Here is a 57671-nt window from a genome sequence, read left to right as displayed (position 1 = left end):
ACTACAATATTTTATCTGATGTATCAGTTCTCATTTTTATTGATGCATTTCGTCGTCCATGATAACCGGCATCACGAGCGATAACGGAGGAACAACGATGACGGAGAAGAAAGACCGGGTGGAAATCAATGAAGTGGTCCTGCGCGACGGCTTCCAGAACGAGCCGGATTTCGTTCCCACCGAAGACAAGATCCGCCTTGCGGACGGCCTGTCGCGCACGGGTATCCGGCGCCTCGAGGTGTCATCCTTCGTCTCGCCGAAAGCGATCCCGAACCTGCGCGACGCGGCCGATGTTTTGCGGGGCATCGAGCGCGTGCCGGGCGTGCGCTACACCGCGCTCGTGCCGAATGTACGCGGCGCCGAGCGCGCCCTGGAAAGCGTCTTGGACGAGGTGAACCTCGTCATGTCCATTGGAGAAAAACACAATCTCGCGAATATGCGCATGACCTGCGACCAGTCGCTGGCCCAGTTCCGGGAGATCATGACCGTGATCGCGGGGAGCGGCATCTTCGTGAACGGCACTATCGCCACGACATTCGGCTGCCCATTCGAGGGTCGCCAGCCGGTGGAACGGGTGCTGTGGGCAATCGATACCTATCGCGAAATGGGCATCGAGGGCATCACCATCGCCGATACGATCGGCGTCGCCAATCCCCGTCAGGTCGGCGAACTCACGGCGACGATCTTCCGGCATCACCCCGACCTGCCGTTGACGCTGCACCTGCACAACACGAGGGACCTGGGGCTCGCCAACGCACTTGCCGCCTATGATGCCGGCATCCGAAGCTTCGATTCTGCACTTGGCGGCATCGGCGGCTGCCCCTATGCTCCCGGCGCGACGGGCAATGTCTGCACAGAGGATCTTGTGCACATGTTCCACAATTGCGGCATAGACACCGGCGTCAATCTTTCAGCGCTGATCGGGCTTTCAGGAGAGCTTCCCGCGCTTCTGGGTCACGGCACGCCCGGCTATGTCGTGAAGGCCGGCACCAGCGATCGCGTCTACGCCTAGGCGCTGGCGGCTCTCGCCGCGCCAATCAGCCCGGATAGTGCAGCACCGTCAGTCCGCCATCCGCGGTGAGGCAGGTGGCGTTGATTGCCGGCGATCAACCGCTACAAGATCATGATGAATGCCGCCGACCTGATCGACAAGCGACTGGACACCATCGCCCGCGTCCTGACCATGGAGAACGGCAAGCCGCTCGACGAGGCGAAGGGCGAGGTCCCCTTCTCGGCGGAGACGGCGCGCTGGTACGCCGAGGAAGGCAAGCGCGCCTATGGACGCATCGTGCCCGGCCGCGTACCGGGGCAACGCCAGATGGTCTACAAGGAACCGGTGGGCGTGGTCGTCGCCTTCGCCGCCGGCATGGCCGCCAAGGCCGCCGCGCTGAAGCTGGGTAACGGGCTCGATGCCGACACGCAGATGGGACCGATGATTGCGCCGCGACCCTGCGACGCCAGCCAGTCGCTGGTGGACGACGCCGTCGCCAAGGGCGCCAAGCTGCTCGCCGGCGGCCATCGCATCAACCGGGCGGGCAACTTCTACGCCCCGACGGGTCTCGCTGACGTCCCGGAAGATGCCCGAACCATGTCGGAGAAGCCCTTCGACTCCGTCGCCTCCATCGTGTCGTTCTCGACTTTCGAAGAGGTTATCGCCCGGGCGAACGCCCTGCCCTACGGCATTGCCTCCCTCGTCTTCACCGAGGTCGGCGCAACAGCGCGTGAGGCGGAAATGGCGCTGGAGGCCGGGCTTGTCAGCGTCAACCACACTATGATCTCCACCCCCGAGACGCCGTTCGGCGGCGTCAACGAGTCCAGTTTCGGTTCCGAAAGCGGCATCGAGGGACGGGAGGCGTTCCAGCGCACCAAGTTCGTTTCAGAACTGTTTTGACATCGCGACGAGGCCCAGCAAAGATGACCGACAAGACAACGCCGAAGATCCTGATCGTCGACCTGGTGGGCCTCGCCCCCGGACCGGACGGCCGACCCGACCATTCCGCCGTCAAGGCGCATGTCGAGGCCCGCGGCGGCGCCTTCCATGAAGGCTCCGCCCGCGGACTGCCCGCCCCGGAAGCCGGGCGCCCGCATTTCTACTACCTGCCCATGCTGTCCACCGAGGCCGAGCTTCTGGCCGAGGCCGGGGACGGCCTCTACGATGCGGTGATCGCGGCGGCGACCTTCCTACCGAAGGACACGCGCTTCGATCTCGGCGGCGTGCGGATCGGCTCGGGGACTGGCAACATGGGCTCCGCCAGCTGGGGAGGCGTCGACGGGCGGGGCGGCATCGCACCCCTGATGAACACGCCGGGCATCAACGCCCGCGCCACCGCACAGATGGTCATGAAAGCGCTGCTGCGGGTCCGCCCTGCCCTGCCGGTCGACGAGATGAACGCCCTGGTGGCGGCCGGTCGCTTCGATACCGGCCGCGATCTCGTGCGATTTCCGACGGCCAAGCTGGAAGGCCAGGTCTTCGCGGTGATCGGCTACGGCAATATCGGGCGGGAAGTGGCGAAACTCGCGCGCGCCTTCGGCATGACGGTGCGCATCCATGCCCGCTCCCACCATCGCAAGTGGATCGAGAGCGAAGGCTTCCACTATGCCGCCACGCCGCGTGAGGCGGCAAACGGCGCCGACGTGCTTTCCGTGCATATTGGCCTCGGCCCGCTAAGTGAGAACGGCTACGCAAATGCCGGTCTCGTCGGCGAGGAGGTGCTGTCGGCGCTCGCCACGGGCGCCGTCGTGATCAACTACGATCGCGGCGAGCTGATTGATGTACCGGCACTTTCTGCGGCGCTTTCGTCCGGCCGCGTCGCCCACGCCGCCATCGACGCGGACCTTTTCCAGGAACCCACGCAGGGCACCCTGACGGGTCCGATGGTCCCCTATCTGTCGCTCCTGCCGTCGCACGCGGAAAAACTGTCGCTCCTGCCGCATGCCGCCGCCGACACCGATCACCCGACCCGCGTTTCCGGCGCCATCCAGGCCGTGGATCAGATCCTCGATGCTATTCAGACGGGGGTCACGCGCAACCTGAAAGGCGACCTGCCTGCAGGATACAGCGATGGTGGTACGAACTCGCCGACCGGCACTGGTGAAAGCCGGCTGGAAACGCTTCGCTCGGACGCCGCGCGGGTCGAAGCGCTTCGCACCGCCGGTCGTGCCTTCTTGCTGGCGCTCAACAGCCTGGTTGACGAGGGCGCTGCGACGGTCGGCGAACAATTCCTGCTCGACAGCAACCTGCTTGCCACGATGCTGCGCGCGGAAAGCCTGGAAGGCCCCTACAAGGGTTGACGGCAAGCCAGCTCGTATGGCTTCAATCAGGCTGACGGGGGCATCCGAAACGGATCGCGTCAGATGACCTTGCCCGGGTTGAGGATACCCTTCGGGTCGAGTGCGCCTTTCAGGAGGCGCATAGTCGCGAGCTCGGCAGGGGAGCGCGAGTAATGCAGATAATCGCGAATGGCGACGCCGATGCCGTGTTCGGCGGAAATCGATCCGCCATAGCGGGCAATGAGCGCGTAGGCGAGCGGCCGAAGCTGATCTTTGCTATCCCGCGTGGGCAGGCCGGTCGAGAGGTGCAGGTTGCCATCACCGAGAGGACCTAGAACATGCAACCCGAGATGGCCGGCCACTTCTTCATCCAGACGAGGCTGCACGTCGTTGAAGAAGTCCTCCATGCTCGTAACGGGAAGAGAGACGTCGAAGTCGATCATCACCTCGAAAAGCTGCATTTCGGTTTCAGAATCTTCGCGGATCTTCCAGAGTTCGGAACGCTGGCGCGACAAGGTCGCGATCACGGCATCGGCGATGAGCCCGCCCTCGAGCGCCTGACTGACAATCCGCTCGAAAAGCCCGGCTTCCTGCTTGGGATCGAAGTCTTCGGATCCGCAGAGGATGCATTATGAAACTTAGCGACGCGGTGTACGGACACCGGCATGGGGCAGCCGGTCTACGACCGTTGGTGCCGCTAGCTAACCACACCAGAAGTCAAGGTTTCGGTTTCCATCCGGTGACCAAGTCGGTCGTGTTCGACACCCAGAATTTTGGCGGCCTGTCGGAATGTAGTCTTCAATACAACGCGTCAGATTCGGCCAAGAAGGGTATCACGCGGCTAGCGTTGAACTCTCCGATCGCACAAATGCGCGGCAGCTGTTCTTCGGGTTTCCATGGGCGTCAAATCTCAACTACCGCATGCGAAGCTGGCGGCGCAATCAATGGACACTACGGCCGTGATCCAATCGTGAAAATCTACACCACGATCACCGATCGCTATGCGCCGCTTCATCAGAAGGTCATCGCTGGCACGGCCGGCGAAGCCATTCATGCGTTGGACGGCATTCTCGGCCATGAAAGCAGTGAGTATCAGCGCACCTCATGTCGATGTCGGCGGCGTCTCTGACACCGTCTTTGCAATCGCAGCGCTGCTGGGTCACTCGTTCGAGCCTCGTATTCCACGCCTGTCGGACCGCAAACTCTATGCATTCGAGCCGAATTCGAGCTACAGATGCCTGCCGCCTCTGTTTGGCCATCGCCTCGACGCTCGCCTGATTGTCGCTCACGCCGATGAAATCGGCAAGGTAGTCCGGGCACTCGCCGACAAGGTGGTCACACGTCCGCTCATCCTGAAGAAGATGTCCGCCTACCGGCAGCGGAACGGTCTGGCGACGGCCTTGCGCGAAATCGGGCGCATCGAACGCACTCTCTTCACCTTACGCTTGGTTTGAGGATCCCGCTCTCCGGCAACTCGTCACCGCTGAACTCAACAAGGGCGAAGCACGAAACACCCCTGCCCGCCCCGTCGCCTTCCATCGCCTGGGCGCTTCCGGACCGGAGCCATGAAAATCACGCGAGCCGGGCCGCAGCCCTCAATCTTGTCACGACCGCTATCGTTCTCTTCAACTGCCGGTATCTCGGACGGATCACCGAGGTCAAGCGCCGGCAAGGCAGGCCATCCGATGAAAAGATGATTTCCAAACTGTTGCCGTTGGGCTGGGACCATATCAATGTTACCGGCGATTATGTGTGATCTGACGCCCTTGAGGTCGACGAAGAAGGCTTCCTGCGGATCAGGCTGGCACCATCCTGAGCCGAAGATAGCCTACCGTAATCTGTGTCCCAATAATGTACTGGAAAGCGATGTGGACCAAAGCGACACAGCCGCGCAGCACAAAACTTGACTTCAATCCACCAGTTTTGTAGTTGTGGCCGAAAATTGACCATTTATCTTATGCCCTTGAGCTTCATTATGCTTCCAAATTTTCTCCCGCAAACGATATCTATCGCACGGCTTTGATGACGTGGGATATTCAAGACCTGTTCGGGCGTCACGCGAGGGAGATCAGAAATTTCCTGCGCAATCGCGGTTTGGCGGAAGACGCCGCGGCGGACCTGACGCAGGACAGTTTTGTGCGGCTGATGACGGCCAATTCGACGGCGCGGGAGCATAATCCACGTGCCTATCTGTTCCGGATCTCCCGCAATCTTCTGATTGACCACCGAAGGCGCGAGAGCAGCGCACCATTTAGCCAAGTCTCCGAGGCCAAGGCTCAGGCGGTCGCCGATCCGACGCCGTCTGCCGAGACCGCAATCTACGACAAGCAACGTCTGGCGCTTTCGAACGCGGCGCTTGCGGAACTACCCGAGCGAACACGCATGGCGTTCGAACTTTACCGGCTCGAGGAAATGACCATCGCCGAAGTAGCCGAGAAGATTGGGCTTTCGACCACAAGAACTTGGACGCTCATTCGCGAGGCCTATCGCCATGTCCGCATGCGATTGAAGGATGTCTGAAAATCTTCGCCAAGCGGGAGAAAATGACGCCTTCCTAATCGTTGTCCTCCATGTAAAAGCGATCGTGGCGAAGTGTTGGCCGAAGGAAAACGTCGTTGAATGATGATGCAACCGACGAGGATCGGCTGTTCGAAGAGGCGGTGGACATTCTGATCCGCATCAAGAGCGATCCGGACAACCCGATCGCGCTCGACATCGCAACGCGCTGGCTGGCGCGCGGTGACCAGCATCGCTGCATCTGGGAGGAGGCGCTCGAGATCCACGGCATGACCGGAAAGATCCTCACGGACAAGCGCCGGGCCGAACGCAAGCAGGCCTTCACGGTATCGCGGCGAAGTCTTGTCGTCGGCGGACTCCTGGGAACGGGGGGCCTGATGACCGCCGGCTATTCGATTCCAGGTCTCCTGCTCAAGGCGCGTGCGGACGTCGTTACGTCGACCGCCGAGACAAGGCGGGTGGAACTGGCCGATGGCAGCGTCGCAACGCTCGGGCCGGACAGCGCCATCGCTGCGCGCATCGGCCCCGCGCGGCGGGATATCGATCTGATTCAGGGCATGGCCTTCTTCGAGGTGGCGAAAGACAGCACGCGCCCCTTTGCCGTTCGCATTGAGGGCATGGTGGTGACGGCGCTCGGAACCGCCTTCGATGTGAGCGACGACGTTGGCCACCTCAATCTTTCAGTCGGTCATGGAACAGTGCGCGCCGATCTGCCGCCAACGATCGGCAGTCCGGCGATGACGCTCAATGCCGGCGACTGGTTGAGCCTTTCGACCGGCGATGGCGTGGTGTCCACCGGCACGCGCGACATCGGCCAGATCGGCAGCTGGCGCGATGGCATGATCATCGTCGAGAGGGAACGCATCGCCGCCGTGGTAGCCCGCATCGCCCGCTGGAAGCGTGGGCGGGTGGTGATCGCCGATCCGGGCCTCGGGCGACAGCCGGTCAGCGGGGTCTACGACGTTCGCGAACCTCGCTTGGCGCTGGAGGCGGTAGTCCAGCCGTATGGCGGAAAGGTCAGGGAACTGACCCCCTATCTGACGATCATCTCCGCCCTGTGAAAAAAACTTGAGAAAAAAGTGAAAATTTACGGCCTCCCTCCGTTTTCACAATCGGGGCGACAGATGAACAGGCTTCATCGCGCCTCGAACCGCATATTGTGAAGGGGTACCTATGGGAATTCGGGGCAAGATGAACGTCGATCGCCGGCGTCAGCGAACAGTATCGGCGGTTGCATTGCTGCTGTCGTCCGTCGCAACACTCACGGCAGTCTCGATAGCCAGACCGGCGATTGCGCAAACCACCGAGACGACCTACGCGATCTCACCGGGCCCCTTGAGCCAGGCATTGGCCTCCTTCGGCCGCCAATCAGGCATCCAGGTCAGCTATGTTCCGTCCAATGCGGCGGCCAAACAGTCGGCCGGCGTGACCGGCCGACTGTCGGCCGAAGCGGCCATCGCCCGCATCCTCGCGGGCTCGGGCCTAAGCTATCGGTTCACCAATGCCAGGACGATTGTCATCTCGTCGACCGGCTCCGACACGACGGATGCTGCAGGGGATTCCACGTTGCTGGCGCCGATCTTCGTTACCGGGGAAAGTGCCTTTGGCCCGGTCGACGGTTATGTCGCGACAAACGCTTCCTCGGCCATGAAGGGCGATATCCCGATCCTGGAAACGCCACAATCCATTTCCGTCGTCACTGCTCACCGCATCGAGGACCAGGCGGCGCAGAGCGTCAACGAGGCCCTGCGCTATACCGCCGGCGTCCGTTCGGAATCGAGCGGCGCGCAGATGATGGACAACCCGCTTTATCTCCGCGGCTTTCAGCAGAGCAGCCTTGAAATGTATCAGGATGGCCTGCGGTCGGTAACGCCCGGTTATTTCGGCTTCTTCGCCGTGGAACCCTATGGCCTGGAGCGCGTGGAAGTCCTCAAGGGTCCCTCTTCCGTCCTTTACGGCCAGCAGGCACCCGGCGGCCTAATCAATGTCGTCTCCAAGCGCCCGACGGACAACCCGGTCAACGAGGTCGAGACGATCATCGGCAGCTTCGACCACTACCAGGGCGGCTTCGATGTCGGCGGCACGACCGAGGACAAGAACATCATGTACCGTATGGTCGGCATGGTGCGCGAGGCCGACACACAGGTCGACTATGTAGAGAACAACCGGCGATACTTTGCCCCGAGCGTGACCTGGGCGCCCGACGAAGACACGAAGCTTACCCTACTCGGGTCCTATCAGCGCAATGAAGGCGATTTCTACGCGCAGGTGCCCGCCGCAGCGGTGCTGTTTCCCAACCCGAACGGCCACATTCCCTTCAGCCGGTTCCTGGGTGAACCGGACTGGGAGTATGAAACGTCCGAGCGCACGGCAGTTGGATACGAATTCGAGCATCGCTTCAACGAAGCGGTCCAGTTCGAGCAGAACTTCCGTTACACGCATCTGAGCAATCATCGCCAATATCTTCAGGCAAGCGGTGCCCTCGTCGACAACAGGACGCTGAACCGAACCTATAATCTGCGCGACATTGAAAACGACGGCATTGCCATCGACAGCCGCTTTCGCCTGGACTTCGACACCGGTCGGATCGAACACAAGGCAGTGGTCGGTCTTGACTATCTCTGGGGCAAATCGCGCTGGCTGGAGCAGCGGGGCGCGGCCACATCGATCGACATCTACAATCCCGTCTACGGCTCCCCCGTCGATACCAGCGTTTACACGAGCAGGGCGCTTTCAGACATCGATGCCTCGCAGGCGGGGCTGTACCTCCAGGACCAGCTCAAGCTCAACAATTTCATCCTGACATTGGGCATCCGCCAGGATTGGGCATGGCGGGATACGGATAATCTGCTTGCCGGCACGACCACTACACAGAACGACCACGCCTTCTCGAAGAAGGCCGGCCTCACCTATCTCTTCGACAACGGCATTGCCCCCTATGTCGGCTATGCCGAGTCTTTCAATCCCGTGGTCGGTACCGATAGCCTCGGCAACCCCTTCGTTCCCGAAACCGCCCAACAGTGGGAGGTCGGGGTCAAGTATCAGCCGGAAGGCTTCGACGGCCTGTTTACCGTGAGCGCCTTCGATCTCTCGCGGCAAAACGTGCAGACCTACGATCCATCTGATCCGCGCTACACACTGCAGACCGGCGAGATCCGTGCCCGCGGCCTGGAGCTCGAAGGCGTCGCCAATCTCGACAACGGCCTGAGCCTTACGGCGGCCTACTCGTATACGGACGCGGAGATCACCGAAACGAAAACGGCGAGCCAGCTCGGAAACACGCCCTATCGCGTTCCGCGACACGCCGCCTCACTTTGGGTGAACTACGAACTGCAGCAGGAAGCCGTCGATGGCCTGAGCGTCGGCGCAGGCGTCCGCTATATCGGCGAAACTTGGGGAAGCGACGACAACACGTTCAAGGTGCCGGGCTTCACGCTCGTAGACCTCGCGGTGCGTTACGACTTCGGCAAGAAGTTCCCGGAGGCCGAGGGGCTCAGCGCATCGCTCAATGTCAGCAACCTGTTCGACAAGTATTACGTGGCGGGGTGCTTCACCGAGAATGCCTGCAACTACGGTTCGCAGCGAACCATATTCGGCAAGCTCAGCTACCAGTGGTAACGCCCGCCTGCCTTTCAGGACGCAACCTTCACCGCCGCGCCGTTCTTCTCGGTGCGGCGGCATTCGCCTTGCGTGGTCTGCCGGCAGGGGCGGCGTTCTCCGCTCAGCCCCGCTTGGCGGCCATCGACTGGGCGGCGGCGGAAACCTTGATCGCGATCGGCATCACCCCGGCAGCGATCGCCGATCTCGGGGGCTTTAGGGCCAGTTTCAGCCATCTTCCAGAGATGAACGGCACCGTTGATTTGGGCTCGACCTGGGAGCCCAATCTGGAACTGCTGGATCGCTTGAAGCCCGACGCGATCTACCTGCCGGCGTGGAGCAGTCTCTCCCTCGCGCAGCTTTCCGACATTGCACCGGTACGCCTTTGCGACATCCATGGCACGGGCGGCGACCCGACCGAGCGGGCATTGCGCTTCGCCGAGAGCCTTCTGGTGGATTTCCCGAGCCCCTCTGGGGAGGCCGCCATCCGGCAACTGGACGAGCGATTGGCCCAGCTTGCCGGAAAGGCAAAGCCGCAACCCGTCTTCCTTCTCAACCTGCGCAGCAGCAACCGGTTCGTGAACGTGTACGCCGGCGGCAGCCTGCCAGGCAGTGCGCTGATGCATGTCGGCTTGCAGAATGCCTGGCAAGGACCGGTCAATGGCTTTGGTTTTGCTTCGATCGGCACTGAGAAGTTGCTCCAGGCGTCGGATGTATCGATCGTCATCCTCAATCAGAACGATCGGACCGCCGAAATGCTGGCGAGGCTGAATGACAGCAAATTCTGGTCTGCGATTCCCGCCGTTCGCGCCGGCAAGATTCATGTCTCGCCACCCGTTTCGGTTTTCGGAGGACTGGTGTCCGCGACGACCTTTGCGGAATGGCTCGCCGTCACCTTCGACAAGGCGGCCTGACATGGCAAAGTCAGTCGAACGGCGCCCTGGAAACTGTTACCCGCTTGCCTTGTTCGTCCTGCTGGTTGGCCTTTTGGGCTTGCTGCTGGCACTCGACAATCTGCAACGGGTCCTGCCGATCTCCGCGTGGCCAAACGCGCTCTCCTCACCGCGGCAAGGATCAATCCCGGAGCTCCTCTTCAGCTGGGCAGCGCTGCCGCGTCTTGCCGTTGCCTTTCTCTGTGGAGCAGCGCTCTCCTTGTCAGGCCTGCTGTTCCAGCAAACCCTCCGCAATCCGCTGGCGGAACCTACGACGCTTGGAACATCGGCCGGCGCTCAAGTTGCCCTGCTTGCGGCACTGGTCTGGGCACCAGGTTTGCTCGGCATAGGCCAGGGACCGATAGCGATCACGGGCGCCGCCGTTGCGACCGCGGCGGTATTCGGCATCTGCGCCGGCGCCGGGCGATCGCCAATTACCGTCATCCTCGCGGGCCTTGTCGTCAATCTGACCCTTGGAACGATCTCCGCGATCATCATTCTCCTCTATCCGGAACGAGGCGAGGACCTTGCGCAATGGCAGGCGGGCAGGCTGGAGCAGACGAGCTGGACACCAGCACTCGGCCTTTCGCTCTGCCTGTTCATCGGTTGGGCAATCGCGGCATTCCTTTGCCGCTCCCTGCGCCTCCTGGAAATGGATGATGCCGTCATTACGTCTCTCGGCATGAAGCCTGCATGGCTGCGCGGGATATCGCTCGCCGTCGCGACTGTTGTCGCCGGCTCGGTGATCGCCACGGTCGGCACCATCGGGTTTGTCGGCCTCGCCGTGCCGGCACTTGCGCGCGCACTCGGGGCACGTGATCTGCGCTCACTTCTCGTTTGGTCGCCATTGCTTGGCGGTCTGTTGCTTGTTCTCGCCGACCAGATCGTACAACTGCCGGCCATGATGAACGGGCAACTTCCCACGGGCACGTTCGCATCGCTTCTCGGCGCGCCGGTGCTGCTCGCACTCATCTCCCGAACCAAGGCCGGCGCCGTCCGGCCGCAGCCGGCGCGAACGGTGCCTCACAGAATGCGGATCAGCGCGACGCATCTGTTGGGTATTTTCGCGGCTGTCGTTCTGTTGATCGTCATCGGCCTCGCGCTCGGCCGAGGTCCCTCAGGCTGGGAGTGGAGCACCGATATGGACCTCATCATCCGCTGGCGCGCCCCGCGGGCCGCGGCCTCGATCTCCGCCGGCGTCCTTCTTGGCATCAGCGGCGTTATGGTTCAGCGCGTGACGGCCAATCCGATGGCAAGTCCAGAGGTCATGGGTATTTCGGCGGGCGCGACTCTCGGGGCAATCGCGCTGCTATTTCTTTCAACCTCGTTCACGTCGGGAAATCTGCTCGCGGCGTGCGCCGTCGGTTCGCTCCTTGTCACCTCCGTGATCATAATCGTCGGAAGGCGGGCAAATTTTGCACCCGACAGCATTGTCCTGATCGGTATTGCGCTATCGACGGTCGTCGGCGCAATCGGCGCCTTCGTTATTGCCATGGGCGGTCCTGCACGAAGTCTTCTCCTGACATGGTTTTCTGGCTCGACCTATCGCGTGACGCAGGATATGGCGACGCTTGTCGCGGCCCTCGCGATCCTGGGACTGCTCGTCGTGCCACTCTTCAATCGTCCGCTCGAGTTGTTGGGGCTCGGAGAGGACGGCGCCAGGGCGCTCGGGCTGCGGGTCGGGCGCGCGCGAGGCGCGATCATTCTCTACAGCGCAATTGCGACGGCCGGCGCGACCATCATTGTCGGACCGGCAAGCTTTGTCGGACTGCTGGCTCCCCACATGGTGCGTCAACTCGGCATCTGCCGCGCGCTGCCGCAAATTGTTGCATCCGCAATTGCCGGAGGCGCCCTAATGCTCATTGCCGACTGGATTGGCCGAACCCTGATCTTCCCTTGGCAGATGCCCGCCGGGCTGCTGACGGCGCTGATCGGCGGTCCGCTTTTTCTATACTCAATGCGTCAACGACGCTGAACCCCACAGGCGAAGCCGGGAGAACAAGACCAATGAAAGACTGCTATCGCGCAGAGGTTCTGACCAAGCATCGGCTCACGCCATCGATGATACGCGTGGAACTCGGTGGCGAGGATATGGCGCGATTTCAATCGAGCGGGTTTCCGGATGAATGGGTACGGCTCGTCTTTCCGTCGGAAAACGGGAAGGTCACCATGCCCGACCTTGTGGATGGCCGGTGGCAGATGCCAGCACACCTACCGCGCTCCCCCCTCAGGCCTTACACAGTCCGACGATGGGACCGGGAAGCGACATCGATTACAGTCGATTTCGTAGTGCATCAGGGCGGCCTCGCCTCGGATTGGGCGATGAACGCGAACCCGGGTGACGAAATCGGCGTCACAGCTCCGCAGGGCAAATATGCGCCGCCGGGCGACGCGAGATGGGTTTTGCTTGTTGCCGATGCAACAGGTCTGCCCGCAGTTGCACGCATTCTCCATGAAAAGACGTGCGATCGGCTGTTTATCGCTCACATCGAAGTTCCGGAATCAGAGGATGCCTTGGAGGATGTTGGCTCATTCTGTGATGTGAATTGGTATACGGGTTTCGGGCGCGTTACGGGATCGACGAGGTTGCCGCAGATCGTCGAGGCCATTCAACTCCCCGCAGGAAGTGGTTACATCTGGGTTGCCGGCGAAGCGAAGGCAACGACCGTAATTCGTCGTCATCTCTGTGAGAGGCGTGGCGTTCCCAAGGATTGTGTCACGGCGATCGGCTACTGGATTGTCGGCAAATCTCGAGACTGATGATTTAAAACTCATTTTTGCTCTTGGTGCGTTCTGAACGGTCGACCCCTTTCGTTGATCGGATCCCTACGCGCGACGAGGCGATGAAGACGCCGTCGATCGGCGAGGGTCAGTTGCTGATAGCGTCGGGACATACCAAGATCTCTAAAACTAAGGCATTGAAATCATTGACATGTTACACTTGAAAAGTGAATGTACCGACCCGCAAAGCTCAACCATCAGCCAAAATCACATTGGCAACGGGCGCCATCCAGAAGCGCTCGCGCGCGTTCGACGACCGGGCGGTCTATCATCCTGCCGTCGAGTTGCACGACGCCGCCTTTCGCAGACCGGGCAGCCATGACGACGCGGCGAGCCCGGTCGATCTCGGCCGGTGTCGGCGCGAAGCCGCTGTTCACGGCCGCCACCTGCCGCGGGTGCAGGCAGAGCTTTGCCGTGAAGCCGAGATCGCGAGCCCGGGCGACGTCTGCGGCGAGCATCGCCGCGTCCTCGAGATCGACCGTAACGCCGTCGATCGGTGGCGGCAGCCCGGCATGGCGTGACGCGATGGCGATCTGGAGCCGCACCGGATCGAGGCTCGCCCCGGTTCCGGGAATGCGCGCATCCAGCCCGAAATCGAGATTGCCGAAGGCGATGCGGCAGACGCCGGGCGCCGCCGCGAGATCGTGGATCTGCACGAGCCCCTCGACGCTTTCGAGAAGCGCGATCAGCGGGCGGCCCGGCAGATGGCGAGAGACCTCGCTCAACGCGGCGACATTCGCCTTCGGGACCATGGCCACCGCTTCCGGACAGGCGGCGAGCGCCGCGATGTCCTCGCCGAACCACGGCGTATCGGCACCGTTGATGCGCAGCACCCCTGCCCCACCTTGCAAGAACCAATCCACCGCAGCCGCCCGCGCGATATCCTTGTCGTCCGGCCCGACGGCATCCTCCAGGTCGATGATGATGGTGTCGGCACCCGACGCCACGGCCTTGGCGAAGCGGTCGGGGCGATTACCCGGAACGAAGAGATAGCTTGCCGGCTGCCGGCTGTCGGGATGGTCCGGGCTTCCTGTCTCAGTCATCGAACCTCGCCTCCGCCTGCATCGCAAGTTCACTTTCCGGTCCCCGCGCCCAGAGCGACAGCACCCCTTCCGATGGCGCCGCCTCGAGATGGAACGGGCGGTCAACGAAAAGCGGCGCCGTGGCCCGGAAGCTGAAACTTCGAAGCAAGGCCCCGGGCCGGCAACGGGCGGCGAGGCCAAGCAGCAGGGTGGCGATCAGCGGACCGTGCACGACGAGATCGCGATAGCCCTCCACCGCGCGGGCATAGGACTGGTCGTAATGGATGCGATGGCCGTTCTCCGTCAGCGCCGAGTAGCGGAAGAGCAGCACCGGGTCCGGCGTGAAGGGCTCCGACCACCGGGCATCGCCGGGTGCCGAGACAGGAGCCGCACCCGGCGCGCCGGGCACAGCCCCTTCGCGGAAGACGAGGTCCTGTTCCTCCTCGATGCAGAGCGTTGCGCCGGAGGATATGCGGTGGCGGACGGTGACGAAGCCGAGCCGGCCCGACCGGCCGGTCTTGGAGACGACATCCAGGATTTCGCTTTCGCGCCTCGCCTCCGCCCCGACCGGCAGCGGCGCATGATAGGTCAGCCGCCCGCCGGCCCACATGCGGCGCGGCAGACCGAGGTCCGGCAGGAAAGTGCCGCGCCTGGGATGACCGTCCGGCCCCAGTTCGCGGCGGCGCGCGACGGGATTGAAAAACATCCAGTGCCAGGCCGGCGGCAGCACCGCCCCGCCGCCCGGCACGCCGTCGAGGTCGAGCGCTGCGGCCAGCGCCGCGACGCGGTCAGCCGCGATCACCGCGCGCCGGCTGTCCGTCCGGCCGATGGCGTCTCTTCCATCAGGGCTAACTTCCGAAGACATCGTTCTTCCTTTCCACCGCTCGACCTGAAGCAGCAGGCCTACGCCTCGCTTTGCCAGTCCAGCAGGTCGAAGATTTGTCCGACATCGCCGGCTTCATCCAGCGACCAGACGAAATCGAAGACCTGCTGCATGCGGTCGGTGTCGATCAGGCCCTCGGCGCAATCGCGGAACTTGCCTTCGAGTTCGGCGTCGGAGAGCGGATTATGCGGGCTGCCGCGATAGTTCTCGTCGGCCCAGCGCTCGAAATGGCGGCCGTCCTTCGTCGTCACCTCGATCTTCGACCGGATGCGGTCCCAGCCCATGTCCTCGATCGACTGGTCGAAGGCGGTCTCGATCCGCCGCTGCATGTCCTGCGACGCCCTGGAGGAAACGAATTCATCCGTGAACTCCGCCTTGCCGGCGCGGCCGGCGAGGATGATCGCCGTCAGCAGGAAGGCGAAGGAGAATTTCCCCTCGAGTTCCGTCGTCGCGATGCGGAAGCGGATGGGGCCGAGCACGTTGCTGCCGGCCTTCAGCGTGATGGACGCGATGTCGTCGGCCGCAAGCCTGTTCTCGCGCATCAGGAAAAGCATCGCATCCATGCTCGGATGGGTGAGCACGCCCGACGGATAGGGTTTGATCGAGACACCGGGGCTTGCCATCGTGTGCGGCTTGCCGAAGCGGTCGCGCACCAGCGCCGGCTCGCCGCCGGGACCGGCGATCGCCAGATAGCCCCAGCGCCCGTCGAGCGCTTCCGGATTGGCGGAGAGGCCATGGCGGGCAAGCAGCGCCGCCGTCACGCCGTTTTCCGCCGCCCGGCCGACATGCATCGGCTTAGTCATCGTGCCGAAGCCGGCGCGGATGCCCGACGCCATCGAGGAGGCAAGGCCGAGCGCCTGCGCGACACCCGCCGCATCGAGGCCGAGCATCTTGGCGGCGGCGGCCGCAGCCGCGAAGGTGCCGATGGTCCCGGAGGTGTGGAAGCCGCGCATGTAGTGGTCCGGGTTGATCGCCTCGGCGACCTTGCAGCCCACCTCGAAGCCCGCCGCGAAGGCCGTCAGGAACCGCCTGCCGTCGACCGCCCGTCCCGTCTCGGCGGCGACGAGATCCGACATGGTCAGCGCCGCGATCAGCGGCGGAATGGTCGGGTGCATCAGCAGGCCGTAGGGGCGGCCCGGACCTTCCGCAAGCTGCGTGTCATCCCAGTCCATCGCGTGGCCGGCCGTGCCGCCCCACAGCGCCGCGAGATGGGCGGGCACCCGGCTTGCCGCCCGGCCGATCAGCCGGGCCTGCGGCGTGCCGCCGAGGCTGTCGACATAGGCGCCGAGCGGTTTCATGCCCGGCTGCTCGGTTCCGGCAAGCGCGACCGCGAGACCGTCGAGCACGCAGCGCCGCGCAAGCCGGAGCGTCTCGCCGTCTAGGTCTGCATAGTCTAGATCGGCAACGAAGCTTGCGGCAGCCTTCGTGAGGCCGGCGAGATGGGCGTACGGATCGCCGCTCGCGGCTGTGGTCTTCGGATGCTGGTTCACGGTCTTCCTCCCATCGCGCAGGGTCTGCGCATGTCTCATCGGCTCAGCCGAATTCCCGGCGGACCGCCGCGCCGTCGGCATCGACGGACGGCACCGCGCCGAAGGCGGGCGCCCTGCCCCGCCTGCGTGCCGGCGGGGCAGGCACGGCAACCGCGCCGGACTCGGTCGCGATTTCGATCCTTCTCAGATGCGGATGTCCGGCCAGATCGAGCGGCGTGTTGACCATGGCATAGGCGATGGCCGCCTCGTCCAGGCGTTCGATCATCGTTTCGTGCGGCTCGGCGGCGAAGACCGCCGCGATCAGCCCGTCCATCTCGGACCGGTTCTCGATCCTGCAAAAGGGGTCGCGGAAGCGCGGATCGGTCGCGAGCGCGGCGTCGCCCATGACGGCGGCACAGAAGGAATGCCATTCGCGTTCGTTCTGGATGGAGATCAGTACGCCGCGACCATCGGCGCAGGAAAATACGCCGTAGGGCGCGATCGACGGATGGCGAAGCCCCATGCGCGGCGGGTTCTGGCCTGCACCCTCGGCCTGGAGCAGCGGTACCGCCATCCAGTCGGCCATGGCGTCGAACATCGCGACGTCGATGACGGCGCCGCGGCCGGTCGAGCGCCGCTCGATCAGCGCTTCGAGGATTGCCGCATGGGCATACATGCCCGTGCCGATGTCGCAGACCGAGATGCCGACGCGCGCGGCCTCCTCCGGCGTGCCGGTGACCGAGGCCAACCCGCTTTCCGCCTGGATCAGCAGATCGTAGGCCTTGCGGTCGCGATGGGGACCGTGGTCGCCGTAGCCGGAAATGTGGCACTGGATCAGCGCCGGGTTGAGCCCTTCCAGAATGTCGATGCCGAGTCCGAGGCGCGCAACGGCGCCGGGCGCGAGATTTTCCACGAAGACGTCGGCCTTTGTCAGCATCGCCTTCAGCACAGCCAGATCGCTTGCCTGCTTCAGGTCAAGCGCGATCGACTGCTTGCCGCGGTTCAGCCAGACGAAATAGGAGGATTGGCCCTTGGCCAGCCGGTCATAGTTGCGCGCGAAGTCGCCCTCCGGCCGCTCGACCTTGATGACCCGCGCGCCGGCATCTGCCAGCCGCGAGGTGCAGAAGGGGGCCGCCACCGCCTGTTCCAGCGAGACGACGAGCAATCCATCGAGCGGTCGGGCCATCCTCCCGGTCCTCAATACGAACGGGGCATGCCGAGCACATGCTCGGACAGATAGGCGAGGATGAGGTTCGTCGAGATCGGTGCCACCTGGTAGAGCCGCGTCTCGCGGAACTTGCGCTCGACGTCGTATTCCTCGGCGAAACCGAAGCCGCCATGGGTCTGCAGACAGGTGTCAGCCGCCTGCCATGAGGCCTCGGAGGCGAGCAGCTTCGCCATGTTGGCCTCCGGCCCGCAGGCCTCGCCCCGGTCGAAGCGTTCCGCCGCGCGGTAGACCATCAGCTTCGCCGCTTCCGCCGCCGCATAGGCCCGGGCGATCGGGAACTGCACGCCCTGGTTCTGGCCGATCGGCCGGCCGAAGACGACGCGCTCGTTGGCATAGCGGGTCGCGGTCTTGGTGAACCAGGCCGCATCGCCGATGCATTCGGCGGCGATCAGGATGCGCTCGGCATTCATGCCGTCGAGGATGTAGCCGAAACCCTTGCCCTCTTCGCCGATCAGGCTGTCGGCCGGGATCTCCAGATTGTCGAAGAAGACCTCCGTCGTCGCATGGTTCAGCATGGCGCGGATCGGCTTGATCGAGAGCCCGTTGCCGAGTGCCGCCTTCATGTCGACGAGGAAGACGGAGAGCCCGTCGCGCTTGCGCTCCACCTTGTCCTTCGCCGTCGTGCGCGCCAGCAGGATCATCAGATCCGAATGCTCGGCGCGCGAAGTCCAGACCTTCTGGCCGTTGATCAAATAGGTCTCGCCCCGCTTCTCCGCGAAGGTGCGGATGGAGGTGGTGTCTGTGCCGGCCGTCGGCTCCGTGACGCCGAAGGCCTGGAGGCGGGTCTCGCCGCTCGCGATCTTCGGCAACCACAGCGTCTTCTGCGCCTCGCTGCCGTGACGCAAAAGCGTGCCCATTGTGTACATCTGCGCATGGAGAGCGGCCGCATTGCAGCCCTGCGCGTGGACTTCTTCCAGAATGTTGGCCGCGACCGTGATGCCCTGCCCGCTGCCGCCATAGTCTTCCGGCACCAGCACGCCGAGGAAGCCGCCCTCCGTCATCGCCTTGACGAAGGCGGCCGGATAGGCCTTTTCCCGATCGAGCGCGCGCCAGTATTCGCCCGGAAAGCCGGCGCACAATGCCGCCACCGACTGGCGGATTTCGCGGATCGTGTCGGCGTCGACCATGGGCTGCTCCTCGTTCATCGCTGTTTCCTTCCGCCCCGCCGCTCAGGTGTTCGTCGCCTCGCGCATCGCCTTGATCAGCGCCGAGTTCTGCTCGAAGCCGATGCCGGTTGCATCCGGCAGGCCGACGCGGCCGTTCTCGATGCGGTTGCCGTCGGCAAAGCCGCAGAAGGGCTTGAAAACTTCAGGATAGGATTCGTTGCCGCCGAGCTTCAGGCCGGCGGCGATGTTGAGCGAAAGCTGGTGCCCGCCATGGGGAATGCAGTTGCGGCTGGAAAAACCCTCCTGCCCGATCGCTTTCAAGGTGCGCAGGTATTCAACCAGCCCATAGGAAAGCGCGCAGTCGAATTGCAGCCAGTCGCGATCCGGCCGCATGCCACCGTAGCGCGCGAGGTTGCGCGCGTCCTGATGCGAAAACAGATTCTCGCCGGTCGCCATCGGCCCCGGATAGACCTTCGCCAGTTCCGCCTGGATACGGTAGTCGAGCGGATCGCCGGCCTCCTCGTACCAGAAGAGATCGTAGGGCTTCATCGCCTCCGCATAGGCAAGCGCGGTCTCGAGGTCGAAGCGGCCGTTGGCGTCGACGGCGAGATACTTGCCCTCGCCCACCACCTCCAGCACCGCCTCGATGCGGCGGATGTCCTCGTCAAGCGGCGCGCCGCCGATCTTCATCTTGACGACCTCGTAGCCCATGGCGCGATAGCGCCGCATCTCATCCTGAAGCTGGCTGTCGTCCTTGCCCGGATAGTAGTAGCCGCCGGCCGCATAGACGAAGACCGAGGTGTCATGGCTGCCGTCGCCATAGGAGTCGGCCAGGTGCTTGTAGAGCGGCACGCCGGCGATCTTGGCGACGGCGTCCCAGACCGCCATGTCGACGACACCGACAGCGACCGAGCGCTCGCCATGGCCGCCCGGCTTCTCGTTGACCATCATCGCGGTCCAGATCCGGTGCGGATCGAGATTGTCGCCGGCATCGTTGACGAAGCTCTCCGGCTTCGCCTCGCGCAGGCGCGGCAGGAAACGTTCGTTGAGCAGCCCGCTCGCCGCATAACGCCCGTTCGAGTTGAAGCCGTAGCCGATCACCGGCTTGCCGTCCTTCACCTGGTCGGTCACGACCGCCACGACGCTTGCCGTCATCTTCGAGAAATCGATGAAGGCGTTGCGGATGGGCGAGGAGATCGAGACCACGGCCTCGCGAATGTCGACGATCTTCATGGGTCTTTGCCTTTCGGACTGGCCGCGAAACGCACAAGCAGCGGCGGCGCGATGATGTTGGTGAGGAAGGAACGGGTGAACTGGAAGCCGGCGACGATGGCGGCGGCGGCACCCAGCGCCTTGGCCGAGGCGATCATTTCGCCGAGACCGCCGGGGGCGACACCGAGTGCCAGCGAGACGGGCGCGACATCGACGAAGAGGCGGAGCACCGGCACGAAACCGAAGACCATGATGAGGATCAGCCCGCCGCTGCAGATGAAGGCGGCGAGTGCGGCACGCGGCACGCGCGCGAAAGCCTCCTTCTTCAGCCGTGCGCCGAGCGAGAAACCGATCAGCACCTGTGCGCCAACGATCAGCCAGGAGGGCATCGCCGCGATGGAGACGTTCATCGACACCAGCGCGATGCCGATCGCCATCGGCATGATGACCCAGGGGTTCAGCACGCCGAGCTTCCCGGTGACCACCGAAAGAACCAGACCGCCCGCCACGCATGCGGCAAGCGCCACCAAACTTGCCTGCGGATCGATCGCAGCGGCGACGGCACTGCGGTCGATGCCGAAGAGAAAGGGCACCAGCACGACGATCATCACCACGCGCAGCGTGTGCACGACCATGACCACATCCGCCTGCGCCCCGGTTTCGCGCGCGAGCGAGGCCATTTCCGACATGCCGGCGGGCAGGGTCGAGAGCAGCGCGGTCTTGCGGTCGACGCCGGCGATCTTCTGGAGGGGAAGGGCCAGCAGCACGCCCAGCGCATTGGCGACGAAGGCGGCAGCGATCATCGCGGGAAGAAAGGACCAGAGCTCGCCGAGAATGCCGGGCGTCAGGATCGCAGCCGTCGCGCCCCCGATCAGGAGCTGGCCGAGACGCCTTGCATATTTCGTCTTGCAGCCGAGCCCGATCGTGTTGGCATAGACGGCGCTGCCGGCCATCGCGCCGAGGATCCAGGCGAGCGGAACGCCCGTCAGAGACAGCAGCCAACCCACGACCGCCGATGTCGCGATGCCGCCGGCAAGCGTGAGGTTGGTCGCAAGTTTCATGACAGGTAGGCACCGCCGTTGACATGCAGCGTCTCGCCGGTGACGTAGCGTCCGCCCGACCCGGCGAGATAGGCGACCGCCTCGGCGACCTCCTCCGGTCGACCTTGCCGGCCGACGAGGTTCTTGCGGTTGCCGTGATGCTTCGGCGCCGCCCCGTCATTGCTGATGCGCACGGTTTCGATCAGGCCCGGCGCGACGCAGTTGACGGTGATGCCCTTCGGCGAAAGCTCGTGCGCCATCGCCTTCGTCAGCCCGACCACGCCGGCCTTGGCGGTGATGACATGCGTCCGGTGCGCCGCGCCCGTATGGCCGGTCAGGCCGCCGAGATTGACGATCGCCGCCTGGTCGCTCTGTTCCAGATGCGGAAGGGCTGCCTGCGAGACGAGGAAGACCGCATCGAGCGCGACGCCCATCACCTTGCGCCACTCGGCATAGGTGATCTCCGCAAAGGCACCTTCCGGACGGATCGCCGCATTGTTGACGACGACGTCGAGCCTGCCAAAGGCGTCTGCCGCATCCCGCACGACCCTTGCCGCCACGTCGGGGTCCGACAGGTCGCCGATGACCAGAACTGCCCGTCTCCCGAGCGCCTCAACGGTCGCGACGGTCTCGCCGCCAGCGGCCGTGTCGTTGGCCACATGCACGACGATGTCGGCTCCACGCCCTGCAAGGGCAACGGCGATGGCGCGGCCGATATTGCGCGAGGCACCGGTGACGAGGGCAACGCGGCCCTGAAGATCGTTCGGGTTCATTTTGCAAGCTCCGCAATCATCTCATGTCCGCCCTTCATCGACGCGATGGCATCGCAGGCCGCCAGCAATGCACTCGCGTTCCCATGTCCGCCGAAGGCGACGTTCGCGTGGAACTTCACGTCGATCTCGGCCCGCGTCAGCGGATCCTCGACGCCGCCGCGCATATGGCCCTGTTCCACTTCCTCGATGCGGCCGTCCTGGTATTCGATGCGGACATGGCCGGTGAAGGCGGCCGGATAGGGATTGTCGGGATCGATCTCGAAATCGACGACCTCGCAGAGGCGCAGCAGCTCCGGATCGCGGATCGCCTCTTCGGTGAAGTCGCCGAGATCGGCATGGCCGCGCACGAGGCCGAGCGCCACGCCGAAGGGGGTCGAGAACTTGGCGGCATAGGCCGTGGGCGGCCGGCGCTTCAGCTCGATCGGCTCCCAGAGACGATGCACGATACCTTCCGCCGTCTTGCAGACGATGCGCTTGATACCGTCGAGCGGAACGTTTCGCGCCCGCAGCTTCATGGCGACGTCGATATAGGGCTGCACCATCGTGCCGCAGGGATAGGGCTTGAAGGTGATGCCATCCATCACGAAGGTCTTTCCGAGGCCGTCGAACAGCCGGTCGGTCTTCGGCTCGATCGACGGGGCGAAGGTCTTGAAGGCGCCGTGCGTGCCCTCGAAGACCTGGCGCGGGCCGAAGAAGCCCGCCTCCGCCATGGCGACGGCGCGCAGCGCCGACTGCGCCGACCAGCCGGGATGCATGCGCTTGGTCCAGCTTCCGTCGCCGAGATATTCGATGATGCCCGACGCCATCGAGCCGGCAATACCGAGCGCATCGACGATGACCTTTTCAGACGCGCCCCGCGCCACCGCGATGCCGAAAGTGGCGGCGAAAGTGCCGAGCACAGCGGTCGGATGAAAGCCCGCCTTGTGCACGGCCTTGGGCAGCGTCAGCGCCAGCCGGCAGAGCACCTCGGTCCCGACCGCGATGCCGAGCATGACCCGGTCGTTGGTCAGATGATATTTCTGCGCGGCGGCGAGCAGCGCCGGCACGACGACGACTCCGGAATGCACCGGCCCGCCCTCGAAGGTGTCGTCGAAATCCTCGCCATGCGCCGCCGTGCCGTTGACAAGCGCCGCACTCGAGGCCGAGACGCGTTCGGCGTGGCCGACGATGATATGGTCGCCCGGCTCAGCGGCGGCCTTTGCGGCAGCGACATAGTCGGTTCCACGTGAGGCGATGCAGAGGCCGATGATGTCGACCAGAATGTCGCGGCTCTTGGAAAGGGTCGCCGGCGGCAGGTCGTCCGGCCGGAGCGTGGCGCCCCAGGCGGCCAGGCGCTGCGACACGGAGGGTTTGGTGTTGTCATTCGTCATAAGTCAGCTTTCTGGGTCAGCTTTCGGCATTTTCGGAAAAGGTCGCGGACGGGCGGTGGCGCAGCATGTCGTAGACGCGCTTGGCGATCGAGCCGCCGATGAACAGGAAGGAGAGGATCAGCAGGCCGAGCGAGATCCGGTCGTCGACGAAGATCATCCAGTCGTCACCGGAAAGCACCAGCGAACGGCGGAAATTGCTCTCCACCAGATAGCCGAGCACGAGGCCAAGAACGGTCGGCAGGAAGGGGAAGCGCAGCATGCGCATGAAGAAGCCGAGCACGCCGGCCGCGATCATGATGCCGAGATCGAAGGCCTCGTTGTGGATCGAATAGATGCCGGAGAGGATCAGCGCGAAGATGAAGGCATTGAGATAGGGCCGCGGCCGGTTGACGAGCCAGATGCAGACGGGAAGCATAGCCATGCCGATGAGAAGCTGGCCGATCGCCGCCGTGAAGAGGCCGGCATAGAGGCCGTAGACCACCTCGCCGGATTTCTGGAACAGCATCGGACCCGGCACGATACCGTGGATGAGGAAGCCGCCGAGCAGGATCGCCGTTGAGTTCGAGCCCGGAATACCGAAGGACAAGAGCGGCACGAGCGCGGTTTCGGCGACCGTATTGTTGGCGGTCTCGGGGGCGGCGATGCCTTCCGGCGAGCCCTTGCCAAACTCTTCCGGGTAGCGTGACCAGCGGCGCGCCTCGTTGTAGGCCATGAAGGAGGCGATGGTGCCACCGGCACCCGGCATGACGCCCTCGAAGGTGCCGATGCCGTTGCCGATCATCTGCGCCGGGATGAGCCTTTTTGCGAGCGGCCAGTCGGGAAACTGGATGCGCGGCCGCGAGGTCACACGCTCGTCCTGTCCGCGCTTGGAAGCCTGCACCAGAAGCTCGCTCATGGCGAAGAGGCCGACCATGATCATAACGGGCTCGATGCCGCCGAGAAGCTCGGCCGAGCCGAAGGTGAAGCGCGTGCCGCCGGTGACCGGGTCGCTGCCGATGGTGGCGATGATCAGGCCCAGGATTGCCGCGATCATGCCCTTGACGAGATTTTCGCCCGACAGCGTCGCGATGACCGAGAGACCGAGGATGCCAAGCGCGAAATAGGCCATCGGCGTGAAGGCGAGTGCCACCTGCGCCAGCGGGCCGGACAGCGTCATCAGCATCGCGAGCCCGAAGAGGCTGCCGATCACGCCGGAATAGAGCGAGATGCCGAGCGCCAGCCCGGCCTTGCCCTGCCGGTTCATCTCGTAGCCGTCGATGACGGTCGCCGCCGCCGCATTGGTGCCGGGCGTGCGGATCAGGATCGCCGGAACGGACCCGCCATATTCGGCGCCGATATAGGTGGAGGCGAGCAGGACGATCGCGCTCGTCGGATCAAGCGTGTAGGTGAAGGGCAGCAGCAGCGCCATCGTGATCGACGGCGAGATGCCGGGCAGTGCGCCGCCCATGATGCCCCAGGTGACGCCGATCAGGGCGGCGAGGATCACGTGCCAGTCGAGCAGGAAGGCCGCGGTGTGGGTGAGCGTTTCCATGGATGAGAACTCCGGGACCGTCAGAGGCCGAGGCTGGCGAGAACGCCGGACGGCATGCGCACGCCCAGCACGATGACGAACATCACCCAGAGGAAGACTGCGCCGAGCACCGCCACCGCAAGGGCGCGGCCCTTGTTGCCGGCACCGAGATAGAGCGTCGTCACGAGAAGCAGGACGGCGACGGAGAGCAGGTAGCCGAGCGTCTCGATGACAAGCACATAGCCGGTACCGATTGCGAGCAGGCCAGCGGCGTGGAGGATCTTGCGCCCCTGCCCGTCCCACTCGTCCCTTCCGCCGGTCGCATCGCTCGCCATGGCCATGCGTCGCGACACGATCGCTTGGATCGTCAGGACCGCGCCGAGCCCGACGAGAAGCCAGCCATAGACGCGCGGCAGACCGCCAGGCCCCATGCTGTCGTCCAGCGCGCTGATGCGCAGTTGATAGGCGAAATAGAGATAGACGGTACCGATTGCGATAGACGCGACACCGCCGACGAAATCCCGGGTTAGCATGACAGCCTCACATGGAAGACGGCGCGTTGGGAAAACGCGGCTCTGGACTTGGGGCGAAAGCGGACGCGGCACGCTCGGTGGGCCGTGCCACGTCCGGGCGCAGAAGGGACTACTCGATGACGCCGGTCTTCTTCAGGAAGTCAGCCGTCTCCGTGCCGAAGGTCTCGATGAACTTGACGTAGTCGGCATGGGGCATGAATTCGGCGCGGAGATTGGCGCCCTCATAGGCTTCCTTGTATTTCGGGTCGGCGAGCACCTTCTGCGTGGCGGCTTCCCAGGCGGCGATCACATCCTCCGGCAGGCCCTTCGGGCCGGCAAGGCCGCGGAACTTGCGTACCACCACGTCGTAGCCGGCTTCCTTGACAGTCGGCAGGTCGGGGAAGGCGTCGAGGCGCTTGTCGCTGAAGGTGGCGAGCAGCCTGAGTTCTCCGGCCTCGATCTGCGACTGGATTTCCTGCACCTCGCCGACGCCGATCTGCAGCGTGCCGTTCAGCACGTTGATCATCATGTCGCCGCCGCCTTCATGCGTAACCACCGCCGCGTTGACGCCGGCTGCCGCCTTCAGCTGCTCCAGCGCCTGGCGCTCCAGCGATGCCGGGTTGGCCGCACCCCACTGGCCGCGGCCGTCGCGGGCGTACTGGATGACGTCCTCCAGCGTCTTGAACTGGCCCTTGGCGGAGGTGTAGATCACCTCCGGGTCGATGAAGAAGTTCACCAGCGGCTCGAGGTCTGTATACTTGTATTCCGGGTCGGAGAGCAGCGACGTGTAGATGAAGGTCGGCGTCGTGGCATAGAACATCGAGCCGTCGGCCGGCGCCTGCGCAAGCTGTGCCATCGCCTTGGCGCCCGAGCCGCCACTGACATTTTCCACGATGACGTTGGCGCCGAGATAGGGCGACAGATAGCGCGACAGTTCGCGCAAGAAGACGTCGCTGCCGCCGCCGGGGCTGGAATGGGTGACGAGCGTCACGGTATCGACAGGGTATTCCTGGGCCTGAGCGGCCGTCAACCCGCCGGCCAAAACGGCAGCGGCGACGGCGGAGACGAGATGCAGTTTGTTCATCGGTGAAATCCTCCCAGATTGTGGCCGAACCTCCCGTTCGGTCGTTTGATCATGCCTTTCGACTCTTGCGGCGCTTCCGGCAGTTCAGTCGGGGCAAGCCTATGCCCCCACATTGTCAAGTGTCAACAATTTTATCGCCAGATCGGACGAGGCAGTTTTCCCGTCAGTCGAGGGCCACGCGCGTCTCCCGGAACGCGTCTTGGTCGAGCGTCAGGCCGAGCCCCGGTCGGTTCGGGATCTCGATGAAGCCATCCTTCGGCTTTGGCGCATCGGTGAAGAGCGTTTCGCCGACGGCGACCATGCCGAGATGCCATTCGACGATCCAGCCGTTCATCATGCCGGCCAGGAGATGCATGTTGAAAAGCGGCCAGCCGCCGCCATTGGCGATCGGCATGTTGTAGATCTGCGCGAGATGCGCGATCTTGCGGGCCTCGGTATAGCCGCCGCAATAGGTGACGTTCGGCTGAAGGATGTCGAGCGACTGGTGCTCGACGAACTCCCGCATGCGCCAGCGGTGTCCCTCCATCTGGCCGGCGGCCAAAGGTATTTTGGTAGAGCGCCGGAGGTCGGCCAAGGCCCGCGCATCGTTCTGCGTCAGCGGCTCCTCGAACCAGGTGATGCCGCAGTCCTCGATCTCCCGGCAGAGATATTTCGCCTCGACAGGGTTGAAGAGATAGTTGGCGTCGATCATCAGGTCGATGTCGGCGCCGACCGCGTCTCGGATCGCCTTCACCCGCCGCACATCCTCACGCCAGCCGCCCTTGTCGACCGCGACGACCGACTTCAGCGCCCGGAAGCCATTGGAAACATGGAGTTTCGCGGCCTCGCCCAAGAGGTCCATGTCATATTGCGGGAAGCCGAAGGTGACATAGCAGGGCACCTTGTCGCGCGCGCCGCCGAGCATCGCGGCGATCGAGCGGCCTTCCGCCTTGCCGATGATGTCCCAGAGCGCGATGTCGAGGCAGGAGAGCGCCATGGAAATGGTACCGCTCATGGCGCGGGGGTTTAGCTTCTGCCAGACGCGCTGGTGGATCTTCTCGAGGTCGCGCACATCCATGCCCCTGACGCAGGGAAGCACGTGCTTTTCGAGCGCGACGACGACGGCGCGCGACAGGAAATGGCCCGTCAGCCCGTAGCCGACGATGCCTTCGTCCGTTTCCACTTGGCAGAAGACGAAATGGGTCTGCTCTTCACGGCCATAGCCTTGAACGCGCCCTTCGAGCAGCGGAATTTCAATCGAGAAACCGTGCAGGCTGGCCCTGATGTCCTTGATGATCATGAAAAGCGCCCTCCCCGCGCGTAGAAGCAATCAAGGCATTGTCTACCGCACTTCATTATTGTAGACAATCTACAAAACGGGAGGATTTCAGAATGATTGCTGCCGAAATGCCGACGCTCATCCAAAACGCCTCGCTGATGGAAGGGTTCCGACGCGAGACCGTGAAGACATCCGGCGCCGAGATCGAGGTCGCAATCGCCGGCAGCGGCCCGCCGCTCCTGCTCATCCACGGCAATCCACTGACGCTTGTGAGTTGGCACAAGATCGCGCCGGCGCTTGCGAAGACCTTCACGGTGATCGCTCCCGACCTCCGCGGCTACGGCGACAGTTCCAAGCCTGATGGCGGCGACGACCATGGGGCCTATACGTTCCGCGCCATGGGCGAGGACAATTTCGAGGTGATGGATCATTTCGGCTTCGACCGCTTCCAGATCGCCGGCCATGACCGTGGCGCGCGCGTCGGCTTCCGCATGGCGCTCGACCGGCCGAAGCGCGTGGAGCGGTTGGCCGCGCTCGACATCGTGCCGACCCATCACGTGTTGACAAACGTCACGCTCGGCTGGGGGCTGGAGAGCTACCACTGGTTCTTCATGGCGCAGAAGGCGCCCTTCCCCGAGCGGCTGATCACAGCCGACCTCGACTATTACATCCACTACAAGCTGAACAAGAAGGGCGTCGGTCTGGAGATCTTCACGCCGGAGGCCATGGCCGAATATGTCCGCTGCACCACGCCGGAACAGATCCATGCCGTCTGCGAGGACTACCGCGCGACGGTGACGCTCGACCTCGCCATGGACACGGCCGACTACGGCCGGCGCCGAATCGAATGCCCGGTCATGGTGATCTGGGGCACCAACAGCCATTGCGGCCGCCACTTCAAACCGGTCGAGGCCTGGAGCGAATGGGCCGACGATGTCAGCGGCTTCGGTATTCCGACCGGGCACTATCCGGCGGAGCATCGTCCGGACATCGTCTATCCGCTGTTCTGGGACTTCTTTACCGGCCGCAAGCCGCACTGGACCGAAGCGCCATGACGGCGCGCATCGTCCCGGTCGGGCAAGCGCGGCGACGGCTGCACGACGGAAGCGAAATCGCGCTGCTCGACGTCCGGGAGGCCGGGCAGTTCGGCGAGGCGCATCCGCTCTTTGCCACGCCCTGCCCCTATTCCCGGCTGGAGATCCTCGCGCCCCGTCTCGTGCCGCGGCGGACGGCGCCGGTGCTGCTCCTCGACGCCGGCGACGGAGTGGCGGAACGCGCTACGATGCGGCTCGAAGCCCTCGGCTACAAGGATGTCAGCGTCATCTCCGGCGGCTTGCCGGCCTGGGCGGCGGCCGGATTTCCCGTCTACAAGGGCGTCAACGTGCCGTCGAAGACGCTCGGCGAACTGGCCGAGCATATCTGGCATCCGTCGATGATCACGCCGCAACAGCTTGCGGCCTGGAAGGCCGAGGGGCGGGATTTCCGCTTCTTCGATGCGCGGCCGGCGGACGAATATGCCAAGATGCGCGTGCCGGGTGCTGCCTGCCTGCCGAACGGCGAACTGGCGCATCGCCTGCCCGTTGCAGCCGATCCCGAAACGCCGGTCGTCATCACCTGCGCCGGCCGTACCCGCGGCATCATCGGCGCCATCGGGGTCAAGCTTGCCGGTCACACGGGTCCGGTCCTGGCGCTCGAAAACGGCACGCAGGGCTGGGCGCTGGCCGGCGAAACGCTGGAACGTGGCAACACGGCTGCAGCGTTTCCGACGCTCTCGCCCGCCGACGCCGAACGCACCCGCACCGCCGCGCAATCGCTGATCGGCCGTTTCGGCATCGATACTGTCGATGCCGCCGGGATCGAGGATTTCCTCGCCGACGACGGCACGACCACCTATCTGCTCGACGTGCGCTCCGCCGCCGAAGCCGCCGCCGATCCGGTCCCCGGTGCCGTGCACGCACTGTCGGGCCAGCTCGTGCAGGCGACCGACCAGTGGGTCGCCGTGCGCCACGCCCGGTTCGTTCTCCTCGACGACCTTGGCCTGCGCGCAGCACTCGCCGCCTTCTGGCTGCGGCAACTGGGCTACCGCCCCTATGTAGCGATCATCGACGACGCCATGCGCCAGCGGGTGCAAAGAGACGCGGCCGCGACGGCGGCCCAACTGACGGCACTGTCGCCGATCGCACCAGGGGAAGCCTTACGGAGCGTCGCGGAGGACATGGCGGTCTTTGTCGACATGCGCGGATCGTTTGCCTATCGCGACGGCCATGTCGCCGGTGCGATCTGGCTGGTACGGCCGAAAGCGGAAGAGGTTTCCACAATGATCGGCGCCAGGGCGGCGCTGCTGGTCGCCGACGACCGGACCGCCGCCGCGCTGGCCGCACAGGAGCTGCACGAGGCGGGAACCGATGCGGTGCATCTCGTGGATGGCGGCCACCGGGCGCTCGTCGATGCCGGCGCACAGATCGCTGCAAGCCCTGACCTGCCAGCGGATGGCGACGCCATCGACCACCTGTTTTTCGTCCACGACCGCCATGACGGCAATCTGGAATCCTCGCGACGCTATCTGGCCTGGGAGACCCGCCTGGTCGATCAGCTGGACGACATCGAGCAAGGCGAGTTCCGACTGGAGCGTCCCTGACGGCGGATCCCCCGAACAGGCGCCGGACCGACCGAAAACGCCGCCCGCCTCGATCGAGACGGGCGGCGTTCTTCATCGCGGGACCCTAGAATTGCCGGTGCCTAGGTATTGCCGCAGCAGAAATTACCGATGGTTGTGTGCCGCCTTTGCGGCCAGTTCCTCCTGATGCAGGCGTTCCATGGCTTCCGCTTCGGCAGCCTCCTGCTGCAACTGCTTGCGCTTTCCCCATGCCGTCATGGCCATCGAGAGGACCATCAAAACCACGATCGCGATCGCGGCCGGGTGCTCTGTGACGTAGACGATGTTGCCACCTGTCAACTGGTAGGACCGCAAGAACTCCGTCTCCAGCATGCGGCCGAGCAGCAGGCCGACGACCGTCGCCGCCACCGGATACTCGTAGCGCACGAGCGCGAAGCCGATGCAGGCAAAGACGAAGAAGGTGATCGGACCGGCGATCGAGCCGTTCACCGCATAGGTTCCGAGCGTTGCGATGACGAGGATCGCCGGCAGCACGTAACGGGTGCGAACGCGCACCACGTTGGCCGCCACGTAGATGAAGCCGATACCGACGACGAGCAGCACGACCGCCTGCACGATATTGTTCAGGATGATGGCATAGACCATGTCCTTCTGCGTCTCGATGAAGGTCGGCCCCGGCACGATGTTGTGCATCATGAAGGCCGCCAGCAGGATCGCTGTCGCGCCGCCGCCCGGAATGCCGAGCGCCAGCATCGTCGCCATCGATCCGCCCTCGGCGCTGGCAACGGCGGATTCCGCCGCAATCACCCCTTTCGGGTTGCCCTTGCCGAAGCTCGCGCTGTCCTTGTCCGTGCGCTTCGTCTCCGCATAGGCGATGAGGTTGCCGACGGACGAGCCCACGCCCGGAACGGCGCCGATAACGATGCCGATGATCGAGCCGCGGATCAACACGGCCGGATACTTGAATGTATACCAGCAGCCGAGCAGGATGCGCCGGACAGATACCTTGCGCGCGCCCTCCGCCTCCAGGATGTAGTCCCGGCTCGCCAGCGACAGGAGCTGACCGGCAGCGAGCAAGCCGATCATCGCCGGCACCGGCTGGATGCCGTCGAGCAGCGAAGGGATGCCCATGGTGCCTCGGATATATCCGGCGGTGTTCATTCCGACCGTTCCCAGCAGCACGCCGAAGGCGGCGGCGAGCAGGCCGCGGCTGATATAGGTGGAACCGAGCGAACCGAGCAGCAGCATGCCCCAGAGCGCGACCGCGAACATTTCGAGCGGCCCGATCTTCAGCACGATCTCGGCAAGCGGCTCGACCACGAAGAGCAAGAGCACGTAGCCGAAGATGCCGCACAGCGTCGAGGCGAACAGCGCGTAGCCCAGCGCCTCGTTGTGCTCCCCCTTCTTCGACATGGCATAGCCGTCGAAAGTCGTGGCGAAGGAAGACGGCGAACCGGGAATGTTCATCAGGATCGCGGGTACCGAACCGCCGAACCCGGCTCCGGTGTAGACCGAGGTCAGGAAGACGACGGCCGAGAAGAAATCCATGTGCAGCGACATGGGCAGCACGATCGCCATCGCCATGGTGATCGAAATGCCGGGAATGGCACTGAAGACCAGGCCGACGATCAGCCCGGGGACGATCCATCCCCAGGAGCCCGCCGACGTCGCCATCAGCGTCAGCGCACCCATGAACGCTTCTGTATCAATCATGCCGGCCTCCTAGAGAAGGGTCGTGATCATCGGATAGGGCATCAGCGCCTTGAATCCGTAGACCGTGATAAGGGTGACGATGACCGGAAAGACGATCAGGGGCAGCGGACGCCGTTCTCCGCAGATGGCCATGCCGATACCGCTGAAGAGCAGGATCGCGATGTCGAAGCCGAGCGGCTGAAGCGAGAATACGAAGAGACCCAGAAGGCCGCCCATCGAGAGCATCTTGATGACGTCGGCCCGTTCCGTCGGCAGCTTGGCCTGCATCAGGTCGGACGGCTTGACTTCCTTCGGCTGGCCGTCGTCTGCGGGGCCGGCATCGTCGGCAAGAGGATCGACGTAGTGGAAACACTGCGGCACGACGACGGCGATGAGGATGAGCGTGGCGAGCGCCAGAGGTTGGATGAGCAGTAGGTTGTTGGTGTCGGTCGAGACGCTGCGGGCGTCCATGATATACCAGGATGTCGCCCCGCCGATCAGCAACAGAATGATGAGGTGCCCCCAGTCGACCGATAGGTTACGGCCTCGAAAGGTCATGCTGGCCTCCATTGGATGAGTACAGGGGCGGCGCCTGTGACTGCCGCCCCGAGAAGAGTCCGGATCGCGCCTACTTCAGCAGATCGACATAGGTGGACATCTTCGTAAAGTTGTTCATGTAGGCCTTGTTGGAGGCCTCGGGCCCGTACCAGCGCGTCGCCAGTTCCTGAAGCTTGAGCGCTTCGATCGCTTCCGGCTTCTCCGACGCGGCCTTCACCGCGGCCTCGATCTTCGCGTAAATCTCCGGTTGCTCCTTCGTGAGCGCCGTGGGCACGACCCAGCCGCGCTGCGAGCCCTCGACATAGTCGGTCTCGATGCCCGCATCGGAGAGCGTCGGCGCGTCGCTCCACCATTCCGGTGCCTCGTCGGCATACATGACCAGCGGCTTGATCTTGTCCTTGAGCGGCAGGAAACCCTCGCCGCCGACGAAGCCGACATCGACCTGGCCGCCGGCCGTCGCGTTGCGGGCCGGGCCGCCGCCGTCATAGGTGACGAGCCGCAAGCCGTCCGTCGGCACGCCTGCCTTCTGAAGCGTCAGAATGAGGTTGGCGTAGTCGGCGGATGCCGGCTGGACGCCGAGCGAGAGGCTCGTTGGGTCTTCCTTCAGACGGTCTATCACCTGCTTCATGTCGGTGATCTCGCTGTCGGAAGTTGTTGCCGCGAGCGTATAGTCACGCGACGGCAGATTGATCATGTGGAAGTCTTCAGCCTTGTAGGTCGCATTCTGCAGCAGGATGTTCAGCGGAATATACGGCGCCGCCGAGGTGCAGAGGATCGTATAGCCGTCCATCGGCTGCTGCAGTGCATAGGTATGGCCGAGCTGCGCACCCGCCCCCGGCTGGTTGACGATGACGCAGGGCTGGCCGAGTTCCGCCTGCAGATAGGGCGCGAAGGCGCGTGCGAGCCGGTCGTTGTAGCCGCCCGTGGCGAACGGCACCACCAGATTGATCGGCCGGTCCGGATAGGCGCCCTGCGCGCGCAGGATCGATGGCATGCCGAGCGCGGCGATGGCGGCGCCACCTCCGGCGATCTTCAGTATGTTACGGCGTGAAAGTTGCGTTTTCATGCGTTCTCCTCCCGAGCTTTTCGTCGCTCTCTCCCGTTTCGGCCCGGACCATGTCCTTCTCCTCGAGCCGAGCGGAAGGCTAAGAGCGAATTGGTAAACTGTCAACAATAATGCAAAACAGCGCAAGAAATGCTGAAATAACTGGCCATTGGTCGGCATTTGGCACCACTTGATACGGCATTTCTGACTGGAAGGAAGGCTTGCTATGCCGCAGAACTTCATTTCGCCTGCCATCTTCAAAATCTGTTGACAATCGACAACGAGTGACGTTTTGTGCTGGCGAGATGGCAGCGCGTCACGCCGCGCGACGCCACGAGCAGAAGAAACAAAGCCACATGTCGGGAGGAAATAGACCAATGACCGCAACCGCTGCCGCCAACGTCTCCAGCGAAGCCACGGGCCTGACCCGCGAAGTGGCGGAATTCGTTCACGGCACACGGCTGGGCGACCTCCCGGCGGTCGTCGTGGAAAACGGCAAGAAATCGATTCTCGACGGCCTCGGCCTCGCCCTGTCCGGCTCCGTCGCGAAATCGGGCGAGTATGTCCGCCATCACCTCGACGATATCGGTGCGGCCAACGGCACGGCCACCGTCATCGGCACGGATCGCAAGGTCCCGCCGCGCTTCGCCGCCTTCGCAAACGGCGTCGGCATCCATGCGGACGATTATGACGACACGCAGCTCGCCGTCGCCAAGGACCGCGTCTACGGCCTGCTGACGCATCCGACCGCGCCCGCCCTGCCCTCGGCGCTCGCCATGGGCGAAACGCTGGGCGCCAGCGGCGCGGATGTCATGCTCGCCTACCACATCGGCGTCGAAGTGGAATGCAAGATCGCCGAGGCGATCAATCCGCGCCATTACCAGACAGGCTTCCACGCGACCGCCACCTGCGGCACCTATGCCGCGGCCGCAGCCGCCGGCCGCCTGATGGGGCTGAATGTCGAGCAACTGCTGCGCGCCCTTTCCATCGCCGGCAGCCAGTCCGCCGGCCTGCGCGAGAATTTCGGCACGATGACCAAGCCCTTCCATGCCGGCCGATCCTCGGAAAGCGGCGTCGCTGCCGCGCAGTTCGCCTCCTATGGCTGGTCGGCCGCGCCGACGATCCTGGAAGCCCCGCGCGGCTTCTTCTCGGCCGCCGGCGGCGGCTACGACGAGAACGCCATCCGCGGCAAGCTCGGCAATCCCTGGACCTTCGACAGCCCCGGCATCTCCATCAAGCCGCATCCGTCGGGCTCGCTCACCCATCCCGGCATGACCGAGATGCTGCGCCTCATCAAGGAGAACGGCATCAAGGCTTCGGATGTCGAGCATGTGCGCGTCGGCACCAACCACAACATGCCGAACGCGCTGATCCATTACCGGCCGCAAAACGAGCTGCAGGCGAAATTCTCCATGCAGTTCTGCATGGCGATCCTGCTGATCGACGGCCGCGCCGGCCTCAATGAGTTCACGGACGAGGTGGTGCTGCGCGACGACGTGAAGGCGATGATCTCCAAGGTGGACTTCGTCGTCGACGAGCGCGCCGAGGCGGCCGGCTATCACCTGATGACCACCTATATCGACATCCGGCTGAAGGACGGTCGCACGATTTCCGGCATGGCGGATTTCGGCAAGGGCAGCCCGGCCAATCCGATGAGCTATGACGATGTCGCGACGAAGTTCCTCGAATGCGCCGAATTCGCGCGGTGGGACATGGGCAAGGCCCGCGAGGTCGTCGGCATGGTGGCTGAGTTCGAGCAGCTTGCTGACATCCGCAAGCTGATGGCGCTGGTCAGCAACTGAGGCCACGGTCCGGATCACCGCGATGGATGACAAGCCTCGATCAGCAGCGCCCGTAAAAACGGCCAAGCATCCGGACGCGGCGGGGCGCCATCGCCAGCCGCGCTGGTGGCTGACGCTTGCCCTGACCTATGTCATCGCGGCGGTGGCCGGCTTTGCGGCGAAGGCCGTCAACATGCCGCTGCCCTTCATGCTCGGACCGTTCTTCGTCATGGCGGCGCTCTCGATCTTCGGCTTCCGGTCGGTCCTTGTGCCGATGGGCCGCGAGCTCGGTCAGGTCGCGATCGGGGTCGCCGTCGGCATGCGCTTCACGCCGTCGGTGCTCGCCGCCATGTCCGGCCTCTTGCCGGCCATGGTGCTCGGCACGATCTATGTCGTCATCTTCACCATGGCGGCGGCATTTCTCTTCAAGCCGCTGGCGAAGGTGGACGACGTCACCGCCTTCTTCGCGACCGCCGCCGGCGGCGTCGCCGATATGGCAACGGTCGCGAAGGACTATGGCGGAGCGGCGGGATCGGTCGCGGTGGTGCATGCCATGCGCGTTTCCGGCGTGGTGGCGCTCGTGCCTTTCCTCGTCGTTCTCTTCGGCGAACCGGGCAATGCGCCGGACTCGGCGGCCGTCGGCTCGCACTGGCTGCTCGTCATCGTGTCGCTGGCGCTCGGCTACCTGATGGCGCGGCTCTTGAAACCGACGCCCCTACCCAATCCCTGGCTCGTCGGGCCGATCTTCATGGGCATCATCATCGGCGTGCTCGGCCTTTACGCCGTGAAGATTCCGCCTTTGCTAATCAACATCGCGCAGATCATGCTCGGCACCTGGCTTGGCTGCCAGTTCAAGCGCGATCTTCTGGCCGCCCTGCCGCGCGTCACCTTCGCGGCGCTCGTCATCTCGCTCTTCATGATCGGGTGCGCGGCGGCGGGCGCCGTGGTGCTGACGCTTGCGACAGGCCTTCCCTATCCGACGAGCTTCCTGTCGCTGGCGCCGGCCGCCGTCACGGAAATGGTCGTGACCGCGCAGGTCATGCATCTGGAGGCGGAGGTGGTGACGGCCTTCCATGTGATGCGCATTGCCGTCGTCTCGTCGACGGTGCTCATCGTCTTCAAATTCTATCTTCGACTGAGGGGAGGCTCCATTGGACCTGGCGTATAAGGGGCGCCGCGCGCTGATCGTCGGCGGCAGCTACGGCATCGGCAAGGCCTCGGCCGCCATCATGGGCGCCGAGGGTGCCGACGTGCTGATCGCCTCGCGCAGTGCGGACAATCTCAACGAGGCGGCAGACGGCATTGCGGCATCAGGCGCTGCCCGGCCGGCGACGCTTGTCTGCGACGTCACGCAGCCGAACGCCGGCGAAACGCTGGCAACAGCAGCGATGGAATGCTGGGGCGCGCTGGACCTGCTCGTCACCGCCGTCGGCGGCAGCATTCGCTCCTCCTTCGAGGACCTGACGGACGAGGACTGGCTCGGCAACTACACCTTCAACATCCTGTCGACCGTGCGCGCCATCCGCGCCCTGCTTCCGGCGCTCGAAAGGGGTAACGATCCGGCGATCGTCACGCTGGGCGCCGCGGCCTCCAAGATGCCCTACCAGCACCAGATCGTCTCGAACGTGCACAAGGCCGGCCTGCTGGGGCTCACCAAGACGCTCGCCGCCGAACTCGCCGACCGAAGGATCCGCGTCAATTGCGTCGCGCCCGGCCGCACGCTGACGCCGCTCTGGACCAAGCGCGCCGACAAGATGGCCGGCGAACAGGGCCGGACGCGCGACGACATCCTCGGCGATTTCTCGAAGGACATTCCACTCGGCCGCTTCGCGAGCCCCGAAGAGGTGGCGACGATGGTGGTGTGGCTCGCAAGCCCCCTCGCCAGCTACGTCACCGGCCAGACAGTCAACGTGGACGGCGGCATAGCCCGCGGTCTTCTGTAAGTTACAAGGAGAATGAAATGAGTCAGCACCAGGCAACCGCCCCCGGCATTCCCAAGGTGACGGAAATCCTCGCCGACTGGGTCGTCACCATCAAGGGCAGCGACATCGCGCCCGACATTCGCCGCGAGGGGCTCAGAACCTTCGTCAACTGGGTCGGCTGCGCCGTCGGCGGCGCCAGCCACGAGACGGTCGACCGGGCGCTGGCGGCCGCCACGCCCTTCTCCGGCAAGCCGACCTCCACCGTTCTCGGACGGAGCGAAAAGCTCGACGCGCTGCATGCGGCGCTCCTGAACGGCATCACCTCGCATGTGCTCGACTATGACGACACGCACCTGAAGACGATCATCCACCCGGCCGGCCCTGTCGCCTCCGCCCTGCTGGCGCTGGCCGAAATGCGCGCCATCTCCGGCTACGATCTTCTGACGGCGCTGATCGTCGGCATCGAGGTCGAGTGCCGGATCGGCAACTCCGTCTATCCGCACCACTACGACCGCGGCTGGCACATCACCGGTACGGCCGGCGTCTTCGGTGCGGCGGCTGCCGTCGGCAAGGTGATCGGCCTCAATCAACAGCAGATGCGCTGGGCCTTCGGGCTTGCCGCCACCCAGTCCTCGGGCCTGCGCGAAATGTTCGGCACGATGACCAAGAGCTTTCACCCCGGCCGCGCCGCGCAAAACGGCATGTTCGCAGCCCTTCTGGCGGAGGCGAACTTCGACAGCTCGGAGCGCGCGATCGAGGCGCCGCGCGGCTTCGCCAACGTCATGTCCGACAAGCAGGACTATTCCGAAATCCTCGACGACCTCGGCACGCGCTGGGAATCGGCGCTCAACAGCTACAAGCCGTTCGCCTGCGGTATCGTCATCCACCCGACCATCGACGGCTGCATCCAGCTTCGCGACGAACTCGGCGAGGAGAAGGTGCGCCGCATCCGCTCGGTCGAACTGACCGCCCATCCGCTAGTGCTGGAGTTGACCGGCAAGACGGCGCCGAAGACCGGCCTCGAAGGCAAGTTCTCGGTCTATCACGCAGCGGCTGCCGCACTCCTCAAGGGCGACGGCGCGCCGACTGCCTTTACAGACGAGATGGTTAACGACCCGGAGATCATCGCGCTTCGCGACAGGACGAAGGCCACCGCCGACAAGAATTGCCACGAGGCCTCCGTCGACATTCTCCTGACCTTCGACGACGGCACGACGGTCTCCAAGCGCGTCGAGCGGGCGATCGGCTCGAAGGACGTGCCGCTTACCGACGCACAGATCGACCACAAGTTCACGGTCCAGTCGGCGCTCGTCGTCGGCGACGCGGTGACGAAGGCGCTCCTCGAAACGTCGTGGAAGCTCGAAGAGCTGAAGGACGCGGCCGAGGTGGCCCGCGCCAGCGTTCCCGGCTCCACCTCCAAGACGGCAGCAGCGGAATGAACCAGATGACCAAGAAGACCTCACTCAGGATCGGCATCCTCGAAGGCGACGACATCGGCCACGAGGTCGTTCCGGCCTCGGTCCGGATCGCCAGGGCCGCGGCGGCTGCGACCGGCATGGCCATCGAATGGCTCGACGTGCCGATCGGCCGGCGCGCGCTGGACACGCATGGCCACACCATGCCCGAAGGCACGCTTGAGACGCTCGGGACACTCGACGGCTTCATCCTCGGCCCGATCGGCCATCGCGAGTATCCGAAGGTACCGGAGGCGATCAATCCGCATCCGATCCTGCGCAAGCGCTTCGACCTCTTCGCCAATGTGCGCCCGACCCGATCGTTTCCGGGCATCGGCTGCCTGCACGACGACATCGACATGGTGATCGTGCGCGAGAACAACGAGGGCTTCCAGCCGGACCGCAACGTCGTCATGGGCTCCGGCGAGTTCCGCCCGACGCATGACGTGACGATCTCGGTGCGCGTCATCACCGTCGAGGGGTCTTCCAAGGTGGCGCGCGCCGCCTTCGAGATCGCCCGCTCGCGGCGCAAGAAGCTGACGCTGGTGCACAAGAACACCGTCTACAAGCTCGGCTGCGGCATGTTCGTCGACAGCTGCTACGAGGTCGCCAAGGGCTTCCCCGACGTCGAGGTGAACGAGGTGATCGTCGACACGATGGCGATGCGGCTGGTGCGCGACCCGCAGAGCTTCGACACGGTCGTCACCACCAACATGTTCGGCGACATCCTTACCGACGAGGCGGCCGGCCTCGTCGGCGGCCTCGGCATGGCGCCGGGCCTCTGCATCGGCCGCGGCTCGATCGCGATGGCCCAGGCGACGCACGGCTCGGCCCCCGACATTGCCGGCAAGGGCATCGCCAATCCCTTCGCGATGATCGAATCGACCCGCATGCTCTTCGACTGGATGGGACACCACCACAAGATCGATGCGGCGCTCGAGATGTCGCGCATCATGAAGGCCGGCATCGACGCGGCCCTTGCCGACCCGGCGACACGCACGCCCGACATCCGCGGCACGGGCACGCAGGCCGACATGGTCGACGGCATCCTGCGCGGCATGGAGGCAGCCCATGCGAACGCATAAGATCGCCGCGATCGGCGGCGACGGCGTCGGGCCGGAAGTGATCGAGGCCGGGCTTTCGGTTCTGGCGGACCTCGCCGGTCGCGAAGGTTTCACGCTAGACGTCACCCGCTTCGACTGGGGCTCGGATTATTACCGCCGTACCGGACGCATGATGCCGGTAGACGGAGTGGAGCAATTGAAGCACTTCGACGCCATCTACTTCGGCGCCGTCGGCGACCCCGACATTCCCGACCACATCACGCTCTGGGACCTCCGGCTCGCTATCTGCCAGGGGCTTGATCAGTATGCCAACGTGCGGCCCACGAAGCTGATCGGCGGCATGCGCGGGCCACTACGCCCCGAACTCGGCGAGCAGATCGACTGGGTCATCGTGCGCGAGAACTCCGAGGGCGAATATTCCGGCGTCGGCGGACGGGCCCATGCGGGGCTGCCGATCGAGCTTGCCATGGACGTCGCGGTCTTCACCCGCGCCGGCGTCGAGCGCATCTGCCGCTTTGCCTGCGAGACGGCGATGGCGCGGCCGCGCAAGCGGCTTACCGTCGTCACCAAGTCCAACGCCCAGCGCCACGGCATGGTGCTCTGGGACGAGGCCTGCCGCGACGTTCTGAAGGACTTCCCGGAGCTTGACGTCGACTGGAAGCTGGTCGATGCCATGGCCGCGCTGATGGTGACGAAGCCAGGCAATTTCGACACGATCCTTGCCAGCAACCTGCACGCCGACATTCTCTCCGACCTCGCCTCGGCGCTGACGGGAAGCCTCGGCAATGGTGCTACGGGCAATGTCGATCCGTCCGGAAAACATCCGTCCATGTACGAGCCGATCCACGGCTCGGCCTTCGACATCATGGGCAAGGGCATCGCCAACCCGATCGGCGCCTTCTGGACCGGGGCGATGATGCTGGAACGGCTCGGCGAGACGGCGGCGGCCGAAAAACTCATGGCCGCGATAGAGACGGTCAGCCGGTCGGGGCCGCATACGCCGGACCTCGGCGGACAGGCCGATACGCGGGCGGTCACCGACGCCATCCTGGATGCGACAAGACGAGGCGCCCAATAGCAGTTGCAGCTTACATTCCCATTGTTTATTGCCTACAATAGCAATCGAAATCAATGGAACGCGCCATGTATCATGAGGAACCGAAGGTACAGCAGAACGATCTCACGGTGTTGAGAACGTCGTCGCTGACCGGCGTCATCGAGCGCGAGCTCGAGCACCTCATCCTGACCGGCGAACTGAAACCCGGCGAGCGGCTGAACGAGATCCAGCTCTCGGCCCGCTTCGGCACCAGCCGTGGCCCCTTGCGCGAGGCGACCCGCAGCCTGCAGGCCAAGGGCCTCGTCGAGAGCATCCGCAACCGAGGCGTCTTCGTACGCTCGGTCTCGCCAACGGAAGCGCTTGAAATCTACGACGTGCGCGCCGCGATCTTCGGCCTTGCAGGACGCCTGCTCGCCGATCTCGTCACCGACCAGATGCTGGCCCGGCTCAATGCCTTTCTCGACCAGATGGACGAGATCGCCGCGAGCAAGAACTTCGACGACTATTACCCCGTCAACCTCGCCTTCCACGATTACCTCGTCACCTCGACCGGCAACGCGACGCTCGTCAAGGAATACAAGGGCTTCGTCAACAAGCTGCATCTGGCGCGTGCACGCGGGCTCGTCCAGGCCGGCGGGCTCTCGGTCTCCAACCGCGAGCACCGCGAGATGGTCGACGCCCTCGCCTCCGGCAACCGCGAACGCGCCCAGGAAGCCTTCTTTCGCCATGTCGAGCGCTCGAAGATCCGCTTCCGCTCGACGTTGAACACAGGCGCTTCAGCATAGCCCTGGCGTCAGACTGCTGACAAACCCCTGGCCTCGGCTGGGGGTTTCTGATTCACTGGACCATGTTGAAGAAACCGGCCCCTGAGCAGACGCACTTGAGATGGTGACGCTGGAGCAGTTGGTCCCGAAGGATCACCTGCTGCGCAAGATCGATGCGGTCATCGACTATTCCTTCATCCATGACCGGGTTGCCGGTCTTTACTGCACCGACAGCGGCTGCAAGGTCCGCGACGGCAAGCCGAAGGGCCTCTTCTACCTCGACCACCGCACGGTGAACGGCCGCCATGCCATCATCACCGATACCCATGTGACACCCGCCAACGTGCACGATTCAATCGTCTATCTCAAGCGACTGGATCGCCATAGCACCCGCTTCGACTTCGACGTTTCTGCGGTGAGCCTGCTGGCCTATCCCGATCGCGCCGTCGTCGCCGCGGAAGGTCAATCGTGTGCGAACATCGACGGATCATCGACCGCTCTCACGACCGACCCGGTCAGACGATCTACGACTGGCGGCATTATCTGGCCGTGGTCCAACGCAAACCTAGCCGGGACTGTCAGGAATTCTGTGCGGGGGCCGGTTTCATCAGTTGAAGAACCGCTCGCCAAAGATGACGGCGAACTGTGTCTTTTCGCCCCACTCCCGCGGCGCGCGCTTCCACTGCTCGACCGCATTGCTGAGAACCAGATATAACAGCTTCATCGCGGCTTCGTCACCAGGGAAATGGCCGCGCGAGCGCACTGCCCGACGAAGTTTCGAGTTCGAGGCTTCTATAGCGTTCGTCGTGTAGATGATGCGGCGGACGCCCTCCGGGAAGGCGAAGAAGGAAACGACGTGTTCCCAATTGCGTCGCCGGCAGACGGCAGGGTATTTCTGGCCCCAATACCCTTCCTCGAAAGCCACCAGCGCCTTCATTCCAGCCTCCGCATCTCGGGCACGGTAGATGGCCTCAGGGCCGGCACGACCGGCTTCCTGTCCTTGTAGGAAACGAACTCCAGCGAATGCCGGATCAGATGGACGATGCAAGTCTGTACGATCGTCTGGGGGAAGATGGCGGTGATGGCTTCAGGAAAGCCTTTCAGGCCGTCGACCACGGCGATCAGGATGTCCTGGCAGCCACGGCTTTTCAGCTCATTCATCACGCGCAACCAGAACTTTGCCCCTTCGGTCTTCTCGATCCGGAGCCCGAGGATTTCCTTTGTGCCGTCCGCCAGAACTGCGAGCGCGACATAAACGGCCTTGTTGCGAACGAAGCCTTCGTCCCGGATCTTGACCCGGATGGTATCGAAGAACACGAGGGGATAGCACAGCTCGAGCGGGCGGTTTTGCCACTCGCCAACGGCCTCCAGAACCTGGTCGGTCACCGCCGAGATCAGGTCCGGAATCTGGCAAGAGAGATCGCCTTGGACGTGCCGCCTTTGCGGAAAGCCGAGGAGCGCATGGGGTGGCCACCTGTCACAACCGTCGTGGATGCTCGATAGGATGGATCTGAATGGCAGGGTGCCGGCGAAACGGGCCCATTTCTACGACGCAACGCAACGCCGCGTCAGAGCCTGCCCGAGATCGAGCCTGCAACATACAAAGGGCTGAACAAACGCGCCGGACACTCCCATCTGCCTCTGCGAATACGGAATGGAGCATGCTGCTGTTCGGTCGCCAAACACACCCGCGCTCCTCCTCGGTCAAGAGATTACATCAGGAAATTCTCCGGCCTGCAGAGACCTTCGCGGAGAAATTCTCGAAGAACTGGCCTGCGAGCTTCTGCGCCGTGCTGGCGATGAGACGGCCGCCGAGCATGGCGAGCTTGCCGCCGACATCGGCCCTGGCCGCGTAGCGCAATATGGTGGCGTTGCCGTCCTCTTCGAGTTCGACTTCAGCACCGCCCTTGGCGAAGCCGGCAACGCCACCACTTCCCTCCCCGGTGAGTAAAAACCGGTCCGGCGCGCCCGCGGTATCGAGCGTCACCTTGCCGCCGAACGTCGCCTTCACCGGGCCCACCTTCAGCGCGACCTTGGCTTCGAGCTCGGTGTCAGAGACCTTGTTGAGCTCCTGGCAGCCGGGAATTGCGGCCTTCAGCACCTCCGGGTCGTTGAGCGCCGCATAGACCTCGTGCTTCGGCGCCTCGATGCGGATTTCGTCCTTCAGTTCCATTCGTTCCCACCCTCACATGCAACAAAAACGACGCTGCAGCAGCAGGCGGAGGTAGAAGGCCTCGTCCTGCTGGCTCGCAACGTCCGGGATTTCGCTCGGCTTCACCTTCTCGCGAAGCATCCTCTCGCCAATAAAGGCCCCTACCCGGCGCAATGGGCCGGGCCTGCCGGCGAGGGCGGGCGAAGCCGGCACCGGGGCATCGCCGGCTTCGACTGGCGCGTTGCCGGTGACATCCCCCTTGGCCTCGGCCCCTGCCCTCAGCATCCGCTGATGGCCACGGCGTCGCACCTCTACGAGTTCGGCGACGACGGAGAGCGCGATCTCCTCCGGCGTCACCGCACCGATATCGAGTCCCGCAGGCGCCTTCACGCGATCGAGGTCTTCCATGCTCACGCCACTCGACCGGAGTTCCTGCTTCAGCGCCGCCGCCTTCGCGCGGCTGCCGACGAAGGCGACATGGGCGGCGGGAGAGCCGAGTGCTGCGCGCAGCGCCGCCTCGTCGCCCCGCCCCTGCGTCGCGACCACCAGATAGCGCTCGCCCGGCGCATCCGCCGGCAGGAGATAGCCTTCGATCCGGTCGTCGACCTCGGGGAAGGCCTGCTGGTCGGGCGCCGGCGCACAGGCGACCGTGTGAAAGCCGAACCGCCGCGCGAGATCGGCAAGAGCCACGCCCACCGGGCTCGCACCCATCACGTAGAGACGCGGAACCGGCAGCACCGGTTCGATGAAGACGTCCATGCTCCCCTTGGATGGGCACATGTTGCGGGCGAAGCGGATGCCGTCGCGCACCTCTCCCGGGGCGACGCCAAGTTCGGCGAGCAGATCCTCTGGCTGAACGGAGACGAGCCGCGGCTCGCCGTCGGCGATCGCGTCCTTCGCCGCCCGCAGCACCGCGCCGCGGGCGCAGCCACCGCCGATCCAGCCTTCGGCGATCGTGCCGTCCTCAAGGATCACCGCCTTGGCGCCGGCCTTCGCGGCGGTCGCCGCGACGGTGCGCACCACGGTCGCCATGACATAGGGCGTGCCGGCACGCTTCAGCTCGTCCGCGATCTGGTCGATGTTCGGTTTCCTCATCATGCGAGCCTCCTCCGCTCACATCTTTTGGAGATGCGGTTCGAGTGCTGCGAGCGAATCCAGCGTGTTGGCTGCCGCGAACAGATCGAGGTGGGGCAACGCCGCGGCCATGCCGCGTGCCACCGGCTCGTAGCCGCTCCATCCCTTAAGCGGGTTCAGCCAGACGACCTTGCAGCCCCGCCGTTTTAGGCGGGCGAGTTCGCCGCCGATCAGTTCGGGCGGATCGGTATCGTACCCGTCGGACAGGATCAGCACCACGGTCCTGCCCGTCACCATGCCGCGTGCGTACTGGTCGTTGAACGCCTTGAGATTGGCGCCGATCTTCGTGCCGCCGCCGAAGCCGGTCGCCATCAGCGACAGGCGCTCGACTGCCCGAAGCGTATCGCTGTCGCGCAGGGCATCGGAAATCCGCACCAGCCGCGTGTGCAGCAGGAAGGCATCGGTGCGGCTGTCGGCGCTGACGAGCCCCTGCAGGAAGGCGAGAAAGACGCGCGCATAGACCGTCATGGAGCCGGAGACGTCGCAGATGGCGACGATGTTGACCGGCCGGTCCGGCCGGCGCCGGCGCAGCAGTTCCACCGGATCGCCGCCATGGGCGACAGAGCGGCGGGCAATGCGGCGCAGATCGAGCAGGGCGCCGCGGCGGGCGGCCTTGCGGCGCCGCGACCGGCGGTCCCGCAGCGAACGGGCAATCTGCCGGGCAACCGCTTCCGCCTCCGCCAGTTCCTCCGGCGTGGTGAGACCGCGTAGATCGGAGCGGCGGACAGCCTCGATGCGCGAGGCGAGCAGTCTTCCGGTGTCCCCCTCGCTTTCGCCCTCGCCATCAGCGTCTGGCACGTGCGGCACGCCGCCGCCGGTGCGGCTCTCCATCATTTCGCGGATGCTGGAGGTCGCGCGGGGTAGCCGGCGCTCGGCATCATGCATGCCGGCCGACCTCTCGCGCCGCCGGCCATGGGAAAGCCAATATGAATCGAAGAGATCGTCGAAGGCCCGAAAGCCTTCGGCCCCATGGGCGCAGACCGACTTCAGCGCCAGCCGGACCTGCTCGCGATCCGTCGCGTCGATGGCACCGAGCGCGGCAAGGGCGGTCTCGCCCTGCGCCATGCCGGCGTCCAGCCCGTTCAGCCGCAGATGCGCCATGAAGCCGGCCATGCGCTCCGTTATGGTCTGGCGATCCGGAAAACGGGTCACGCGCATCAGGCAGCCTTTCCGACCAGACGCTGCTGCACCTCGAGCGGCACGGCGGCGCGGTCCGCCTGGGTCTTCAGCAGGCAGACGAGGGTCGCCTGCAACTCGACAGGATCGGCGGCGAGATCGTTGATGCCGAGGCCGGCAATCGCCGCGGCCCAATCCAGCATTTCGGCAACGCCCGGCTTCTTTTCCAGATCCTCCCTGCGCAGCGCCTGCACGACGCCGACGATCTGTTCGCAGAGCCTCGCCTCGAGCCCCGGCTTGTGGCTCGCGAGAATTGCCAGTTCCGTCGCGCGGTCGGGATAGTCGACATAGGAATAGAGGCAGCGGCGGCGGAGCGCGTCCGAGAGGTCCCGCGTGCCGTTCGACGTGAGGATCACATGCGGCCTGGTCTGTGCCGTGATCGTGCCAAGTTCGGGGATCGTCACCTGGAAATCCGACAGGAGCTCCAGCAGATAGGCCTCGAACTCCTCGTCCGCGCGGTCCACCTCGTCGAGCAGGAGCACCGGAGCCTTGTCCTGCCGGATCGCTTCGAGCAGCGGCCGCGCGAGCAGGTATTTCTCGGAGAAGATCCGGTCCTCGATGTTCTCGCCGGGAGCGCCACTCTCGGTCGCTGCCCGGATGGCGAGAAGCTGCCGCTGGTAGTTCCATTCATAGATCGCCGAGGCCGCGTCCAGGCCCTCGTAGCATTGCAGGCGGATGAGGCGCGTGTCGAACAGTTCGGCAAGCGTCTTCGCAAGTTGCGTCTTGCCGACGCCCGCCGCCCCTTCGAGCAGCAGCGGCTTGCCGATCGTCACGGCAAGGTGCAACGCCATGGCGAGGTCGTCGGAGGCGACATAGCCATGATTTGCGAGATCGTCCTTCAGCGTCTTCCAGCTCATCGTATCCTTCCGGCAAAAAGGCGGGCCGGCCTCGTACCGACCCGCCCTCCCGCGTCCTCAGCCGTGCAGGCCGAGTTCGTGCGCCGTCCTCCAGATCCGCCAGTGATCATGGGGCATGTGCGTCTGCGTCAGCCCGAAGGACCGGAACGCGTCGTGCACCGCATTGGAGAAGGCCGGCACCGATCCGACATTCGGGCTCTCGCCCACGCCCTTTGCGCCGATCGGGTGATGCGGCGAAGGCGTGACGGTGAAGTCGGTCGTGTAGTGCGGTGTCTCCCAGGCGGTCGGCAGGAAGAAGTCCATCAGCGTGGCGTTCTTCACATTGCCCATGTCGTCGTACGCCATCTCCTGGCCCATCGCGATGGCATAGCCCTCGGTCGCGCCGCCGTGCACCTGGCCCTCGATGATCATCGGGTTGATGCGGGTGCCGCAGTCGTCCAGCGCGTAGAACTGCCGGACCTCATGCTCGCCGGTATCGACGTCGATCTCCATCACGCAGATATAGGCGCCGAAGGGATAGGTCATGTTCGGCGGGTCGTAGTAGCTCACAGCCTCCAGGCCCGGCTCGATGCCCGGGATGGCCTGGTTGTAGGCGGCAAACGCGATTTCCTTCATGGTCTTGAAGCGCTCGGGCGCGCCCTTGACCGCGAAGCGGTCGACGTCCCACTCGACGTCGTCGTCATGGACCTCCAGCAGGTAGGCGGCGATCATCTGCGCCTTGGCGCGAATCTTCCGGCCGGCCATGGCGGTCGCAGCTCCTGCGACAGGGGTCGAGCGCGAGCCGTAGGTGCCGAGGCCGTAGGGCGCCGTATCCGTGTCACCCTCCTCCACCGTGATATCGTCGGCGGGAATCCCGATTTCGGAGGCGAGTATCTGGGCAAAAGTGGTCGCATGGCCCTGGCCCTGGCTGATCGTGCCGAGCCTTGCGATCGCCGACCCCGTCGGATGGATGCGGATCTCACAACTGTCGAACATGCCGAGCCCGAGGATGTCGCAGTTCTTGACCGGGCCTGCGCCGACGATTTCGGTAAAGTGCGTGAGCCCGATACCGATCAGCCTGCGGGTCTTGCCCGCCTTGAAATCTTCGAGCCTTTGGGCCTGCTCCTTGCGAAGCCCTTCGTAGTCGACGGCCTTCAGGGCCTTGTCCCAGGCGGTGTGATAGTCGCCGGAATCATATTCCCAGCCGAGCGCCGAGTGATAGGGGAACTGGTCCTTGCGGATGAAGTTCTTCGCCCTGAGTTCGGCAGCGTCCATGCCGAGTTTGATCGCCAGCACCTCGATCATCCGCTCGATGAAATAGGCCGCTTCCGTCACCCGGAACGAGCAGCGATAGGCGACCCCGCCCGGAGCCTTGTTGGTGTAGACGCCGTCGACGGCCAGATAGGCAACCGGGATGTCGTAGGAGCCGGTGCAGATATTGAAGAAGCCGGCCGGGAACTTGGTCGGGTCGGCACAGGCGTCGAAGGCGCCGTGATCTGCTGTCACATGGCACCAGAGACCGGTGATCCTGCCATCCTTCGTGGCTGAAATCCTGCCCTTCATCCAGTAGTCGCGGGCAAAGGCGGTCGCCATCAGGTTTTCCATGCGGTCCTCGACCCACTTCACCGGAACGCCTGTCACGATGGAGGCGACGATGGAGCAGATGTAGCCGGGGTAGACGCCTACCTTGTTGCCGAAGCCGCCGCCGATGTCGGGCGAGATGATACGGATATTATGCTCGGCGATGCCCGAGATTAGCGAGGCAACCGTGCGCACCGCATGCGGCGCCTGGAACGTGCCCCAGACGGTCAGCTTGCCGTTCACCTTGTCCATCGAGGCGACGCAGCCGCAGGTCTCCAGCGGACAGGGATGGGTGCGATGGTAGTAGACCATCTCTTCCGCCACCACGTCGGCAGAGGCGAGCACCTTCTCGGTCGCGTCCCTGTCGCCCTGTTCCCAGGTGAAGATGTGGTTGTGATGCCGGCGCGGCCCGTGCGCACCCTCCGACTTGCCGGCCAGATCCTCGCGCAGCACCGGCGCATCGGGCGCCTCCGCCTTGAACGGATCGACTAGGACGGGAAGCTCCTCGTAATCGACCTCGACCAGTTCCACCGCATCGGCCGCGATATAGCGGTTCTCGGCCACGACGAAGGCAACCTCCTGGCCCTGGAACAGCACCTTGCCGTCGGCGAGCACCATCTGCACGTCGCCGGCTAGCGTCGGCATCCAGTGCAGCTTCAGCGGCGCCAGATCGGCGGCGGTCAAGACCGCGATCACGCCGGGAAGCGCCTTCGCCTTTTCAGCGTCGATCGACTTGATGCGGGCGTGGGCATAGGGGCTGCGAACGAAATCGCCGAACAGCATGCCGGGCAGCTTGATGTCGTCGACATAATTGCCCTTGCCCTGGGTAAAACGCGCATCCTCGACGCGCTTGCGGGCGGTTCCAAGACCCTTCAGGGCCGCCGTGCGCTCGGTTTTCGGGGGTGTCATCTCGTTCATTGTGCCGCCTCCTTGACCGCGTTAAGTTCGGCCGCCGCCGCGAGGATCGCCTTGACGATGTTTTGGTATCCGGTGCAGCGACAGAGATTGCCGGACATGCCGAAACGGACCTCCTCCTCGGTCGGGTCGGGGTTCTCCTGCAGAAGGCGATAGGCGCGCGTGATCATCCCCGGCGTGCAGAAGCCGCATTGCAGGCCGTGGTGCTCCTTGAACATCGTCTGCAGCACGTGCAGCCCGTCCGGGGTGCCGAGGCCTTCGATCGTGGTGACATTGGCGCCGTTCGCCTGGGCGGCAAAGACGGTGCAGGATTTTATCGACCTGCCGTCCATGTCGATGGTGCAGGCACCGCAATGGGTGGTCTCGCAGCCGATATGTGGTCCGGTGATCGAAAGCTCTTCGCGCAGCACGTGGATCAGGAGTTCGCGCGGCTCGGCCAGAAGCTCGACGGGCTTTCCGTTGACCGTCAGCTTGATGTGCATCTTGCTCATGAAAACCTCCTTCAGGCGCGCGACGTGGCGCGTTCGATCGCGCGGCGCAGGATGACGGCGGCTGCATGGCGCTTGAATGCCGCCGGTCCCTTGTTGTCGTCCTGAGGGTTGATCACCGCCTGCATCGCATCGACCGCATTGTCGATGTCGGCCGCCCCGAGCGAGGAACCGACGAGGGCGTCGCCAGCCGCCTCGCACCAGACGGGCGTGTCGGAAAGATTGGTCATCGCGATCGATGCGGCGGAACAGTTGCCACCCGATTTTGCGATGATGACCGCGGCGGCGGCCGTGGCGTAGTCGCCCGTCTTGCGCTTCTGTTTGACATAGGCTTGGCCGCCTACCGGCACCTCGAAGCTCACGGCTGTCAGGATCTCGTCGTCCGCGCGGGCCGTGAAATAGGCGGCCTCGTAGAAATCCCGCGCCTTGACCGTGCGCTCGCCGTCCGGTCCCCGCAGGTGGTAGGTGGCGTCGAGACACTGCATGACGCCAGGCATGTCGTTGCCGGGGTCGCCGTTTGCGACATTGCCGCCGATCGTGCCGACGTAGCGCACCTGAGGATCGGCGATCTGCAGCGCCGCCTCGCGGATGATCGGCGCAGCGCTTCCGAGTGCTGCGCTCCCGATCAGTTCGTGCTGCGTGGTCATCGCGCCGATCGTCACGGTGCCACCATCGATGGCGATGCCCTTCAGCGCGCCGATCTTCTGCAGGTCCACCAGATGCGCAATGTCGGTCATGCGCATCTTCATCAGGGGGATGAGGCTGTGGCCGCCGGCGATTACGCGGGCGCTGTCGCCGAGATCGGCGATCAGTTTCACCGCCGCCTCCACGGTGTCCGGGCGGTGATAGTCAAAGGGTGCCGGTATCATCGATTTCCTCCCAGAAACGAAGCGCGCCGGCAGGCACGCCTCTGAAAAGAAATGATGAACCCCGTTCGGCCTGCCGCAACGTCAATCGCCCTGGCCGCGAACGGTTCTGCACGAAATGCGAAATAGCTGCACGAAACGCGAAGGCGCTCAAGAACAGTCGCGAACCTAGATGCTCAGCGCGTTCCGGACGCGTGGCACGAAGGCACGGCTGACGGGAGCGGACTTGAGGGCGGCGACGCCCTCGAAAAGACATCGGCCGTTGTCTTTGGCTCGCTCAAAGGCTGCGACCTGCTCGATGTTGACGAGATAACTGCGGTGGGTGCGGACGAAATGCAGCGGATCGAGACGCCTCTCGACGGCCGATATGGAGAGCGGACAGAACAGCTTTTCGTCGGCGGTGTAGATGATCGAGTAATGTCCCTCAGCCCGGATCGCGGCGACCTTCGCCGGCTCGATGAAATGGATACGCTTGTCGCGCTCGTAGGGCAGCCGGCTGTTTTCCGGCAGATGACCATCCGCCGCAGCCTTGAAGAATTTGGGAGCGACCGCTGTTGCGGGGACGGCCGGGGGCGACGCAGTCATGGTCGCGGCCGGCACTTTCGCCCCGGTCAGAACGAAGTTGGTCGCCGTCAGCAGGAAGGTGCCGCAGATCACGAAGGCCGACAGCATCACCAGCAGCGCCAGCACGCCGTTGTCGATGATTGGCGCGACGTCGCCGGTGGCTTCGCCAATCCGGAACCCGGTCCAGCCGACGGCGACGAAATGGACGAGCACCACCGACAGCCCGAAGATGACGGCGCCGATGAAGATGCCGCCGGTCGTCCGCCTGGAATAGGAGATCCGCAGCGCCAGGATTCCCATGATCGTCGCGCCGGAGATGGCGAGCACCACGCCCTGCGGCTCGAAGCTCGGCAGGCAACCGCGGATGCCGGACATGCCGACATAGTGCATGGCGACGATGCCATTGCCCAGAATGGCGCCGGCAATCGCGGTGTGAATCCAGGCGCGTCCGGCATAGTGCATGATCAGGAAGGCGATCCCGCACATCAGGACGGCGATCAGCGCCGAGCCGAGCGTGTTGATCGCGTCATAGCTGATCGGCACCGGCAGGTTCATGGCCAGCATGGCGACAAAATGCATCGACCAGATACCGCCGCCCAGCGCCATCGCGGCCATGACGATCATGAATTTCCGCCTGAAGTCGGGCAGCGCACTGATTCCACGCGTCAACGTGAGCCCCGTGAACGAGGCCATGATCGAGACCGCGATGGAAGCGAACACCAGAGCGAGATCGTAGGTAGGTGCCAGCATGAAGCGACTATCGCCTATTTAAGAGACAATGTGCCAGCCAAACTAGCAAGCTTTCCCGATAGCGTCATCTATCGGGCGAATATCTCAGTCCGGTCATTTTCTGCAAACCAGATGTTGCGCCAGACAGTCGGTCGACCCCGGCACGCCCGCAGCCGCGCCGCGAAAGCTTCGAATTAAGCCGCTGTTCCCCACTGACTCCATCAATAGGCACTGGACATGAATGCGCCGCTGATGATGGTCATGATAAGGATCCTGAAATCCATCCAGATCGACCAGTGATCGATGTAGTGATTGTCGTACTTGGCCCGCAGTTTCATCATTTCGCAGGCCTCGCAGATTTCTTCGGGCGTGCCCCGCAGTCCCTTCAGCTGTGAGAGGCCGGTGATGCCTGGTCGGACCCGGTGGCGGTGATGCCAGTTCGGGATCATGTGTTCGAACGGCTTGCCCTTGAAATGAAAGCCTATTGGCAGTGGCCGCGGTCCGACGATCGACATGTCGCAGTTAATCACATTGATCAGTTGAGGTAGTTCGTCCAGCGAGGTCCGCCGCAGGAATGCGCCCACACGTGTGACGCGCGCGTCCCCTCGGGCCGTCAGCCGGTCACCGCGCACGTCTGTCTGGGCCACGTACATCGACCGGAATTTCAGCATCATGAACGGCACCTGGTTGCGTCCCAGGCGCGGCTGGCCGAAGAAGACTGGGCCTGAATCTTCCAGCTTGATCGCCGCGGCAATGACAAGCATGGGGATGAAGAGGATGGCGAGGGCGGTAACGGAAAAGAGCAGGTCGAACCCGCGCTTGAGCCCTTCGCGTGTACGACTGCGCAACTGTGCCTTCAATTGGACGAGGTCGACGGAGTTGTCTTCGCCGACCTGGGCGTGCCACATCGGAATATCGAACATCGACAGGTCATGCACCAGTTGGAGCGCGTTCGCACCGCTTGTCCTGCCAGTCACAAGAAGGAGATGATCGATCGCCTCGGATCGGATCGCATCGGCAATTCTGTTGCGAACGCTCGTCATGTCCGTCCCGCCCATCGGAATGATGATGGAGACGATCTGGAGCCCGATCGGCAATTCGGGCGCCTTGGGGGGGGCAGTCGTTGCCCGGTCGACGACCAGACCGATCCGCGCGCCTTCCGACGAAATCAGCCTGGCGAAAACGAGGGCGGTCGCCGCGTTGAACAGAACTGCGACGCCGACCAGGATCATGAGAAACAATTCATGCTTGCGATCGGTCAGATTGCCGGATGCGACGACGAACAAGGCCACCGGGCAAGAGGCAAGGATGCTCGATTCGACGACACCGATGACGCGGGCATGGGCATCCCCCAACCGCGTCGGATCGAATTCCTTCAGCATGAATTCGGCGATGACGATGCAGACGATATAGCTGGCAGCGATCAGCCATGTCACATGGTCCATCGCGCCGGCCGCCATGCCGCCTGCAACGACCAGGCTCCATGCCAATGCCGACGCGATGACGGTGCTGCCCGCGACGGCGGCCAGGAAGGCCAGTTGCACAAGCGGACGCATCGAAGACGGTGACACGACGAGCGCCAGCGGATTGGCCGCTGCTTCCGGCACACCGCCTGCCATCGCCGCACGTCTACTCGGCGTTCCTGCATCGCCAGGCATGCGGGGACTGGTGAGAAACCCGTTCGATTTCCATAAGTACCGCGCTAGGCTGTTGACGTGGTACTTGCGATGGCTTCCGGTCGCCGATTCCGAACTCGTGCGCAGATGGTGGTGGACGAACTCGAGGTCAGGATAGACGAAGGTGGACAGGCCCGCCTTCCGCAGCCGGAAGCACAGGTTCACGTCCTCGTAGTACATGTAGAAGCCCTCATCGAAGCCACCGAAGGCTTCGAACACCGACTTGCGGATGAGCATGAAGGAACCATAGACCCAGTCGACCTTCGTGGGGCCGTCGAGGGGAACGCCCTCCAGCAGGCTCCGGCGATAGAATGCCGGCCGTCGCTGCCAATCGTCGGCTCCGAAGCCCCGCAAGACGGCGATCCACATCGATGGAAAGGAGCGGAAGTTGCGCTGATCGGTGAGATCGACATTGAGAAGGCGCGCGGCCACGACGCCGATCGCTATGTCATCCTCAAGGAATCGTACGGCATCGGCAACACGGCCGGCATGATACTTCGTGTCGGGATTGAGGATAAGCAGGACGCGCCCGTCCGCAATGCGCGCAGCCTTGTTGACGTTTGCACCGAAACCCATCCGTTCGGCGTTCTGCACGACCGTCATTTCCGGCCGGCTTCCCCCGACCTTTGTCAGGAAGTCGGGCTCGTTCAGATTGTCGACCAGAACAACCTCGTAGGTCAGGCCGGCCATTCCTGCGTCGATCGAAGACAGGCAATCGTGCACCAGTGCGCCGTGGCCATGGCTGATGATCAGTATCGATACGTCGACAGCCGTCATCGCATGAACTCGCTTATGATCTCGATCTTTTGCTCGATACGGCGCGACCAGTCGTGGGCCAGCATCGCCTCATGGCGACCGGCCGGGCTCATCGTCGCGTCGGCAAGCACGTATTCGCAGGCGGCGACGAAGGCGTCCGGCGTATTCGCGATGGCGACAAGGCCGGAAAAGCGCCTGGCGACGGGGACGTCGCGACCGACGACGGGCAGTCCGGCGGAGAGATATTCGTAGCACTTCAGCGCATCGCCGTTGCGCGTGATGTCGTTGAGGGGAAACGGCATGATGCCGACGTCCATACCCTTCATGAAGCCTGGCAGGTCGGCATAGGCCTGCGGACCGAGGACATGGATGTTGGGCACGTCGTTGAACACCGAGCGGTCGAAGCCGAACCAGACATAGCCGACGAGCACGATCGACCATGCCGGACGCAGCCTTGCCATGGCGACGAGTAGCGGGACGTCGATCTTCCACGGATCGAGGCCGCCGACATAGCCGATCACCGGCTTCGGCAACTGGGCGATCGATCCCGGCACGGGCGTGGCCGGGTTCAGGGCGGAGCCAAAGAAACCGACGTCGGCGGCGCAGTTGACCTCAAACGTCGCGGGATTGCTTTTTCGGCGAGGTGCGCACAGCTCCTCGGTAACGGCAAAGACGAGGTCCGATGCGCGGCAGGTTTCCGCATCCAGCTGGCGCACCGTCCGTCTCTGCGCATCTGTGCTGGCAAGGGCTGCGTCGTCGTCGCCGTTTTCATAGATCTTGAGTTCGGCCGGAAAGGCCTCCAGCAGCGCCCCGGAATTGTACATGAAGGTCCAGAGGCAGATCTTGCGAAAGCCGAGCCGCCGAGCCTCACGTCTTGCGAGAACCGCGAGCAGGCGCCCGCTGAGATGAGCGGCGACAGGGGTTCGCGACTGGCCGGGCATTGCGAAGGGTCTCGGCCGATATGCCCAGATTCCGTCCGCCACAGGCCGCAAGCCCCATTCCCCACCAACCCCACGGCTTTGGATGCGCGCCATCCGAAAAACCGATGAAACGGATTCGAACGGCTCAACCACCAGCACCCTGTGACCGCGCTCGGCCAGGCCGAGGATGGTATAGTCGGGATTGGACTTCACGACCCCCCAATTCGATGTCGCGATGCAAACGATATCGAGCGGTGTGCCGTCGGCAGCACATATTACGCAAGCCCGGCCGCTTTTCCGACCGCATTCTGTTTCGGCATCCGGGATCAGCATTCCGGCACGCTCCCGCGATCCATCGTGACGATACCGTAGTAGCTCAACGGGCCGAGCGCGGGTGCACGCGCGATCAGGTGATCCAGTCCCGTCATGAGGCCAATGCCCCAGCGATTGTCCAGGAACGGTAGATACCCACCCATCCGCAGAAATACGACCTGGGGAAAGGACGTCCCTACATGGCCGGGGAAACTGGCCTGCAGTTTCGCAAGCCGCGCACGGTCGAGGGGATATTCGTCGTCGCTGGATTCCTTCTGTATGCTCAGCCGCCCCGGAAGCGTCGCGCGTGCGAGCATGAGAAGCGGGTTGAGACCCATCGTCTCGATGAAAGCGGCCTTGCCGCCCGGCTTGAGAACGCGCCCGACGGTTTGTGCTGCATTTTCCAGGTCCAGATGATGGAGGACAAATCCTCCGCAGACAGCGTCGAAGCTCTCATCTTCGAAGGTCAGGCTCTTGCAGTCCATTACGGTGAAGGTGGTTCGATCGGAAACGCCGGATGTCTCGGCGCGCCGGATGCTGTAACCGATGGAGCGCGGCGAGATGTCGACCCCCTCCACGACCGCACCACGATGCGCGAGCGCGACCGACAAAAATCCCTTGCCGCATCCCAGGTCCAGGATGCGCATCCCGGGCTTCGGATCGATGTGGGCGAAAACCGCTTCCACGAACCGGTCGAGATCAAGGTCCTTGAACCATGGAACAGCCGGATCGCAAAGATCGTTGGCTAAAATCCGCAACGCTTGCTCGTCGGCAGCCGATCGCTCGACCACCTGGTCCCAGAAGTCAGCTTCGCGATCCGGTATAGTCACTTGCGCCTCCGACGTGGCCTCGGACTCGAAAATGCCAATAGCTAATGCGGCGATGCACTTCGGTTCACCCTGACGGCGAAGGGCGTCTCTGTTGCCCGGCTATTTCCCAGCCAAACGGCCGCGCAACTCTGAACCGGCTTAGTGTCCACTGGAGGACAGGGCTTCGTTGAGCGAGCCGTCGGCCTGGCCGATCGAGAGAGCTTCCCTCTTGTTGGCAGCCAGATACCAGAGCCTGAGGCGCCCGTCCTCAACTAAGGCAGCAGGCGCGAGAACCTGATGCTCGTCGGGAGCGCCTGACGGCCCCGGCTTGACGATTGGACCGGAACCAAATTTCCACGGCCCCTCCGGTGAACTACCCGTCGCAACGCCGATCTCCCGTTCTTCTCCGTTCAGCCCGGTATAGAACAGGAGGTACTCGCCGGCTTCCCGTTTGACGAGATAGGGTTCAGCAATGCCGTCCTTGCGCCAGTCGTCGAACTGGCCCGGACCCGCAATCGGCTTTTCCCCTTTCGTCCAATTAACGCCATCCGTTGACGTTGCGCTGAGCAAGTATACCCCGCCGGCACCTATGGCGGAAAAGTCAGTATATGAATGGCCAACATACACCATATGGAATATGCCATCATCCAAAAGAACAGTCGGACTATAGATCGCGTCGTTGTCGTACCAACCCTTCGTAGGCGTCATGATCGGGTCGCCCGACAAACGGTCGAAGGCGCCTCCGTCGTTGGAGGTGGCGAGCCACAAAGCGGCCGGGAAGCCGCGGGTTGGATTGCCTTCATCCCGATAACCGGAAAAATAGAGCAACCACCGGTCGTCCTGCCGGACAACTGCAGCAGATTCGACGTTCTCGTCCCACTGGCCGCTCCGCCCGGCCATCACCACACCGTTGACACCGTCGAAAGAACCCGAGGTCTTCCAGTTCTGGCCGTCCGAAGAAGACGCCTTTGCAATCACCGTGCGGCCCTTACCGGTATCGAGGTCGGTATAAAACATGACGTATCCGTCCTTCGTCTTCACGATCGAGGGATCGGAAGCGATCACGCTTCCTCTATAATACCATTCGGATTTCGTCAGGCCTGCGAAGTTCTCTTCGGCCGCCACTTCGTTCTTGAACAGCGGCGCATGGCCTTCAAGCATAGATTGAAGGCCGGCACCTGCGAAGAGGCCGGCGAATGCTATGCCAGTCCAAACAAGAACTTTCTTCAGCATCTCGTA

47 protein-coding genes and 5 pseudogenes are annotated in these 57671 nt (G+C 64.1%); 22 read left to right on the top strand and 30 right to left on the bottom strand.

What is annotated here, in order from left to right; genetic code table 11:
* Positions 1–97 precede the first annotated feature (97 nt).
* From HV823_RS09140 to HV823_RS09130, 3 genes are all read left to right on the top strand, one after another.
* Positions 98–1012 (top strand): hydroxymethylglutaryl-CoA lyase, encoded by a 915-nt coding sequence (locus tag HV823_RS09140; protein ID WP_176949394.1) that lies wholly within the window; start codon positions 98–100, stop codon positions 1010–1012.
* 84 nt (positions 1013–1096) lie between these two features.
* A complete protein-coding gene (locus HV823_RS09135) occupies positions 1097–1891 on the top strand; it encodes an aldehyde dehydrogenase family protein (RefSeq protein WP_246300983.1) in 795 nt (264 codons plus the stop codon).
* Between the two features lie 23 nt (positions 1892–1914).
* Positions 1915–3291, top strand: coding sequence for an NAD(P)-dependent oxidoreductase (locus HV823_RS09130; protein ID WP_176949393.1), 1377 nt, complete (start codon positions 1915–1917; stop codon positions 3289–3291).
* 59 nt (positions 3292–3350) lie between these two features.
* Here HV823_RS09130 and HV823_RS09125 read toward each other — a convergent pair whose 3' ends face one another.
* Positions 3351–3896 carry an FAD-linked oxidase C-terminal domain-containing protein gene (locus tag HV823_RS09125; protein ID WP_176949454.1) on the bottom strand — a complete coding sequence of 182 codons (546 nt, stop codon included), beginning with the start codon at positions 3894–3896 and terminating at the stop codon, positions 3351–3353.
* 5 nt (positions 3897–3901) lie between these two features.
* Between HV823_RS09125 and HV823_RS27345 the strand changes: the two are divergent.
* The 8 genes and pseudogenes from HV823_RS27345 to HV823_RS09090 all read left to right on the top strand — a co-directional run bounded on the left by HV823_RS27345 (position 3902) and on the right by HV823_RS09090 (position 13076).
* A pseudogene (locus tag HV823_RS27345) lies at positions 3902–4724 on the top strand (Tn3 family transposase).
* Positions 4721–5026 (top strand): Tn3 family transposase, encoded by a 306-nt coding sequence (locus tag HV823_RS27045; RefSeq protein ID WP_281374061.1) that lies wholly within the window; start codon positions 4721–4723, stop codon positions 5024–5026. Before HV823_RS27345 ends, HV823_RS27045 begins: the two are co-directional and overlap by 4 nt.
* 173 nt (positions 5027–5199) lie before the next feature.
* Positions 5200–5790 carry an RNA polymerase sigma factor gene (locus tag HV823_RS09115; protein WP_343051814.1) on the top strand — a complete coding sequence of 197 codons (591 nt, stop codon included), beginning with the start codon at positions 5200–5202 and terminating at the stop codon, positions 5788–5790.
* Positions 5791–5885: 95 nt separating this feature from the next.
* Entirely contained in the window at positions 5886–6848 is a 963-nt protein-coding gene (locus tag HV823_RS09110) for a FecR family protein (protein ID WP_176949392.1), read from the top strand.
* 130 nt (positions 6849–6978) lie between these two features.
* A complete protein-coding gene (locus HV823_RS09105) occupies positions 6979–9405 on the top strand; it encodes a TonB-dependent siderophore receptor (RefSeq protein ID WP_176949391.1) in 2427 nt (808 codons plus the stop codon).
* A 113-nt stretch (positions 9406–9518) separates the two neighbouring features.
* On the top strand, positions 9519–10298 hold the full coding sequence (locus HV823_RS09100) for an ABC transporter substrate-binding protein (protein ID WP_176949390.1): 780 nt from the start codon (positions 9519–9521) through the stop codon (positions 10296–10298).
* Positions 10207–12291 carry a Fe(3+)-hydroxamate ABC transporter permease FhuB gene (gene fhuB, locus HV823_RS09095; RefSeq protein WP_343051813.1) on the top strand — a complete coding sequence of 695 codons (2085 nt, stop codon included), beginning with the start codon at positions 10207–10209 and terminating at the stop codon, positions 12289–12291. Before HV823_RS09100 ends, fhuB begins: the two co-directional genes overlap by 92 nt.
* A 32-nt stretch (positions 12292–12323) precedes the next feature.
* On the top strand, positions 12324–13076 hold the full coding sequence (locus HV823_RS09090) for a siderophore-interacting protein (protein WP_176949388.1): 753 nt from the start codon (positions 12324–12326) through the stop codon (positions 13074–13076).
* Positions 13077–13294: 218 nt separating this feature from the next.
* On the opposite strand, the gene HV823_RS09085 is transcribed toward HV823_RS09090, so the two are convergent.
* The 13 genes from HV823_RS09085 to HV823_RS09025 form a co-directional block, all read right to left on the bottom strand.
* Entirely contained in the window at positions 13295–14140 is an 846-nt protein-coding gene (locus tag HV823_RS09085; RefSeq protein ID WP_176949387.1) for an HpcH/HpaI aldolase/citrate lyase family protein, read from the bottom strand.
* Positions 14133–14984 carry an HTD2 family dehydratase gene (locus HV823_RS09080; protein WP_176949386.1) on the bottom strand — a complete coding sequence of 284 codons (852 nt, stop codon included), beginning with the start codon at positions 14982–14984 and terminating at the stop codon, positions 14133–14135. Before HV823_RS09080 ends, HV823_RS09085 begins: the two co-directional genes overlap by 8 nt.
* Positions 14985–15022: 38 nt before the next feature.
* A complete protein-coding gene (locus HV823_RS09075) occupies positions 15023–16492 on the bottom strand; it encodes an MmgE/PrpD family protein (RefSeq protein WP_343051812.1) in 1470 nt (489 codons plus the stop codon).
* Between the two features lie 43 nt (positions 16493–16535).
* Positions 16536–17657, bottom strand: a complete 1122-nt coding sequence (locus HV823_RS09070; RefSeq protein WP_176949384.1) for a CaiB/BaiF CoA transferase family protein — start codon at positions 17655–17657, stop codon at positions 16536–16538.
* Between the two features lie 11 nt (positions 17658–17668).
* Positions 17669–18844, bottom strand: a complete 1176-nt coding sequence (locus HV823_RS09065) for an acyl-CoA dehydrogenase family protein (RefSeq protein WP_246300981.1) — start codon at positions 18842–18844, stop codon at positions 17669–17671.
* 24 nt (positions 18845–18868) lie between these two features.
* On the bottom strand, positions 18869–20038 hold the full coding sequence (locus HV823_RS09060; RefSeq protein ID WP_176949383.1) for a mandelate racemase/muconate lactonizing enzyme family protein: 1170 nt from the start codon (positions 20036–20038) through the stop codon (positions 18869–18871).
* Positions 20035–21078, bottom strand: a complete 1044-nt coding sequence (locus HV823_RS09055; RefSeq protein WP_176949382.1) for an AbrB family transcriptional regulator — start codon at positions 21076–21078, stop codon at positions 20035–20037. Before HV823_RS09055 ends, HV823_RS09060 begins: the two co-directional genes overlap by 4 nt.
* A complete protein-coding gene (locus tag HV823_RS09050) occupies positions 21075–21830 on the bottom strand; it encodes an SDR family NAD(P)-dependent oxidoreductase (RefSeq protein WP_176949381.1) in 756 nt (251 codons plus the stop codon). The genes HV823_RS09055 and HV823_RS09050 overlap by 4 nt, the downstream gene beginning before the upstream one ends.
* Complete coding sequence (locus HV823_RS09045; protein WP_176949380.1) at positions 21827–23200, bottom strand: MmgE/PrpD family protein; 1374 nt, start codon at positions 23198–23200, stop codon at positions 21827–21829. The genes HV823_RS09050 and HV823_RS09045 overlap by 4 nt, the downstream gene beginning before the upstream one ends.
* A 16-nt stretch (positions 23201–23216) precedes the next feature.
* Positions 23217–24731 (bottom strand): tripartite tricarboxylate transporter permease, encoded by a 1515-nt coding sequence (locus HV823_RS09040; protein WP_176949379.1) that lies wholly within the window; start codon positions 24729–24731, stop codon positions 23217–23219.
* A 20-nt stretch (positions 24732–24751) separates the two neighbouring features.
* A complete protein-coding gene (locus HV823_RS09035) occupies positions 24752–25243 on the bottom strand; it encodes a tripartite tricarboxylate transporter TctB family protein (RefSeq protein WP_176949378.1) in 492 nt (163 codons plus the stop codon).
* A 109-nt stretch (positions 25244–25352) separates the two neighbouring features.
* A complete protein-coding gene (locus tag HV823_RS09030; protein ID WP_176949377.1) occupies positions 25353–26306 on the bottom strand; it encodes a tripartite tricarboxylate transporter substrate binding protein in 954 nt (317 codons plus the stop codon).
* 163 nt (positions 26307–26469) lie between these two features.
* The gene (locus HV823_RS09025; protein WP_176949376.1) at positions 26470–27585 is read right to left on the bottom strand and encodes a mandelate racemase/muconate lactonizing enzyme family protein; all 1116 of its coding nucleotides are present in this window, start codon (positions 27583–27585) and stop codon (positions 26470–26472) included.
* Between the two features lie 92 nt (positions 27586–27677).
* Between HV823_RS09025 and HV823_RS09020 the strand changes: the two genes are divergently transcribed.
* Entirely contained in the window at positions 27678–28619 is a 942-nt protein-coding gene (locus HV823_RS09020; RefSeq protein ID WP_176949375.1) for an alpha/beta hydrolase, read from the top strand.
* Positions 28616–30202 carry a rhodanese-like domain-containing protein gene (locus HV823_RS09015; RefSeq protein WP_176949374.1) on the top strand — a complete coding sequence of 529 codons (1587 nt, stop codon included), beginning with the start codon at positions 28616–28618 and terminating at the stop codon, positions 30200–30202. Before HV823_RS09020 ends, HV823_RS09015 begins: the two co-directional genes overlap by 4 nt.
* Before the next feature lie 123 nt (positions 30203–30325).
* On the opposite strand, the gene HV823_RS09010 is transcribed toward HV823_RS09015, so the two are convergent.
* The 3 genes from HV823_RS09010 to HV823_RS09000 form a co-directional block, all read right to left on the bottom strand.
* The gene (locus tag HV823_RS09010) at positions 30326–31894 is read right to left on the bottom strand and encodes a tripartite tricarboxylate transporter permease (RefSeq protein ID WP_176949373.1); all 1569 of its coding nucleotides are present in this window, start codon (positions 31892–31894) and stop codon (positions 30326–30328) included.
* Between the two features lie 9 nt (positions 31895–31903).
* Positions 31904–32431, bottom strand: a complete 528-nt coding sequence (locus HV823_RS09005) for a tripartite tricarboxylate transporter TctB family protein (RefSeq protein WP_176949372.1) — start codon at positions 32429–32431, stop codon at positions 31904–31906.
* Between the two features lie 70 nt (positions 32432–32501).
* The gene (locus tag HV823_RS09000) at positions 32502–33497 is read right to left on the bottom strand and encodes a Bug family tripartite tricarboxylate transporter substrate binding protein (RefSeq protein WP_176949371.1); all 996 of its coding nucleotides are present in this window, start codon (positions 33495–33497) and stop codon (positions 32502–32504) included.
* Positions 33498–33853: 356 nt separating this feature from the next.
* Between HV823_RS09000 and HV823_RS08995 the strand changes: the two genes are divergently transcribed.
* From HV823_RS08995 to HV823_RS27340, 9 genes and pseudogenes are all read left to right on the top strand, one after another.
* On the top strand, positions 33854–35278 hold the full coding sequence (locus HV823_RS08995) for an MmgE/PrpD family protein (RefSeq protein ID WP_176949370.1): 1425 nt from the start codon (positions 33854–33856) through the stop codon (positions 35276–35278).
* Positions 35279–35300: 22 nt separating this feature from the next.
* A complete protein-coding gene (locus HV823_RS08990) occupies positions 35301–36425 on the top strand; it encodes an AbrB family transcriptional regulator (protein ID WP_246300980.1) in 1125 nt (374 codons plus the stop codon).
* On the top strand, positions 36409–37200 hold the full coding sequence (locus tag HV823_RS08985) for an SDR family NAD(P)-dependent oxidoreductase (protein ID WP_176949369.1): 792 nt from the start codon (positions 36409–36411) through the stop codon (positions 37198–37200). The genes HV823_RS08990 and HV823_RS08985 overlap by 17 nt, the downstream gene beginning before the upstream one ends.
* A gap of 17 nt (positions 37201–37217) precedes the next feature.
* Positions 37218–38618 (top strand): MmgE/PrpD family protein, encoded by a 1401-nt coding sequence (locus HV823_RS08980; RefSeq protein WP_176949368.1) that lies wholly within the window; start codon positions 37218–37220, stop codon positions 38616–38618.
* 5 nt (positions 38619–38623) lie between these two features.
* Positions 38624–39718 carry an isocitrate/isopropylmalate dehydrogenase family protein gene (locus tag HV823_RS08975; protein ID WP_176949367.1) on the top strand — a complete coding sequence of 365 codons (1095 nt, stop codon included), beginning with the start codon at positions 38624–38626 and terminating at the stop codon, positions 39716–39718.
* Positions 39705–40775: a tartrate dehydrogenase gene (locus HV823_RS08970; protein WP_176949366.1), complete on the top strand. Its 1071-nt coding sequence runs from the start codon at positions 39705–39707 to the stop codon at positions 40773–40775. The genes HV823_RS08975 and HV823_RS08970 overlap by 14 nt, the downstream gene beginning before the upstream one ends.
* A gap of 65 nt (positions 40776–40840) precedes the next feature.
* Positions 40841–41539 (top strand): FCD domain-containing protein, encoded by a 699-nt coding sequence (locus HV823_RS08965; RefSeq protein ID WP_176949365.1) that lies wholly within the window; start codon positions 40841–40843, stop codon positions 41537–41539.
* Between the two features lie 100 nt (positions 41540–41639).
* A pseudogene (locus tag HV823_RS27515) lies at positions 41640–41705 on the top strand (hypothetical protein); the annotation flags it as partial.
* A 222-nt stretch (positions 41706–41927) separates the two neighbouring features.
* Positions 41928–42085 (top strand): annotated as a pseudogene (locus tag HV823_RS27340) (IS21 family transposase); the annotation flags it as partial.
* A 40-nt stretch (positions 42086–42125) separates the two neighbouring features.
* Here HV823_RS27340 and HV823_RS08950 read toward each other — a convergent pair.
* The 13 genes and pseudogenes from HV823_RS08950 to HV823_RS08890 form a co-directional block, all read right to left on the bottom strand.
* Positions 42126–42922 (bottom strand): annotated as a pseudogene (locus HV823_RS08950) (IS256 family transposase); the annotation flags it as partial.
* Positions 42923–43235: 313 nt separating this feature from the next.
* Positions 43236–43691 (bottom strand): SRPBCC family protein, encoded by a 456-nt coding sequence (locus tag HV823_RS08945; RefSeq protein ID WP_176949364.1) that lies wholly within the window; start codon positions 43689–43691, stop codon positions 43236–43238.
* Between the two features lie 267 nt (positions 43692–43958).
* Positions 43959–44768 (bottom strand): annotated as a pseudogene (locus HV823_RS08940) (XdhC family protein); the annotation flags it as partial.
* Between the two features lie 15 nt (positions 44769–44783).
* On the bottom strand, positions 44784–45962 hold the full coding sequence (locus tag HV823_RS08935; protein WP_176949362.1) for a vWA domain-containing protein: 1179 nt from the start codon (positions 45960–45962) through the stop codon (positions 44784–44786).
* On the bottom strand, positions 45962–46837 hold the full coding sequence (locus HV823_RS08930; RefSeq protein ID WP_176949361.1) for an AAA family ATPase: 876 nt from the start codon (positions 46835–46837) through the stop codon (positions 45962–45964). Before HV823_RS08930 ends, HV823_RS08935 begins: the two co-directional genes overlap by 1 nt.
* Positions 46838–46894: 57 nt before the next feature.
* Positions 46895–49315, bottom strand: coding sequence for an aerobic carbon-monoxide dehydrogenase large subunit (locus HV823_RS08925; RefSeq protein ID WP_176949360.1), 2421 nt, complete (start codon positions 49313–49315; stop codon positions 46895–46897).
* A complete protein-coding gene (locus HV823_RS08920; RefSeq protein ID WP_176949359.1) occupies positions 49312–49803 on the bottom strand; it encodes a (2Fe-2S)-binding protein in 492 nt (163 codons plus the stop codon). Before HV823_RS08920 ends, HV823_RS08925 begins: the two co-directional genes overlap by 4 nt.
* A gap of 11 nt (positions 49804–49814) precedes the next feature.
* Positions 49815–50669 (bottom strand): FAD binding domain-containing protein, encoded by an 855-nt coding sequence (locus tag HV823_RS08915; protein WP_176949358.1) that lies wholly within the window; start codon positions 50667–50669, stop codon positions 49815–49817.
* A 165-nt stretch (positions 50670–50834) separates the two neighbouring features.
* Positions 50835–51980 carry an MHYT domain-containing protein gene (locus tag HV823_RS08910; protein WP_176949357.1) on the bottom strand — a complete coding sequence of 382 codons (1146 nt, stop codon included), beginning with the start codon at positions 51978–51980 and terminating at the stop codon, positions 50835–50837.
* A 200-nt stretch (positions 51981–52180) separates the two neighbouring features.
* Positions 52181–54412 carry a sugar transferase gene (locus HV823_RS08905; RefSeq protein ID WP_176949356.1) on the bottom strand — a complete coding sequence of 744 codons (2232 nt, stop codon included), beginning with the start codon at positions 54410–54412 and terminating at the stop codon, positions 52181–52183.
* Positions 54409–55332, bottom strand: coding sequence for a glycosyltransferase (locus tag HV823_RS08900; RefSeq protein ID WP_176949355.1), 924 nt, complete (start codon positions 55330–55332; stop codon positions 54409–54411). The genes HV823_RS08905 and HV823_RS08900 overlap by 4 nt, the downstream gene beginning before the upstream one ends.
* Before the next feature lie 305 nt (positions 55333–55637).
* Positions 55638–56453, bottom strand: a complete 816-nt coding sequence (locus tag HV823_RS08895) for a methyltransferase domain-containing protein (RefSeq protein WP_176949354.1) — start codon at positions 56451–56453, stop codon at positions 55638–55640.
* 138 nt (positions 56454–56591) lie between these two features.
* On the bottom strand, positions 56592–57665 hold the full coding sequence (locus HV823_RS08890; RefSeq protein ID WP_176949353.1) for a glycoside hydrolase family protein: 1074 nt from the start codon (positions 57663–57665) through the stop codon (positions 56592–56594).
* Positions 57666–57671 lie beyond the last annotated feature (6 nt).

The sequence above is a fragment of the Mycoplana rhizolycopersici genome (assembly GCF_013378445.1).
Taxonomy (GTDB): Bacteria; Pseudomonadota; Alphaproteobacteria; order Rhizobiales; family Rhizobiaceae; genus Mycoplana; species Mycoplana rhizolycopersici.
Note: the sequence above shows the minus strand (reverse complement) of the source record. Positions and strands in the feature narration are given on the sequence as shown.

Bases quoted from the DNA above. Each gene is read 5' to 3' on its own strand.
- HV823_RS09140 (WP_176949394.1), top strand. From the start codon at position 98: ATGACGGAGAAGAAAGACCGGGTGGAAATCAATGAAGTGGTCCTGCGC.
- HV823_RS09130 (WP_176949393.1), top strand. From the start codon at position 1,915: ATGACCGACAAGACAACGCCGAAGATCCTGATCGTCGACCTGGTGGGC.
- HV823_RS09105 (WP_176949391.1), top strand. From the start codon at position 6,979: ATGAACGTCGATCGCCGGCGTCAGCGAACAGTATCGGCGGTTGCATTG.
- fhuB (WP_343051813.1), top strand. From the start codon at position 10,207: ATGTCTCGCCACCCGTTTCGGTTTTCGGAGGACTGGTGTCCGCGACGA.
- HV823_RS09090 (WP_176949388.1), top strand. From the start codon at position 12,324: ATGAAAGACTGCTATCGCGCAGAGGTTCTGACCAAGCATCGGCTCACG.
- HV823_RS09085 (WP_176949387.1), bottom strand. From the start codon at position 14,140: ATGACTGAGACAGGAAGCCCGGACCATCCCGACAGCCGGCAGCCGGCA.
- HV823_RS09080 (WP_176949386.1), bottom strand. From the start codon at position 14,984: ATGTCTTCGGAAGTTAGCCCTGATGGAAGAGACGCCATCGGCCGGACG.
- HV823_RS09070 (WP_176949384.1), bottom strand. From the start codon at position 17,657: ATGGCCCGACCGCTCGATGGATTGCTCGTCGTCTCGCTGGAACAGGCG.
- HV823_RS09065 (WP_246300981.1), bottom strand. From the start codon at position 18,844: ATGAACGAGGAGCAGCCCATGGTCGACGCCGACACGATCCGCGAAATC.
- HV823_RS09060 (WP_176949383.1), bottom strand. From the start codon at position 20,038: ATGAAGATCGTCGACATTCGCGAGGCCGTGGTCTCGATCTCCTCGCCC.
- HV823_RS09055 (WP_176949382.1), bottom strand. From the start codon at position 21,078: ATGAAACTTGCGACCAACCTCACGCTTGCCGGCGGCATCGCGACATCG.
- HV823_RS09050 (WP_176949381.1), bottom strand. From the start codon at position 21,830: ATGAACCCGAACGATCTTCAGGGCCGCGTTGCCCTCGTCACCGGTGCC.
- HV823_RS09045 (WP_176949380.1), bottom strand. From the start codon at position 23,200: ATGACGAATGACAACACCAAACCCTCCGTGTCGCAGCGCCTGGCCGCC.
- HV823_RS09040 (WP_176949379.1), bottom strand. From the start codon at position 24,731: ATGGAAACGCTCACCCACACCGCGGCCTTCCTGCTCGACTGGCACGTG.
- HV823_RS09035 (WP_176949378.1), bottom strand. From the start codon at position 25,243: ATGCTAACCCGGGATTTCGTCGGCGGTGTCGCGTCTATCGCAATCGGT.
- HV823_RS09030 (WP_176949377.1), bottom strand. From the start codon at position 26,306: ATGAACAAACTGCATCTCGTCTCCGCCGTCGCCGCTGCCGTTTTGGCC.
- HV823_RS09025 (WP_176949376.1), bottom strand. From the start codon at position 27,585: ATGATCATCAAGGACATCAGGGCCAGCCTGCACGGTTTCTCGATTGAA.
- HV823_RS09020 (WP_176949375.1), top strand. From the start codon at position 27,678: ATGATTGCTGCCGAAATGCCGACGCTCATCCAAAACGCCTCGCTGATG.
- HV823_RS09015 (WP_176949374.1), top strand. From the start codon at position 28,616: ATGACGGCGCGCATCGTCCCGGTCGGGCAAGCGCGGCGACGGCTGCAC.
- HV823_RS09010 (WP_176949373.1), bottom strand. From the start codon at position 31,894: ATGATTGATACAGAAGCGTTCATGGGTGCGCTGACGCTGATGGCGACG.
- HV823_RS09005 (WP_176949372.1), bottom strand. From the start codon at position 32,431: ATGACCTTTCGAGGCCGTAACCTATCGGTCGACTGGGGGCACCTCATC.
- HV823_RS09000 (WP_176949371.1), bottom strand. From the start codon at position 33,497: ATGAAAACGCAACTTTCACGCCGTAACATACTGAAGATCGCCGGAGGT.
- HV823_RS08995 (WP_176949370.1), top strand. From the start codon at position 33,854: ATGACCGCAACCGCTGCCGCCAACGTCTCCAGCGAAGCCACGGGCCTG.
- HV823_RS08990 (WP_246300980.1), top strand. From the start codon at position 35,301: ATGGATGACAAGCCTCGATCAGCAGCGCCCGTAAAAACGGCCAAGCAT.
- HV823_RS08980 (WP_176949368.1), top strand. From the start codon at position 37,218: ATGAGTCAGCACCAGGCAACCGCCCCCGGCATTCCCAAGGTGACGGAA.
- HV823_RS08975 (WP_176949367.1), top strand. From the start codon at position 38,624: ATGACCAAGAAGACCTCACTCAGGATCGGCATCCTCGAAGGCGACGAC.
- HV823_RS08970 (WP_176949366.1), top strand. From the start codon at position 39,705: ATGCGAACGCATAAGATCGCCGCGATCGGCGGCGACGGCGTCGGGCCG.
- HV823_RS08965 (WP_176949365.1), top strand. From the start codon at position 40,841: ATGTATCATGAGGAACCGAAGGTACAGCAGAACGATCTCACGGTGTTG.
- HV823_RS08945 (WP_176949364.1), bottom strand. From the start codon at position 43,691: ATGGAACTGAAGGACGAAATCCGCATCGAGGCGCCGAAGCACGAGGTC.
- HV823_RS08935 (WP_176949362.1), bottom strand. From the start codon at position 45,962: ATGCGCGTGACCCGTTTTCCGGATCGCCAGACCATAACGGAGCGCATG.
- HV823_RS08930 (WP_176949361.1), bottom strand. From the start codon at position 46,837: ATGAGCTGGAAGACGCTGAAGGACGATCTCGCAAATCATGGCTATGTC.
- HV823_RS08925 (WP_176949360.1), bottom strand. From the start codon at position 49,315: ATGAACGAGATGACACCCCCGAAAACCGAGCGCACGGCGGCCCTGAAG.
- HV823_RS08920 (WP_176949359.1), bottom strand. From the start codon at position 49,803: ATGAGCAAGATGCACATCAAGCTGACGGTCAACGGAAAGCCCGTCGAG.
- HV823_RS08915 (WP_176949358.1), bottom strand. From the start codon at position 50,669: ATGATACCGGCACCCTTTGACTATCACCGCCCGGACACCGTGGAGGCG.
- HV823_RS08910 (WP_176949357.1), bottom strand. From the start codon at position 51,980: ATGCTGGCACCTACCTACGATCTCGCTCTGGTGTTCGCTTCCATCGCG.
- HV823_RS08905 (WP_176949356.1), bottom strand. From the start codon at position 54,412: ATGACGGCTGTCGACGTATCGATACTGATCATCAGCCATGGCCACGGC.
- HV823_RS08900 (WP_176949355.1), bottom strand. From the start codon at position 55,332: ATGCCCGGCCAGTCGCGAACCCCTGTCGCCGCTCATCTCAGCGGGCGC.
- HV823_RS08890 (WP_176949353.1), bottom strand. From the start codon at position 57,665: ATGCTGAAGAAAGTTCTTGTTTGGACTGGCATAGCATTCGCCGGCCTC.